Here is a 57,671-nt window from a genome sequence, read left to right on the forward strand (position 1 = left end):
TCGTAGAAATTCATCTAGAACGGTCACGTAGGTCGTCTCTACGTGCCCCAACTCGTAGAAATTCATCTAGAACGGTCACGTAGGCCCCCTCTACGTGCCTCAACTCGTAGAAATTCATCTAGAACGGTCACGTAGGCCCCCTCTACGTGCCTCAACTCGTAGAGATTCATCTAGAACGGTCACGTAGGCCCCCTCTACGTGCCCCAACTCGTAGAGATTCTTCTGGAAAGGTCACGTAGGCCCCCTCTACGTGCCCCAACTCGTAGAAATTCATCTAGAACGGTCACGTAGGTCGTCTCTACGTGCCCCAACTCGTAGAGATTCTTCTGGAAAGGTCGCGTAGACCCACTCTACCCCAGATTCTGTAGTTCCTTCAGCTTTAGGTTGATTAGCACAACAAAAAAAGAGTCGGCACGTATATGCCAACTCTCTTAAACTTAATGAATATGTCGGTAAACCCCAATAACTTTACCTAAAATCGAAACATTCCTTAATATAATAGGGTCCATTGTAGAATTTTCCGGCTGCAGGCGTATGTAATCTTTTTCTTTGAAAAATCTTTTACAGGTGGCTTCATCTTCCTCGGTCATTGCTACAACAATATCCCCGTTATTAGCGGTTGGCTGCTGTTTCACAATTACATAGTCCCCGTCTAGGATCCCAGCTTCTATCATACTCTCACCCATGATTTCTAACATGAAAACTTGTTCATCTGCAGGTGCAAGACTTTCTGGAAGCGGAAAATACTCTTCCACATTTTCAATCGCTGTAATTGGGAGTCCTGCCGTTACTTTCCCAACCACTGGAACATTGACAACTGTATTTCTTGGTATATGTGCAGCAACATCTGCTTCTAATATTTCAATTGCTCTTGGTTTTGTGGGATCCCGTCTAATAAGTCCTTTGCTTTCCAATCTTGCTAGATGTCCGTGAACAGTAGAACTGGATGCGAGTCCAACCGCTTCTCCAATTTCCCTTACTGAAGGGGGATATCCTTTACTCTTAACCTCACTTTTAATGAAGTCTAAGATATCTTGCTGCCTCTTTGATATTTTAGCCATGATAAAATCCACCTCGCCTGGTTAATGTTGACTTTATTATAACATGTTCGTATTTTTTATACAAACATAAGTTCGAAAATATGGTTGACAACAAACAAACGTTCGATTTATAATGAAAATAATAAATCGAACATACATTCTTATAGAGGTGTTATTTATGAAAAAATTATGGAACAAATACTCCTATGCTATTACTCTTATTATTTTAAGTTGTTCACTTTCAATCATATTATCATTCCAACATCATTCCAACGCGCAAGATAATTTTTTAAAGGTTACAATCACAGAAGGAGATTCACTATGGAAAATCTCTGATCAATTTTCGGGTCAACATTCATTATCAAACAAGGAGTTTGTTGCTTGGATAAAAAAGCATAATGAATTAGATGATGATCAAATATTTCCAGGTGAAGAAATTATCATTCCGGTGAGTAAAGAAGTCTCATCTACGAATGAATTTGCTAGCGCCGTTAGTGAATAGAAAGGAACTTTTATGAAAGCAATTATATACTGCCGTGTCAGCACAAATAAGGAAACACAAGAATCTTCGTTAAAGCGTCAGGAAGAGGAATTAACGCAACTAGCTAACACCTATCACTTTGAGATTGATAGGGTAATTAAAGAAAAGGCTAGTGGCTATGATTTTAATCGTGAGGGGATTTTTCAATTATTAGAACGAATTAGAGAAAAGCATGTACAAGCCCTCTTAATTCAGGATGAAACACGACTCGGTAGAGGTAACGCCAAAATTGCGCTCTTGCATTGCATTTTAAAAGAAAATATTAAACTTTATAGTATCTCCCATAGTGGAGAATTACAGCTTTCAGAATCGGATTCCATGGTTTTGAACATCGTAAGTATGGTTGAAGAGTACCAACGTAAACTACATAATGCAAAAATCAAACGTGGAATGAAGCGAGCAGTCCAGAATGGATATAAACCAGAAAAAAACTTAAAAAATCTCGGAGAATCCTCTGGACGAGAGAAAATTGAAGTTCCAATTGGAGAAATTGTCCGGTTAAGAAAAAATGGATTAATTTTTTCAGAAATAGCTGCTACACTTAGAGGTTTTGGCTATAACATTTCTAAAGCCACGGTTCATAGAAGATTCCAGGAATATATTGAATCACAAGAAGAGTAGACCTTTTGCCTTGTCATTAGGTTTTTTTTTTAGTAAAATCAGGTGTCATGTAAATAGTTTGAAAGGAAGGTCTTTGAATGCTTTCAAAAGAAAAGATGGCTAGAATTAATGAGCTGGCACGAAAAGCAAAAGCAACGGGATTGACTGAAACAGAAGCGAAAGAGCAAACTAAATTAAGAAGTGAATATTTGGCTACTTTTCGTTCGAATATGCTTGATACCCTTACCAACACCAAGTTTATTGATCCGGAAGGAAATGACGTTACACCGGAAAAAATCAAGGCTAGGAAAAAAAATACACTTCACTAAAAGTTCAGGAATACATTTTTTGTATTCCTATTTTACATATACTGACTATTTTTGTGTAAAAATAAAAAAAATAGTGATTTTTGTTTCTTATTATTATGCTATTTGTTGAATAAAAAACGGTAGCAATATAAAATTGAAATGTATAAAGTAACCTTGTGATTAGGAAAGGATGTAATTCATGTTTAATACTATTGATGATTTATCTGTTACCTCCATTCGAACGCTTTCCATTGATGCGATCGAAAAAGCAAACTCAGGACATCCAGGAATGCCGATGGGTGCAGCGCCAATGACCTATACTTTATGGACGCGTTTCTTGAACCAAAATCCAAAGAATCCACAGTGGTTTAACCGAGATCGTTTTGTCTTGTCAGCAGGTCATGGTTCAGCGTTGTTATACAGCATGCTTCACTTGTCTGGTTTCAACTTATCAATGGATGACTTAAAGCAATTCCGCCAATGGGGCTCTAAAACGCCTGGACACCCAGAGTATGGCCACACTGAAGGTGTTGAAGCAACTACTGGTCCACTTGGACAGGGGATTGCAATGGCAGTAGGAATGGCAATGACAGAACGCCATGTTGCAAGTGTTTATAATAAAGATAAATATGAACTTGTGAACCATTTTACATACAGTATCTGTGGAGATGGAGATTTGATGGAGGGTGTATCTGCTGAGGCAGCGTCGCTAGCAGGACACTTGAAATTAGGGCGATTGGTAGTCCTTTATGATTCAAACGATATCTCACTTGATGGAGACCTAGATAAGTCGTTCTCAGAAAGTGTCAAAGATCGCTTCCTATCATACGGATGGCAATATGTTCGTGTCGAAGACGGCAATAATCTGGATGAAATTGCGAAAGCTCTGGAAGAAGCTAAAAATGATTTAGACAGACCAACAATGATTGAAGTAAGAACGGTCATTGGCTATGGTTCACCAAACCGTGCGGGAACTTCAGGTGTTCATGGTTCACCACTTGGAGCGAATGAATTAAAACTTACAAAAGAGGCTTATAAATGGACTTTTGAAGAAGATTTCCATGTACCCCAGGAAGTCTATGACAACTTCCAGAAGCTGATCGTTGAAAATGGCGAGAAAAAGGAAAAAGAGTGGAATGATCTTTTCGCTCAATATAAAAAAGAGTACCCTGAACTAGCTACTCAGCTTGAACAAGCATTAAATAATGAACTTCCTGCAGGTTGGGATAAAGAAATCCCTGTATATCCAGAAGGAAAAAGCCTGGCAAGCCGTGCCTCTTCAGGTGAAGTATTAAATGGTATTGCTAAGAATCTACCTATTTTTATCGGTGGATCAGCAGACCTTGCTGGTTCGAATAAAACGATGATTAAAGGTACGAAAGACTTTATGCCTGGTTCCTATGAAGGCCGTAATATCTGGTTTGGTGTGCGTGAATTTGCGATGGGTGCGGCAATGAATGGTATTGCTCTTCATGGCGGCGTAAAAGTATTTGGCGGAACATTCTTTGTCTTCTCTGATTACTTGCGTCCTGCCATTCGTCTAGCAGCTTTAATGGGATTACCTGTCACTTATGTCTTTACCCATGACAGTATTGCTGTAGGGGAAGATGGACCAACACATGAGCCAGTTGAACAGCTTGCAGCATTACGTGCCATGTCAGGATTATCAATCATTCGTCCTGCAGACGGTAATGAAACGGCAGCTGCTTGGAAACTTGCAGTGGAGTCTACCAACAAACCAACTGCACTTGTATTAACTCGTCAAGATTTACCTACATTAAATGGAACGGATACCAATGCGTACGAGGGAGTTTCTAAAGGGGCATATGTGGTGTCTCCTTCAGAAAGAGAAACTCCTGATGCGTTGTTATTAGCAACTGGATCAGAAGTAAGCCTTGCAGTGGAAGCTCAAAAAGCGCTTGCTGGAGAAGGTGTTCATGTTTCGGTTGTAAGTATGCCTTCATGGGATCGATTCGAGCAGCAATCTCAAGAGTACAAAGACTCTGTTCTGCCAAGAAGTGTGAAAAAGCGTCTTGGAATTGAAGTGGGAGCATCATTTGGCTGGCACAAATACACTGGTGACGAAGGCGATGTTCTTGCTATTGATCATTTCGGAGCTTCAGCACCTGGAGAAAAGATTATGGAAGAATTCGGGTTCACTGTAAACAACGTAGTTGCACGTGTAAAAGCACTTTTGCAAAAGTAAAATAGTTAAATGTTAGGGAGAGCGGAGTTATTCCGCTCTCCTTTTTGTGTCTGAATTGCCAGGAATATCAACAATATTATGAACAAAGTTAATGTTTGCAGGAAAATTCAACAAATCTACCGAATTTATAGAAGAATAGTTTAGAATCCTGCTAATCGACAAAAATAGTGGAAGTTTTTGCCGTCGTAAGACAAAAGTTTCGTTTGTCTTTTTTTATAATAGTAAAAAGGGTAATCAACGAAGGAGAGAACAGTGGTGAGAAAATATCAGCTATATTTAATAGAAGATGAATTTGCGACCCATTACTTCGGAAGAGAACGATTATTTTTCCAACTTTTTCATGAACATCATAAATCGAACGGCGAACTTAAATTTATTACACAAAAACAAATTTCCTATATAACCAAAAAGGTTGAGGTACTAAAGATCCATCAACTTATTCAAAAACAACTTGGAAAAATTAAGGGTTTTAAAGCAGAGCATGGTGCATATTCGATTGAATTAAGCGGAAAACTAAGTACGGCTAAATTAGAGGTTTTTCAAGACTTAATTACTATTGATGCACAAGGCAGCTATGAAGCAGAGACGGCTTTTTTTGAGGTTCTAAGAAAATGTGAGTCTTCCTTTATGGCACTAGACCTTGAACATCAGCGTTACGGTTGGTTAAAGCCGATAAAGGAAAGAAAATTTATCTAATTGCAGATATTGTCTAATCGTGTTTTATTTAGTACACTGTATGGTAGACAACATGAAGGAGGAAGTTGAATATGGGTTATTACATTCTAGTTGGTATACTAGCATTAGCAGCTGGTGTAGCACTAGGATTTTTCATTGCTCGTAAATATATGATGAGCTACTTAAAGAAAAATCCGCCAATCAATGAACAAATGTTAAAAATGATGATGATGCAAATGGGACAAAAACCATCTCAAAAGAAGATCAACCAAATGATGGCTGCCATGAACAAACAACAATCAAAATAAAACGGACAAGCACTCATGTAGATGGGTGCTTTTTTCGTGCTGATAAAAATATTCTAAATCTTTATTATTTTATAAAAATTTGGTAAAATTAAACCTCAGTCCGTTGGATTATTTTTCCGAATAACTTTAATTAACAACATATTCAATTTTTGGCAGATCGATTACTCGTGATTTGGGGGCGGTTTAATGAAAGTATTTTTAGAATTAGGCTGGTATTTTAAACAGGAGAAAAAAGCGTATATATCCGGGATTTTCCTCCTAATGCTTGTAGCTATATTGCAACTGGTGCCGCCAAAGATCATAGGAATCATTGCTGACCAAATTAAGAATAGGACGATGACAACGGGAATTCTCTTGCAGTGGATGGCCGTATTAGTTATTGTTGCCCTTGCAATGTATTTCCTTAGGTACTACTGGAGAATTATGATTTTTGGATCATCAGTTAAGTTAAGTAAGTTGCTTCGAAATCGGCTGTATCATCATTTTACAAATATGTCGCCATCATTTTACCAAAAACGTCGAATAGGGGATTTAATGGCACATGCCACAAACGATCTGTCAGCCATTCAACAAACAGCGGGCGTAGGCGTGCTAACCTTCGTTGATTCTCTTTCAACTGGTGGGTTTGTTATCTGTGCAATGGCATTTACGATTAGCTGGAAGTTAACATTAATCTGTTTAATTCCGATGCCCTTTATGGTAATACTTACGAGCTGGTTTGGAACAATGCTCCATCGAACCTTTTATCAGGCACAGGAAGCATTTTCGTCATTAAATGATAAAACTCAGGAAAGTATTACTGGGATTAAAGTGATTAAGACGTTTGGCCAGGAAAATGAAGATATCGAGGATTTTCGGAAGCAATCAGAAGATGTCGTCCAAAAAAATATCACTGTCGCAAAAATTGATTCTCTTTTCGATCCGACGATTTCGATCATTGTTGGTATTTCCTTTTTCTTATCGATTGTGTTTGGTGCAAAATACGTGCTTAATGGGGAACTAACAATCGGGCAATTACTCTCGTTTACTACATATTTAGGTTTACTCATCTGGCCGATGCTTGCATTTGGCTGGTTATTTAATATTGTTGAGCGAGGCAGTGCTTCCTATGACCGAGTTTCCATGCTCCTTCAAGAAAAAGAAGATATAGCCGATAAGGAGGGGGCCTTAAACGTGGTGCCCGCGGGTGATATTGAATACAATCTTTCTAGCTTTACCTATCCTGGAGAAACCACACCGGTTTTAAAGGATATATATTTTTCGATACATACCGGCGAGACGGTGGGCATTGTTGGTAAAACCGGTGCTGGTAAAACCACTCTTTTAAAACTGCTCATTCGTGAGTTTGATAGTTATCAAGGTGAAATTAGATTTGGAGGGAAATCTCTGCAGGAATACAAGCTTGAAAAATTACGCGAGGCCATTGGTTATGTACCGCAAGATCATTTCTTGTTTTCAGCCTCTGTTAGTGAAAATATCGCCTTTACGAACCACGGGGCATCAATAGAGGAAGTCGAGAATGCCGCTAAGCTTGCCAATATCCATACTGATATCCTTCAATTTACTGAAGGCTATCAAACGGTTGTTGGAGAGCGTGGGGTATCCTTATCGGGCGGGCAGAAGCAAAGGATTTCGATTGCCCGGGCTATTTTGATGAAGCCAGAAGTGTTAGTACTCGATGATTCATTATCTGCAGTAGATGCAAAAACAGAAGAAGCCATTCTTTCAGCATTAAAACAGAATAGGGAAGGAAAAACAACCATCATTACTTCACACCGATTAAGTGCCATTCAACACGCAAATCTCATTCTCGTTCTTGAGGATGGAAAGATTGTGGAAAGAGGTACACATGAAGAATTGATGGAATCGGGTGAATGGTATAAGGAAATGTATTTACGCCAGCAGCTAGAAGAGTTGGTTGAGCATGGAGGGCATTAAGATGGATGAGAAAATTCAGCTTACAGATTGTGAACAAAGAAATATTTTATTCCGTTTGCTTTCTTATACGAAACCACATAAAAAAACGATTGTCACAGCATTTATCTTCTTACTATTAACAACGATCGGCGATATTGTTTTACCGATTATCGTAAAAATATTTATCGATGATTATTTAACTCCTGGGAAGCTAGAGTTTCAGCCACTTTTGATCCTAGGTTCCACGTACATGTCAATCCAAATGATTAAAGCGATTCTCATGTTTTTTCAATTGGTTAAATTCCAGGAACTGGCTTTGAAAATTATCCAACAGCTGCGCATTGATGTTTTTTCTAAAGTACAGTCGCTCGGGCTAAAGTATTTTGATAAGACCCCAGCAGGAAGTATCGTTTCAAGGGTGACCAATGATACCGAAGCCATTAAAGACATGTTTGTTACCGTTATTGCAACGTTTATCCAAGGTGGATTTTTATTACTAGGTATTTTTATTGCGATGTTTATTCTGAACATCAAACTTGGCTTATTATGTGTCGTGATCCTTCCGTTATTATTGTTTGTCATGAACCTATACAGAAAATTAAGTTCACGATTTTACCTTGATATGCGCGAACGGCTGAGTCAATTGAATGCCAAGCTCAGTGAATCATTATCTGGAATGGGAATAATTCAAGTGTTTCGGCAGGAAAAAAGACTCCGGGCAGAATTCGGAGCTATTAATGACCAACACTATCAGGCAGGAATGAAAAATATCAAAATAGATGGCCTCCTGTTAAGACCAGCGATTGATTTAATCTATATTTTGGGCTTAATCATTGTATTAAGTTATTTTGGAATAACGTCTTTTAACCATATGGTGGAAATCGGCGTGTTATATGCCTTCATAAATTATTTGGATCGTTTTTTCGAACCGGTTAATCAGATGATGATGAGGCTTTCCTTGTACCAACAAGCGATTGTCGCTGGCTCGCGTGTTTTTAAACTGTTGGATGAGGAAGAATTAGCACCAATACAAAAAAAAGAGCGGACCAATTCCATTGAAAGAGGAATGATTGAGTTTAAGAATTTAAGTTTTTCCTATGATGGAAAACGGGATGTGCTAAAATCTATTTCCTTCATGGCAAATCCTGGTGAAACAGTCGCACTGGTTGGCCATACCGGAAGTGGAAAAAGCTCGATTATCAATTTGTTAATGCGTTTTTATGAGTATGAACGGGGGGACATTTTGATTGATGGTCAATCGATTCGGAACTTCACAAAGACAGAACTCAGGGAGAAAATGGGCTTAGTCTTACAGGATCCATTCTTGTTCTACGGGACGGTGAAGGATAATATCCGCCTTCATTCGAATGAGATGACGGATGAACAAGTCGAAGAAGCAGCAAAGTTTGTCCAAGTCCACACCTTTATTGAAAAGTTGGAGGATGGCTTTGAACATAAGGTTGTCGAGCGTGGTACCACATTTTCAAGCGGTCAAAGGCAATTAATCGCTTTTGCCCGAACAATCGCCGCTAATCCCAAAATATTGGTACTCGACGAAGCGACCGCGAATATAGATACAGAAACAGAAGAAGCCATTCAAACCGCACTCGCCAAAATGCGAAAAGGGCGAACGACTATTGCCATTGCGCATCGCCTGTCAACCATTCAGGATGCTGATTTAATCTTAGTTTTGCATCAGGGGGAAATTGTTGAACGGGGAACCCATCAAGAACTGCTTGCCCAGGGTGGCTTGTACCATAAAATGTTCCTTTTGCAAAACGGAGCGGTTGAACGTCTGGAGGATGTTGTGAATTAATGGAAAAAAGCCTGGCGGCGAAGCCAGGCTTTTACTCGTTTTATAGGTCTATTGTCTATTTTTTATGGTGGCAACTTACAAGGATTTTTCTTTTAACAGGCAGATGAAGGCATCTTGTTTATATATATTCTATGATATTCATTTAAGAGATGATCAAGTTCCTGGCTGTAGCGAATTGCAACGGAGGATGTCAAGCCGTTGGTGATGGCGACTTGAATTAATTCAGCTCGTTTTTTTTCAATTAATGTAACTAAATCATTTTTTGTCACGGCCGATGTCCTTTCCGGAGTAACTCCTAAATTATGGTGCAAATAGACTACTAATATATCAAAATGACATTGGTTTTACTAGTATAACCCATGATGTAAATTTTTTCAAAGACATTTGTAAATAAATATCCAACGAATTTATGCATATATTTTAACAAGGGGGTTATTTCAGATGAACAGAAAAACAAGCGGCGACACAAAATATTCAAGTTAACCATTATCATTTATATCAAACATTTGTTAGAATATAAACGTATCGACTATAGTGGGAGTGTTAATATGTCAGATGTAAATATATTTTTAGCATTAGGAGCAGGATTTTTAAGCTTTATTTCACCTTGTTGTTTACCTCTTTATCCTGCATTTCTCTCTTACATTACAGGAATGTCTGTTGGGGAGCTAAAAAGTGAAAATGCGATGCTTCAAAAACGGAGTCTACTCCACACATTATTTTTCCTTTTAGGCTTTTCGATTATTTTTATTGCGATTGGATTTGGAACTTCGTTTCTAGGAAGCTTTTTCTTACAGTATAAAGATCTTATTCGTCAACTAGGCGGAATTTTTATTGTTTTCTTTGGTTTAGTGATCGTAGGAATTTTAAATCCGAAGTTTATGATGAAGGATCGCCGCATTGAATTTAAAAATCGTCCTTCAGGTTATTTTGGTTCTGTTTTAATTGGGATGGCATTTGCAGCTGGTTGGACGCCTTGTACAGGTCCGATTCTATCGTTTGTTATTTCCCTAGCAGCCACAAATCCAGGTTCAGGTATGATGTATATGATTGCCTATTGTCTAGGCTTTGCCATACCATTCTTTATCCTTTCGTTCTTCCTTGGCCGCATGACTTGGATTAAGAAGAACAGCGGCAAAATTGTAAAAATTGGCGGTTACATAATGATTGTAATGGGGATTGTCCTATTCTTTGACTGGATGACTAAAATCATTACTATTTTTTCAGAAATGTTTGGTGGCTTTACGGGGTTCTAATGTAAACTCAAAAATGATAAATATATAAAAATATTATATTCTTTGAAAGGGAACTTCCTTAGGAGGTTTTTTCCTTTTTTTGTATCGATCACCTGTGTGTTAGAAATGGGAACATTTTATCATGAGATAATTTTTTTCAAATGAATTTATTTGAGATATAATGGGTTAGTAAATATATTAGATAAGGAATGAATCTAATGAACTTAGTTGTTGCTTCTTCAATTGGAGCGGTTTTTATGGGCACCCTTGCCTTAGTTGTCCGTATGAAAGCTGCAAAGAAACCCACGAATGCTCTTAAGATAATCCTTCCGCCATTCTTCATGTCGAGTGGGGCTTTAATGTACATCGAACCGCAATTTAGACTAAGTGGATCAGAAATGATCGAGGCAGCGGTCGTAGGGATGCTATTTTCTATTTTACTCATTAAAACCTCGAAGTTTGAGATCCGCGATAACGATATTTATCTAAAGCGATCGAAAGCATTTTTCTTTATTTTAATTGGACTATTAGTGGTTCGTCTCGTTATGAAGTCGGTGCTTAGTGCAACCATTGATTTTGGAGAATTAAGCGGAATGTTCTTTTTCCTTGCCTATTGTATGATTGTCCCATGGCGAATTGCGATGTATATGGACTACAAAAAGCTTTTTAGGCAACTTCATGGTGATAAGCAATTATAATTATGTGAGAGACTGGTCCTTTATTGGATCAGTTTTTCTTTTTGGATTTGTTAAATAATGAGTTTGAAATATTAGTCGAAAATGTTTGCAAAGTTCCGGGCTATTGGAGACAAAATTTAGGAAAAAACAATGAGAAGTGTCTCCAATAAAAACTATTGGCGACAGAAATCAGAAGAAATTAGTGAAAAGTGTTGCCTATGAGGGCTATTGACGACAAAAATCAGTGAAAAGTGTCGCCAATGAGGGCTATTGGCGACAAAATTTAGGGAAAAACAATGAGAAGTGTCTCCAATAAAAGCTATTGGCGAAAGAAATCAGAAAAAAGTTGTGGAATGAGTCGCCAATGAGGGCTATTGGAGACAAAAGTCAGTAAAATCAGTGAAAAGTGTTGCCAAGAAGGGCTATTGGCGACAAAATTTAGGGAAAAACAATGAGAAGTGTCTCCAATAAAAGCTATTGGCGAAAGAAATCAGAAAAAAGTTGTGGAATGAGTCGCTAATGAGGGCTGTTGACGACAATAGTTAGGGAAAAAGTCTGAAAAATGTATCCAATGGAGTCCGTTGATGTCAAAATAAAAAACCATCTATTAGCTAGACGGTTAAAATAGATGCTCAAAAGGAGCAACATCAATTCTATTTTCAAACAGCTTTTTTCGTAAAAATTTATGATCTCTTTTTGGTGTGGCTTGAATATATCCACGAATGACGAGGTCCTGAGTGATTTTAGGAGCTCTTTCTTTAAGGGCGATTTCGCCAATCTTTCCGGCAATCTTATGTCTGGCAACATCGCGGAATAATTCGGGAACAGGGCTGACTAAATCCTCTAGGAGTTCTTTCTCCTCGGGCCCCCACAAGTGCCGCGATTCATTTACATAGTGTTCTTCCCAATCCATAACTGATTTGCCATCTTCTTTCGGCATCTTCTTCAAAAACTTTCGGAACATAAAAAATCCACCGATGGCAAATGAGCCAACTAGGAAAAATACCCAGAACAGGATAAACCATAGAAACCAACCATGAAGCATATCTATTCACCTACAAGATAACTATTTTTCTTCTTATTATAGTCTGTTTTTATGAATTAAGACAAGTATTGGACAAAATTGAATGAAATTATACTTAAGATTTTAATCAAGAATCGAATCATTGTGAATGCGCGCTAAACAGGTTATTGTTCTGTAGTTTCCTGATGAAAAGCTTGTCGAAAAAATGACAAATCCATTGATTCTATTGATTATCACCATATTCCATAGTAATATGATATCAACTGATAGGGAAGCGAATTAATTTGTTTCTTTCGCCAAAAGACTGTGTTACTGTAGTCCAAACATCTTTGATATTATAACATCCATGGGGCTGAATGGGGTACTGGTGTCCTCCACAGTCTTCAAAACTGTTTGAGACCTGCGTGCCAGGTCTGGTGGGTTCGATTCCCACGCAGTCCCGCCAACGTTCTTACTCCCGCAAGGGTTTGATGGTGATTGATCCGGTGATTGTTGCCGGTGATTGACACGTTAACTTACACATTTTCCGCCCAGTCTCGAAGCAAGACTGTGAAAGGCTGACGGTTAAAACTGTTTTGATAGTCGCCTAAAACTGTTCGTCCTCTTACGCTATTAAATTTGCGAAGGGGATTTTTTATTATGCGGAAAGGTTTACAACGGAGAATTAAACGAGTAGCGACATCTGAAGTTTCCCTAAATATTACGGAAATGTTCGAGGAGTTTATGCTTTTAAAGAAGGGCGAAGGACTTGCGAAACGGACGATACAAGAACACTATAATAACTTCGGCTATTTTAAAACGTATATCGATAAAGAAGTATCAGCGGAAGAGATGACTACGGAGCTCTTTATGGGCTGGATTACGTTTATGGTTGAGGAGATGGACTATACGCAAGGTACCGTTAATATTAGAGTAAGGACGATGCGTGCATTTTTGCGTTATTGCTACGAAGATAAAATGTGGCTAGCTGAGCCTATACATAAGCGTTTTAAGCCGATCAAGGCGCCTGTAGATGTTGTAGAGGCGTTTACCGTTGAGGAGTATCGCAGATTAATAGCTGCCATTGACGACGAAAACTACGTTGGATTTCGGACGAAGGTCATGTCGTTTGTCTTACTCGATACGATGGTGCGCGTCTGCGAGCTCGTGGATATGAAGCGGCAAAACATCGACTTTAAAACGATGTCTATTCGATTAGAAGCAGCGGACACGAAGACGCGAGTGGGACGCACGGTGCCGATTTCAGCAAGGACTGCGAAACTACTAAGCGAGTATATGCAAGAGACGGAAGAATGCGGTAATGAGTACGTATTCCTAACGTATGAAGGAGAAAAGATTGGAGAGGCAACCGTGCGCGATAACTTACGAGTTTATGGCCAGGTCGCAAAGATAACAAATAAACGAGTCAGCCCACACACGATTCGGCACACTGGCGCGTTGTTTTATATTCTGAATGGCGGTGATCCGTTTAGTTTACAGCGTATTCTCGGCCACTCTCATATGAATAGAGTCCGTCGTTACGTTCAAATGACGAATATGGACGTACAGAATCAGCATAGTGCACACTCACCGCTTAATTACGTATTTAATAATAAAGATTAACTTAGCGTCACCTTAACCGGTGGCGTTAAAATGTGCGTTATTACTCGGTACTTGTCCCTTTCAAATAGATTACCTTTCGCATTTACTATAATGATTGAAAAACTTCTTTTTCGAAAGGATGTGTTTTTTATAGCGACTTTACGTACGGGACCTTTTCTTATTCCTATCTTTACTCATCATCCACCTAATCCCTGCAATATTGTAATCGTGACGCTCAGTAACCAGACAAATCGGACGCTAACCGCCACGGTAAGAATCGACCAAGTTATTTTGCTTCCGAGTCCGACTGCTCCTCCGGCTCCTATATTGGTGCTGTTACCTCCGAGCTCTTTTACCTTACCTCCGAATACAGCTGCGGGGGTTGCTGTACCAGTGTTCACACCAATCCCGATCACAGACACCAATGTCACAGCAGCAGGCGATCCACGTGCTTTGATTGTAACGGTAAGCGGAGATGTTGAAGAATCAGGGGACGAAATTCTAGTAAGTGTTACAGGCGGATTCTCATCTGATGGCAGTTCACTAGATGAATCTGAACCAACGATGTTCTTCAGACATGAAGATTTCGTAGTAGTTCATCGCCATCATCATCGCCATGATGAAAGCAGCGACTAGCATATTAGACCGTCTCTTGTTTCTAAAGGTCGGTCTTTTCATGACATATTATTTATTGTTTACATACGGAACGTTTGTTCGTGTTATAATAAGAACGAAGGAGATGTTCGATATGACGATAAGAGATCGCGGTTTAATTAAATGGAATGCAGCGTCCTTTATGCCGCAAGTATTCGAACACCAGCGCGCCATGTTTAAGGATCAAGAGCGCCAGCCACGGCCGTTACTAAGCGAATTCGATACGGAGGAGTTTGATCAGCGCATAGCCTACGCGATGGAGTACAGCCTTGCAATAAAGCTAACCGTATGGGCTGACGGCTTTACTACGGAGTTGACTGGCGGCATACATTACGTTGACCCTATTACGCATCAGCTGCGTATTGAGGTGAAGCCGGGGGAGTTTGACGAGTGGCGTTCGATAGTATTGTCGGAGTTAAAGTCGTAGATTGATTGCTGTCGAAAAACCATTGCGTCACCTTAATCGGTGGCGTTTTTATTTGTACAAAAATTAAAGAAAGCCCTATGTTCAAGGGCCCAATTGTCGTGTAAAGTATCGATAATTAATTCTTAGAGTTTTCCTCAATTTTATGAATATACACGACACCGCTCGTTACAACTGAACCATTTGTTTCACCGCAATGGGGGCAATTTATATACTCACGCTCTTTGCCTCCAGGGACATTCATTTCCGTAACTTGGAAATAAAACTCTTTTTCACATTTTTTGCAGTTCATCAAAAGACATCCCTCCGTGTACTTTTATTAGTAACTCAAAGTATATATTCGCCGCGTTGTAAGCGTTTTCCTTCTTAATATTATTTATTTGACGGAATATTAGAGGGCATTACAAATATACCTACCAGGGGTATATAATAGAAGGAACTCGGTATATTGCGAATAGGGTGCGTAAGCTTACGTAATGCCTGCGGAATACATACGGGTGGGGGTATGTGCGGATAGGTGGCATGCGAGGCGTTGCGATAGGGTTCCGATTCACTAGCACGAAGCGCCTGGCGCGGATGACCGTCCCGAACTCGAGGGGTTGTCGAATGATACCGTGATCCACCGCATAAACAAGCAGCCATCCGCATATTGAACGGCTATTCATTATGCATAAAATCGTGGGAAATACGGGAGCTACTGGCGGTAGGAATGGCGTAAAGCGTTTATTGAACGTTGATGTTGACGCTGATTGAACGGAATGATTTAGCGGAGAATATGAAACAGTCTTCAAAACTGCTTGAGACCTGCTTGCCAGGTCTGGTGGGTTCGATTCCCACGCAGTCCCGCCAATACTGACTTCTTGTCAAACGAACAATTTCAAACACACACAGTCTTTTGGTCATTTTAAACGAGTTTTTGTGTGAGTCCGAGAATATGAAACTGTGTGAGTTCAGAACCTTCAAATACTAAATTTGGAGGTTTTTTTATGCGAAAAGGTGTAAGGAAACATGGTCGAGTTACGGCAACGATGAAGGTTACAGAGAACTTCACAATGAAAGAAATGTTTGAGAAATTCATGTGGTATAAGAACTCTGAAGGTTTAGCTCCTAGAACCATTGAGGAATACCAGTTTCATTTTCAATGGTTGTGTGATTATTTAGGTGAGGACTTGTCGAAAGAAGAAATGACTCTGGAAGTATTTTTTGGCTGGGTTGATTACATGAGAAGCAAAAAAGGTCTAAAGCCTATGACCATTAACATTAGGATAAGGACAATGAGAGCTTTTCTCCGCTGGTGCTACTACTTAACGGGACAGATGTTTTATCAATAAAAAGATTGGTGGATAAAGAATTAAAGAGAAAAAAGGTTAGAGAAACGAATGTTGGAGAGCAATTATTACAGGAAATCTCTATTTTGAATAGTCTACGAGAATATCGCTATATGAATTGACACCAATTAGGACATAGGGACAGGTTTGATTAATTGGGGAGTGCTTTAAATAAGGAGAGAGACTAATACAATTGGAGTCCGCTCTCCTTATTTAGGTTGTTCTATGAACTAGAAAAAGGCTCAAAAAATCACGGAAATTGTTCAATTCATTGCAATACTAAGTTAATAATATCCCTCTCAATTTATTATTTTTCCCTGACAATCAAGGCTGAAATCCAGCCTTCGATCCCGTTTGCGGTTTGAACTTTTAGCCATTTAATTCCTTTGGAATCTACTTGTTCTTCATTCAAAAAGTGCATTAATTCTCCATTTGTAATAGTGTATAGACGAGGCGCGGTTAATGTGGGAGCTTCACGAATATTTCCGCCATCTTCATATTTCTTATTTAAAATTAATTCTTTTTGATCAGGGGAAGCCCCTGATGCTTGTATGTGCACATGTTCTTGGTTTAACCATACCTCAGCTTTTTTCCATTTTTGTGTATACCACTCATTTGAATTGTTGATGATTGCTGCAGTAAGCAAAATCACTAAAGCTGTGGCAGAATAGAAGGTCCATCTTTTAATCCTTGTCTTATCCCTTTTTCGTTTCATGAAAAGCTGAATCATTTTGTTGAAAAAATTTTCGAACAAGGCAAACATTCCTTCAATAATATTAATCCAAACAGGTATGCCCGCTTTTCCTGCTTCTCTCCGTTTTTTTTGAATCCTGTAAATAAGTGCCATGATTGGATAAGAAATGAGATAAAACATTTTTTTCAACAAATGGCACAACAAGTTTAATAAGGGGGGGAAAATGTACAACAAAATCAGCCTTGCGAGTTGCAGGAGCACAAAGAGAGCCAAAAAAATACGCAACCATTCCGGCAGGACAGAAATAGGTGACCAGATCCAAAACAGCAGATTTAAAATGGATTCCACAATCGCTAATCTCCTTTATTTAAATAGGATGGAAGTTCTCTCCTTGGACCAGCAATCTGTTTTTTTCTATTGTTGTTTTCCAGATTGACGTGGAGATAGGGGAAGAATTTTTTTAGCCTGGCCACTCTTTGTTCTGCCTCAAACTGGTTAATAGAGTGATCGTTGATCAAGTTAAAAAGTTGTTTGTTTACCTCATATTTGAAGGTTTGATTCTGGCTAAATTCCGATTCCACTAACCTCTTTGCCATTTCATTCTTTTCTCCAAGCTTCCCTGCAGTGATAAAATCACCTGCTTGAAGGGCTTCTTTAATCGAGGCCGAAATCCGGCGCGCTTCCTCCAAGTCGAGAGCCTCTTGATAGGCGGATAATTCTGCGTTCCGGTCTAAATCGGCGATCGCCTCATCATGGCGCTGGTCCCGAATACCTTGCCGGATCAAAACACGAACATTTCGAACAACAATTCCAGCATCTCTTAACACTTTGACTAATGGCGAGGTTTGAAAAAATTCTTCAATATGCCGGGCAAATCTCAGATCATCTTCAATAGGATAAAATCTTGCTTCCGACTCCACCCAGAAGGGCAGATTATTGTTAAAAATGTTGCCAATTTCTCCTGCATTTTGTTGAACTAACCGTTCGGGGTGTACAACGGCAATATCGATAAATAAATTGACAGAAAACCTTCTTCCTCTTGTTGCCGAAGGGACTTCCTCATTGTAGGTGATGGTTTGCTGCTGCATATTGACTGTATAAACCCTTTTATATTTGCCAATCCGCAATTCACTACGTGACAATCGCTCTCCATTTTTAACTGCATAGTATTCGTTGTGATTATTAACATAAACAAAGGCATAATTCATAGACGACGCCGGCGGTTTTTCCAAAAAGCTAAATTTCACGTCTTTAACATCTTCAATAAATTGCATTAGGTTATTCCCTCCAGGTTAACTATTTTCATTGAGAGATCACTTACCCTTGTCTACATTCTATGCAGACAATCGGAAGAAAAGCCCTCAAATCTATGCAGAAATTGGGGATTGAGAGAGTTGAAGTAATATATTTTAAAAGGAGTTAATATCTCCCTTAGCTTGTGTATCGGTCAGTGCTGATGATAATGAATACTTGGGTGTCTGGTGGCGTGAATTACTAAGTCAGATTGTTACTATTATCGCGAAAATTTTTTTATTCGTAGTCGCTCTAAGTATTTTAATCAATGAAAATATTACGTTTCTTAATTTTCTTTTACTCATGGGTTACTGTATTCTCCACATTAAGAGTCCGTCTGTACTTAGGAACATGTGGTATTCATCGGGTTCTGGAAGAGGAATGATCGGGGCTATGGGAGGAACAACAAAACTAGTTGCAAGAAGATTTCTATTAAAAAGATAAACGAAGGTGACTCCGAGTCCAACAAACGGGTGCTGGTTTAGCTCAACAAGCAGTATAAAAGGATCTTCCATTGGAAGATCCTTTTAAGAGCGATTACATAAAACAATTTTAAGAAACTTTCTTTAATTCCTCTGTTAATCGTAGGAATTCTGCTTTATTTTTGTCTCGTAAGGACAGGTCGATTTTCTTTTGAATTTTCTCTTTTCGGAAATCACGTAGGGATTTGTCTAACACCATTTCAGCAATTAGAGAATCCATGACATTTACTTCAGTTTGTGGTGAATTAAGCAAATTCTTTTCCATAAGAAATCAACTCCTGGACCTTTTTTCTATTATACTAACTATTTCCAGACTATTCAAACATCTAAAATTGGTAATTTGAGAGAGCAATAAAATGAAACATACCTTATGTACATATTTTGGTTACGAATCAAATCATGAGTATGGTGGAACAATTTGCACTCCATTTGTACGGGTTGGGCAATGGCTGGTGCATTATAGCCTAAATATCTTTTCAGCTATGTGAGTTCCTAAAAGAAACCAATAGGGTTGTACAATGATAGATAGTAATACCGGTGCCTACACCTAGTAACAAAAAGAGAGAATTGTGTCCATGGCGTAGGAAAAATGAGACAACGTTAACACAGTTATGGAGGACGTCCTAAAGGAGAAAGAGAGACGCTAGAAATCAGCCGAACCTTTGGGCAGTGGTTGGTCTCTTTCGTGGTAGAGCTGGAGCAGCACTTGTTTGCAATCCTACACAAGTGGCAGAGAAGATGAAGGAATATTCGGCCTTGGTATCGATACATTTGTGCTATCTGGATACCCTCATTTAGAGGAAACATATTAATTCGCTGAGTTAGTATTTCCGCTTTTACCGCTGAACAAAAGAGACACCATCAACATAACTCAACAAAACAATCAGCTAATTGGATAAATCATTGCAAATTAGTATATTCCGTAAACAGTCGATAGGATGGGATTTGTTAATCTCTTAAATATTTTAATAATATAAATAACATATATGACAACACATAAGTTATATTATCTTAGGTTGTATTCGTAAAATGTATGTTATATCTTTATTTAAGTTAACTATTTCATAGTTATAAATTGTGTTGAAGTAAAGCCTGGCGAGTATGAGCGGATTGAGATCGTAGATGTTTTCAGAGTTGCTGTCGTAGAGTAATATATTACGAGGTGAGTACATGTGGAAGGGTTGTTTATAGTGACAATCTCTTCGGAGGTTATTTAATGATAAGAGGCCGAGTAATTTACTTACTAAAATACAATGGACCCCCGTTTTTGGGAGTCCAAAGCATGTAGTAATTTTCCTTGGGGTCAAGGAATTAACGCCTTTTTATTTTGCTTCTTTTATTACTGGTAAAAAAGGGAAATATGACTAAATTACACCAAACCTTTTATCTAAATGCCTTTTAAAATAACTGGTTGAAGTACAAATTTTTTGTTCTATATTATGTCAGATGTGTGAAAGTTTCTTGGGTTAATGCCTAAAATGTTTAATTAATTGTCTTCGTTTTTTTACGATATTCATACAGGTGTTTCGGAAAGGGCTGAAATCAGTCCACTTGAACATCAATCTAATTTCTATATATTATTGTAATAATGGATTTTAATCATCTTTGCCTACGATAATACCCAAACTTTCTAATTTATCTAAGATCTCTTTTAAAGATTTTTGTCCTAAGTTACGTAATTTTCTTATATCTTCTTCGGATTTATTAGCTAAGTCTTGAATAGTATTAATCCCACTGCGTTTTAGACTGTTGAAAGAACGAACAGAAAAGTCTAAATCCTCAATAGTCAGTTTAAGTATTTCTTTTTCATTTGAAACTTCTTCTTGTTCTTCCATAATTGGGATATCTTGGGATTCAGGATTAAGTCCTACTAAAATAGAAAGATGTTCATTAAACATTTTTGCACTTTCACAAATGGCTTCGCTGGGCCCTAAACTCCCATCTGTCCAAAGTTCAAAATATAACCTTTCAAAACTATCCAATTGACCTACACGAGTGTTCTCAACTAAATAACTGGCGCGTGAAACCGGTGTATAGATTGAATCTATTGGTATGACTCCTACTTGAAGGCCACCACGTTTGTTTTGCTCTGCAGGAACATAACCACGTCCACGTTTTGCAGTTAGGCGCATTCTAAAATGTACATCTTCTTTAAGGGTAGCAAGATGTAAGTCGGGAATTAAGATTTCTACATCACTATCATGAGAAATATCAGCGGCTGTTATTGTACCATTACTATGTACATCAATCATCAATTCTTTCTCATCGTCAGAGAAAATATTCATAGATAATTTTTTTATGTTCAAAATGATGGTTGCTACATCTTCTTCTATCCCATCAATAGATGAAAATTCATTGTGTACCCCATCTATTTGTATGGAAGTGACAGCGGCACCGGGGAGCGAAGATAAAAGGATGCGACGTAATGAGTTGCCAAGTGTCGTTCCAAATCCTCGAATAAGTGGTTCAACTACAAACTTTCCATACTTGCCATCCTCACTAATCATAACCTTTTCAATTCTTGGTACTTCAATTTTTAACATCCGAATTATACACTCCTTTTAGTCATTAACACAAAAACAACCTATTATATTTTGTTAATATACTCCAAGTACTATGAGGAATGCTAGTTGAACGGATAAAAAATGTATTTAACGATAGTTTTTATTGATCAGCAGCAGGAAAGTTTAAGAGACCGTTAGTTAAGAGTGGCTATGATGGCCGCCCTATTTTTTACCCTCAAATAGTACTGTAAATTGATTTTGTGACAATCTCTTTAGGAGGTGTATTTATGGAAAAGAGGCAGAACAATTAACTTATTAAAATACAATGGACTCCTGTTTTTAGGAGTCCATTGTAGGGAGTAATTTTCCTTGGAGCCTCTTCTTAATATTGCTAAAAGGTTATAAAGAACATTGCTTTAAGATACTAAAGGGAGGAAAATGTAGCTATTTTCAACTTTTAAAAGAACACCATTTGAATCTGGTAGGCGTTAATAGTTTTTGAACAATGCTTCGAGTAAATCACCTGAATCCCACAGTCTAATCGAAAAGCAACTTCTTCATGTTTCTTACGGTTAAATTCACCCCAACTAGCCACTAAACCTTGTAGACTTCTCAATTATTATTGTTCCCGGAATATTCCTCTATTAAAAATAAGCGGTTTATATTTTTTAAAAAGACAGAAATAATTCTGTCTCTTTTATTGTAGCCGACAAAACTGTCGATTAAAAACGCAGTTATAATTGGGGAATTTGTTTCCACAATCAACACATGTGGAGTGCTCTTCACTACTTGTGAGGAAGGATAAATAATAGATGTAACAGTGAGTAAAGAGCCTCTCTATATAGAAAGGCTCTGATTTTTTGCGGGTGTTTAAACAAATACCGATGGAGAAAACAAGAAATTTAATATGTTTTCCAATCTTATATCGATATAAGATTGGTGACACAATCTACCTATAAAAAATGTGATGAAAATTTCTGAAGTAAAAGTTTTTTGATTTCACTTGGTGATTTATTTGCTATTTCGTCAAGAAAGGGATCAGATAAAATTTTCCTTCTAGAACTACTGGAAAATCCTAGACCTAAGAGTTTTTCAATATCATCTGGATGGAGATAAAAATTCAACTTAATACATGTGTAATTTTCTTCCCCTAATAAAGTAGCAATTCTATTGGAAAAAGTAATTATAGAGTTATAATCTAGATCTTTAAGGAGATGAAGCTCATTAATATTAATATTTTCAACAATTGTTACATCAACGTAATGTCTTAAGTTCTCTACAAAAAAACTAGTTTTCTCAACTGTAGAATTAGTAACAATGACAATTCTTTTGCTATTTCTTCCAATAATTTTATTTTCCATAATGAATTTTCTAAATATTAAAGTCAGTGTTGAAATCTGTTGTCTTGTAAATTGAATATCAATTTTGCTTTCAATCACTGGTATAGCTCTACTAACAATGCCAAACAGCTTAGGCAACTCCCTATGGGTATCATCTAACTTATTGTCATAGAAGTGATAATCATGTTTATTTCGAATGATGCTTTTGTAAATGTACTTGTAAACCTCATTAAAGACAGGCTCGCTACTATAAAATGTTGTAATTATATTTTTTTGGATTTCAGCTATGAAAGTTATGATTACTTCTTTAAGTTGGTTATCTATAGGTGGTGGAGTATAGGACGTATAATCTAGGGATGAGATTAGATAATCTAAGAATAAATTCTCATCTTTCTCATCATGGTCTTTTATTTTTAATAAATGATATGTCCGTACCTTTAGCTGGAGTTTCTCATCTGCTTTTAATAAAATACCGCTTTTTATTCTATATAGGCTTAGAATTAGGTAGATATAAAAAAACTTTTTAGATGGATAAGACACTCTCATTTCATTTATTTCAATGAAATCCTCCAATAATTCCGTTGCCTGACGTATTTCAATTTTCGTCTTTTCTGAAAAAATCATTGTAATCATTTTTTGTAAGGGATTGTTTGCTTTTCGGTTGATAAGTTTACCGAAATAATCCATTTCTAGCATAGAAGCTAAAATAGATGTAGTTAAAATACGGAAGTTTATTTCGTCTCCAACTATTTCGATACCCCTCTTGGGAATAATTTCCATGTCTAAATTTCTTAATTTTAGATACTCAGTAAGAGCTCTATTGTCTTTTTTCTTTGTAGTTAAACTAATACCGATTTCCTCGTACAGTCTAGTCGTATTTAAAGATTTATTTAAAAAACACAAAACAATAATTGTAAAAATACGTTCACTTTGTGAAGAGAAATATTCATCTAGTGATAGATTATTCATGAAATTAATATAGTCATTGTATGTTAGTGTACTTAAAACCGTGGTTCCTAATATTTTTATCTGTTTTTCAGTTGGGAGATACAAGTTAATATTAACTATATGTCTTTTTAAGCTATTTGCACTTCTGCCAAAAAGCTGATCGGAATCTGTAAGATCTAATTTACCTTTTTCTTGAAGAAAACTTATTATTTTTAAGTCAAGCTTATTAATACTCATATAATCAAAACTCCTTTGTAGTATAAAAAGGAAATCTATTTTTATTATAGACTAAATCATTAAATACAAAAGATGTATATATCTAAACACAAGTATTAAAGCATTTTTGGTTGAAATTACATAGGAGTTCTAGATGGATTTTTATTTGGTTAAATTTGTTATGAAATTGGGGCAACTTTTTGAACCGGTTTCAACTCGTAAAGTTACCTTGAAGAAAGCGCTTAATGAAAATAAAATTAAAACAAGGAGAGGAAGAAGGGAGAGCAAGAATGGAAAAGAATTAAAAATAAAATGATAAAGATAATCCAAAGAGAAGGCTGAAGCCGACTATACACCTGGGAAATCGTTAAACAACACTGGTCACTAAACGAGGAGGTTAATTATGAAACAAAAAATGAAAGATGGAATGCAGACCTTTGGCAGGTCACTATTACTACCAATTGCAGTGATGGCGCCTATAGGTTTGATTATGGGATTATCAGGAGCATTAGCTCAAACCTACATGATTGATAAGTTTCCTTTTTTAGGAAATGAAGTACTTCAAACGATTATCAAAAATCTAAGAACCATAACGGGAGTGGTTTTTGATAATATCCCTTTACTTTTCGCCATGGGTGTAGCATATGGAATGTCTAAAAAGGAGAAAGGAATAGCCGTTTTTTCATCTGTCTTAGGGTATTTGACTTTATTGATCGTTATGAATGTTTGGCTTACTGTAACCGGTAAATTGGCTACTGAACATTTACCTGAAGTAGGACAAGGAATGATTCTGGGAATTCAGACGCTCAAAACAGAAGCGGTAGGAGGGATCATCGCTGGTCTTGTAGCGGCCAAGTTAACCGATAGGTTTTATAAGTTGGAACTTCCATTAGCATTTGCTTTCTTCAGTGGGAAAAAATCAGTTCCTATCCTTACATTTTTGGCCATGATTCCAATTGGACTAGTTATTCCTTTCATTTGGGGCGCTCTAACTAAATTCTTGATCAGTATTTCTTTTATCTTTATGAACAAATATATTGGGGTTGGATTATATTGGTTCATCGAAAAACTTCTGATTCCTTTTGGTCTTCACCACGTACTAAACGAAATGCTAAGATTTACAGCAGTTGGAGGAACGTATGTAATTGATGGTCAAGTATACACAGGAATACTTAATGCCGTAAACCAGATATTATTCAAATTAGGGCCAAACCATGAGAGTTGGAGTTTAATGCCAGCGCTTACAAGCTATATGGGTTCAGGCCAAATGCTAGGCACATTGTTTAGAATTCCTGCTATAGGTTTAGCCATGTATCATACCGCCTATAAGGGTAATAAGCAAATAGCTAAAGGAACGATTATAACAGTGGTTTTAACAGCGTTCTTAGGAAATGTTACTGAACCAATGGAATTTTCATTCCTATTCATTGCACCACCATTATATTTTGTCTATGCATTGCTTAGTGGAATCACAGCTCTCCCACTCAATTTTTTAGATGTATCAACAAGTTATATTAGAGGAACGATATTCGATTTTGGAGTATTTGGCTTACTTTATGAACATACAAATTGGATTAACCTAGTTTTATTAGGTATCGTCAACTTCGTAATTTTTTACTTTGTATTTAGATTTGCGATTCTTAAATTTAATTTAAAAACGCCTGGAAGAGAAGATGATGTTCGAAATAATACACTTTTAAAAGAAAAGAAATACAATGAAATTGCCGCAATTGTTGTAGAAGCACTTGGGGGAAAAGGTAATATTAAGAATATTGATAACTGTATAACAAGACTAAGAATCGATTTGAGAGATCAGAGTGCAGTTGATATAGAAAAATTAAAGGATTCAGGGGCTTCGGGGATGTTTTTTCCGCAAAAGAATCATATTCATATTGTATTTGGGCCACACGTTGAATTTGTTAAAAATGCGTTAGTAGAAGAAGCAGCTTAGTCCTATGATTGTCAAAACCCAACATAGATAATCAAATGAAAATGGGCAACTATATAGGAGTGGAATGATGAGAGCACTATACGATTCGAAAAGTAAATCGATGAATGATAGAGGAATAAAATATCTGTTAACCAATGAAGCTAAATATCAAGCTTGGCTTGATGTAGAAGCAGCTCTTGCTAAGGCTCAAGCAGCATTTGGTATTATTCCGAGTGGTGCGGCAAAAAATATTGGGTTAGCCTGTAAATTAGAAAATTTGGACTTGGAACAAATGGAGATCATTCAGCAAAAGATAGGCCATGGATTTGTTCCTTTTTTGAAAGTTTTGGTTAAAGCATGTGATAAAGAAAGTGGAAAATATATTCACTATGGAGTAACAACTCAAAATATTCAACAAACCGCTCAACTACTTCTAATGAAAAGAATACACGATAAGTTCTTAGAGGTAGTTGGCGAAATTCTACAAAATTTAGCTAAATTGGCTGAAGAAAATAAAGATACCATTTTACCTGGTAGAACCCATGGCAAACATGCTATTCCCATAACATATGGATATAAGGTATCTGTTTGGATAAGTGAGCTGCTAGCCTCTGTTGAAAGAATGGAGGAAGTACAAAAAAGGGTATTTAATGTCATGATGGGCGGGGCTGTAGGAGCTTTTAACTCATCAGGAAAAGTAGGACGAAAAGTGCAGGATCGAGTGGCTGAATTATTAAATATGTATTCCATGGATATCCCTTCTAGAAATATAAGTACCCATAAAGTGGAATATATCATGAACCTCTCTTTACTAGCGAGCACCTTCCATAAAATAGCGGAAGAAGTTTACTATACTTCAATTGAAGAGTTTGGTGAAGTGTCCGAAAAATTCCAATCGGGTACAGTAGGCAGCAGTACAATGCCTCATAAGATCAATCCGAAATTATCGAAAGGAATTATTGCGAATTCTCAAAAGCTATATTCATTAGTGTCAATGGGCCTCTATTCATGCCCAAGACCATTTGAAGGTGATAGTACTTCTTATATGCTATTTGATGCGACCTTAGAAGAAGCTCTTTCTTTAACAACAGAGATCCTTTTAAGAGGAGAGGAATTAACGAGAACGTTGACTATTAATAAGGAAAATATGTACAAAAATGTATTGCTAAATAATGGTCTTGATAATAGCGAATATGTCATGATGGAAATAGCAAGGAAATTAGGGAAAGATGAAGCCCATTCTTTGGTGTACCAGTTAGTTATGAAATCCTATTTAGAAGGAAGGAACTACTTTGACGTACTGAGCGAAAATCCAATAATAGCAGATGCCTTTACAGAGGAACAAATCAGGGAGATGCTTGATCCTAAGAATTATATTGGTCTTTCAACACAATTAGCGGAAGAATTTTCTCTTAAGGCAATAAATGCAAGCAAATCTATACAGGAAAAGAATTATTCTAGTTGTTTGGTTGCTAGTAATAAATAGTGATTAGAGGTTATAAACATGTTTAAAAAATTATTTAAAAAAGAAGTAAGAAACGAAGAAATTTTTGCACAGGTTTCAGGAGAACTAGTTAAGTTAGAAAATGTTCCAGATCCCGTTTTTAGTCAAAAAATTATGGGTGAAGGTATTGCGATTAAACCTTCAAATGGTCAAGTTGTCGCACCTGTAGATGGTGAAATTACGTTAATCGCTGATACGAAACATGCTTTTGGAATTAGAACCGAATTAGGGGAAGAAATTCTTGTTCATATTGGGTTAGAAACTGTTTCACTTAAGGGTGAGGGTTTTCATGTCCTTGTCAAAACTGGAGACAAAGTGGTTAGAGGTCAAACCATTGTTGACGCGGATCTAGACTTTATAAAAAAAAGTGGATGTAACACTATTATACCGATGGTTGTAACCAACAGTGCAGAAGGCAAATTTAAGTTCGACTGGGAAGATTCAAAGCAAGTAATAGCTGGAGATACAAAAGTATTTACAACCAAATTGAAATAGACATTGTAAAACTGACCCAGATAAAATTGTGGAGGTAGTTAAATTATTAGAGCCGACCTTTGGAGGAGTCAATTTAGAAGATATCGCTGCACCGCAATGCTTTGAAATAGAAGAGCGTTTACGAAAAGCTTGCGATATTCCTATTTTCCATGATGACCAGCACGGTACGGCTATTGTGACTACTGCTGGATTAATAAAAGCTCTTAAACTGGCAGATAAAAACATAGAGGATATTCGTGTCGTGGTAAACGGTGCTGGTGCCGCTGGCGTGGTCATTGTTAAGCTGCTGCTCCATAAAAGAGGCTAAAGAAGCGGGGCACTCGTAGTAGGGACAGGACGCTCTGATTTCCCAAATCAGGTTAATAACGTCCTCGCATTTTCTGGTATCTTCCGCGGGGCTCTAGATGTTAATGCGAAAGAAATCAACGATGAAATGAAACTGGCTGCCGTTTATACCATTGCTGGATTAATTTCGGATGAAGAGCTTCACGCAGATTATGTGGTTCCAGATCCATTTGATCGCAGGGTAGCAGCGCATGAAGCAGCAGCTGTTGCGAATGCTGCCATGGAAACTGGTGTTACTCAGAAATATGTCAGTGTAGAAGAAATCAAGGAACGTCTTTTAGGTTTAGCAAAGGAAAAACAACCTGTTCTTGTCTAAGTTTCGGGCTACTGAGAAAAATATTTGCTAGTTATATAGAGTTTATTAATAAAATTACGACGGTTGCACATTGCATCCGTTTTTTTCTTACTCATATTGTGAAATTCAGTTACCTTCTAGTTTTACCATAACTATAATTTATTTTTTATCATTAAAAAAGAAGGTGGGGAAAAATTTGAAACTGATCGCACTTGATTTGGATGGTACGCTGCTGTCCCCTGAAAAACATATTTCACAAGAAAATATCCAGGCGATTCGGACAGTACAGAGCCGCGGACATTTCGTGATGATCTGCTCCGGACGTGCTCCGGAGGATATTAAACAAATTCTTAACAAATATGATCTTACATGTCCCCTTGCAGGAAGCAATGGGACCATTGTAGAAGCAGAAAATACACTATTGAATAGTATTTCGATGGATCTAGGTGATGTGAAATTTATCGCACAGAGATTAGATGATGAGAAGTTGCCGTATTGTCTCTATACAAATAAAGGAATATTCGTTCCAATTGATTGGTCAAATCGGGTAATTCAAAGTATTGAAGATTTAACTAATCATGACTTTAATCGTTTTATTAAAAAACCACTGCAGTCTAATCTTAATTATTTTACAAATTATAAGGATTTATTACTAAATAATAGATTAACTGTTAACAAGTTTTTTATTCTGACGTTTCATATTCAAAGAAGAAAAGAATTAATTTCATCACTGCATCATGTTTCGAACATTGCGGTAACATCTTCCAGTCCTTTCAATGTAGAAATTATGCATAAGGATGGCCATAAAGGAATTGGACTGAAAAGAATGGCCGAATATTATAATATTCCTATGGTCGATACAGTGGCTATAGGAGACAATTTTAATGACATTCCAATGCTAGAATGTGCTGGGCTATCTATTGCGATGGACAACGCAGATATTCAGGTGAAAAAAATGTGTGATACCGTAACATTGTCAAATTCAGAAAATGGTGTGGCTCATGCTTTAAATTTGTATGTACTATAATATTTTAATCTTTTAAGTATTAAAATATTTTATTAAGTATGTTAGTTCGGATTAACTTCGAAAAAAATGCTATAAGTTTGGGACGCTGAAAGAGGTAATTGAGCCAATGCTACAAAGAGAATTACTTTATCGTGGAATCATTTCAGAGGGAAGAGATTATCAAACTAGAATAATTTTCCGGTTGCTATTCCTATTTGGAAAATCGCTCCTGCTCTTATTTGTGGGAATTCTATTGTATGGAAACCAGCAGATAATGCCGTTTTTACAGCCAGCCTATTGATGAAGGTATTTGAAGGAGCCGGGCTGCCTGCGGGTGTCCTGAATCTTGTTATTGCCAGGGGCCGAGTTAGAGGGAACACACTTATGGAAGAGGGAGATATTGATGCAGTCAGCTTCACGGGGTCTACTTCAACAGGAATGCAGATTGCTTCTGCTAGTGCAAAAAGAAATATTAAGTATCAAACAGAAATGGGCGGAAAAAATGCAGCTATCGTTCTAAAGGACGCGGACCTTGAAAAAGCTATTCCAATGATTATAAGCGGAGCTTTTCGTTCGGCTGGGCAAAAATGGACTGCAACAAGCAGAATCATTGTCGAAAAGGCTATTTACAACAATTTTATAAATCAATTACGTGCGGCAGTAAATAATTTAACCGTTAAAGATGCGTTGGATGCTGACGCTTATTTAGGGCCAGTTGCTTCAAAATCACAATTCGATACAATCTCAGAATACGTTGCTTTGGCTCGTAATGAAGGTGAGATCATCGCAGAAGGAATTGTAGAACAATTAAACGAAGGATACCTATATCCGCCCTCTAGTTTTAGGAAAAGTGGAGGCCTCCCACAGTCTATTTACAGAGGAGATTTTCGGACCTGTGGCAGTGGTAGTGGAAGTGGAAAATTTCGAAGAAGCAGTCCGTCTTTGCAATCAATCAGAATACGGATTGAGTGCCTCTATCTTTACAAATGACATGGAGAAAGCCATGCGCTTTTTAGAGGATGCCGAAGTCGCTATGGTGCGAGTAAATCAGGAGACTGCAGGAGTAGAGTATCAAGCACCTTTTGGTGGCATGAAATCTTCCAGCTCGCATACAAGAGAACAGGGACAAGCTGCATTGGACTTTTACTCTCAAGTGAAAACTTGTTCCATTAAATATGCTTATATATGCTTTTTAAGCTAAGACGTTTTTAAAATGTGCTCTAAAAGCCCTGTAAGTCCGTGTTTCTTAAACTCGGTACTGCAGGTCTTTTTTATTCTTCTTGTTTTCAAAAAGAAAGCCCGGTTTCTCATCGAATTCAAGAAACCGGGCTTTCTGGCAATGTTTGAAACCAAACGGTTATTAACCTATTGAAGATTTAAAAAGCATTTTCACGAATGGTTTCCACCGATTGAATGGCCTTCATGCGCGTAGGCGGTGAATTTCTGAAGATTTATTAAACAATTCCTGATTCAAAATAATCTGGCTTGTTATATCAGTTTCCGAGACGATCGGTCCTATGATTTCACTGTTTAAATAAACTGGGATGGAATTGATTAGCACAAAAAGAACCGAACAGGCCTGATTGTTTATGCAACACTCTTTTACCTTCTTTTAAGGTTTTAAGGATAACTAATTTATCATTATCAAAAAACTTCTAGTTTTTCTCTCCTAAACAACCTGAATCCATATAAATACAGGACTTAGGCTACATTAATTGCTTTTTTATTACTGTCTACTTGACAGGGGTCACTTCAAATAATGGCGTTTTTTTAAGTCTTAGAGGACATCATTCAATCGCTTCATCTGTTTTGTCTTAATGTTCTGGTGGAGCAATAACCGGGTCATTGGGGGCATTTGAGTTTGTTGAAACATGAGCGGTTGCTCCCGGTGATTCAACACTGGTTGCGCCTGGGCGTTCAACACCGCCTGAAATGGAGCCTGCAAAAGATGGTATACCTTCCCCGCCTTCAGTCGGTTGAACTGCTGTTTTTAAACCTGTTATATTTTTCATGTTTGGCATGTTTTCACCTCCTTTAAAATAGTTTGCACTTTTAAATTATTTTCTATTAGGGGTGCGTCAGGAAAATGCGGATTTACAACGATTAGATTTTGATACAAGTCTTATGAGACATCACGGAGCCTAATTTAGAGGTGATTTGATTTTGTATCAATAGGTTCTACTCTATTGAGATTGTGAAGGTTTCTACATAAAGTAACGGGGCAGGTTAGTGAAATAAAGAAGGGTTTAGTTTTTGCTAAGCCTTTTCTTTTGCTGTACGCGCATATCAAATAGCAATAAAAAACATAGAAAATGCAAATATAATAAATTTGATGTAGTTACTTAAAAAACGAAAATCAATATATATATGGAATCGATTGCATTAGGGGCTTTGCTCAAGTAAACTTATTTTAAGAATGAACAATGTAATTGATAAGGTGGTTTAATTAGCAAATGGCTACAATTTCAGATGTTGCAAAGTTATCGGGACAATCGAAAACGACTGTGTCCAGGGTTATAAATAATCATCCATATGTTTCCGAGGAGAAGAGGGAATTGGTCTTAAAGGCAATGGAAGAGCTGGGCTATACACCGAACCCAACCGCAAGGAGACTAAGAGGCCAGCTAACTACAACTATAGGGGTCATTGTTCCAAGAATCGTGAATCCTTTCTTTTCCTATCTCGTGAATTCTATCGAAAATGCAGCCTACCAAAAGGGATATCAGGTATTAATAGCCCAAAGTAATGAGGACAAAGAAAAGGAACTGGCCTTTTTAAATCTGTTAAAAAACAAGCAGGTAGATGGGATCATAATGACCTCAATTGAAAATGATTGGGAAATTATAGAACCATATACTAAGTATGGTTCCATCTTGCTGTGCAATGATTACGTCAATCAGGAAGTGGCCCCGATGATCCGCCTGGACCAAACAAGAGGGGCTTATTTAGGAATAAAACACTTGGTTGAAAAGGGCCATCAAAAGATCGCTTATTGTACGGGTGGATTATTCGATGCACAGGGGAGAGGGAGAGACCGAAATCTTGGCTTCCAAAAAGCAATGCAGGAAGCAAATATAAAGATTAATCCAAGATGGATCTTTGTGGACCAACATACGATAGAAGATGGGAAAAAAGTCTTGAAGCAAATTCTTGAGATGGTTGACCGTCCAACGGCCATATTTACAGGAAGTGATGAGGTAGCTGCTGGAATCATCATTGAAGCGAAGGAGCATAGTCTATCCATCCCTCAAGATCTTGCTGTTGTTGGTTTTGACGACCAACCAATTGCAGAAATTTTGGATCCGAAACTTACGACTATTCGTCAGCCTATGGATCAGATGGGGGAAAAGTCGGTTGAAGTCATGATTGAGTTGTTAGAAAATCCCCTAATGCAGATAAAAACTTATGAGCTGCCGATTGATTTAATTGTCCGCCAATCGACGTAAGCGTAGTTCCATGATTAAAAGTGAAATGTGGTATCGATTTCGCTTTTTTTGTGTTGGTAAGAAGCATTGTTGGAAAGAGATTGTTTGGTAATAGCGAACAAGAAAGCGTTGACAGGTTAAAGAACTGAAAATATAATAAAAATAGAATCGGTTCCTAAAATTTCTTTGTGAATTTATGGAATCGATACCATGTGGTTTTTTATTAATACTACGCATTTAAACTATTAATACAGCGTTTTATTTTTTTGCTAAGTATGGAATCGATACCACATGAAAAAGTAGAGGAACTCATCTACAACAGGAGGGCAACATGGAGAAAAAATCGTGGCAAAAAGAAGTAATTTATCAAATTTATCCAAAGAGTTTTTATGACTCCAATAATGACGGAATAGGGGATATAAAAGGAATAACCCAAAAATTAGATTATCTCCTGTCACTCGGGATTACAATGATATGGATATGTCCAATTTATCAATCTCCGATGGCTGATAATGGATATGATATTTCAGATTATTATCAATTAAATCCTGAATTCGGGGATCTGAATGATCTGGAAGAATTAATTGATAGGGCAAAAGAAAAAGGGATTAAGATAGTCCTTGATTTGGTCATCAATCATACGTCCGATGAACATCCATGGTTCCAAGACTTATTGGAGAACCCAAAGAACAGTAAATATAGGGATTATTACATTTTGAAGCCAGGAAAGAATGGGAAGCCCCCTACAAATTGGCGTTCTGTTTTTGGTGGAAGTGTATGGGAGCCCTTGAAAGGTACAGAAGAGTATTATTTTCATTCTTTCCATGTGAAACAACCTGACTTAAATTGGGAAAACAAGGAGGTTCGGGAAGAATTATATAAAATGGTCAATTACTGGCTGGAAAAAGGTATTGCTGGATTTAGAGTCGATGCTATTACATTTATTAAAAAAGATCAAAGCTATGATAACATCCCTTCTGATGGAGTAGACGGGCTAGGCAAATGTACAAAGAAAACGCGGAATCGCCCCGGAATTGAAGTTTTCTTACATGAGTTAAATAAAGAAACCTTCTCTAAATATAATTGTGTAACGATTGGTGAAGCCCCAGGCGTTCCTTATGAACAATACGGTGATTATATTGGGGACAATGGATATTTTTCCATGATTTTTGATTTTAAATACGCAGACCTTGATGTTGCTTCTGGAAGTGAGTGGTTTAAGAGGATTGACTGGAATGTCTTGGATTTAAAGAAATTAATCTTTACTAGTCAAAATGAAATCCAAAAAGTCGGCTGGGGAGCCAATTTTTTAGAGAATCATGACCAGAATCGTTCCATAAGCAAGTATATAAAAGAAGAAGCGAATCGAAATTTCTATTCAGCGACCATGTTGGGTGCTATGTATTTCAATTTAAGAGGGACACCTTTTATCTACCAAGGCCAGGAAATTGGCATGACAAATTTTAAACGAAAAAGCATTGAGGAATTTGACGATATTTCAAGTATTGATCAGTACTATCGTTCAATGGACGAAGGCTTTAGTGCAGAAGAAGCATTGCACTTTATTAACCTGCGAAGCCGTGATAATTCTAGAACACCATTCCATTGGAGTGCACAGGAATATGGCGGATTTTCAAAAGTCAAACCATGGTTGGGAATGAATGAAAATTACAAAACGATTAATGTGGAACAACAAGAACAAGATCCAAATTCCATTCTGAATTTTTATAAAAAAATGATTCAAGTTAGACAATCAAAAGAATCTCTTATTTATGGAAAGATTAAACCTATATTAGAAGAACATCCAACCATTATTGCATATAAACGAAATTTTAATGCGGAAGAAGTTGTTTGTTATTTCAACTTTTCACCTGAACCTGAGAAAGTTGAATTGGAACCTTATCAATACGATGTCCTCCTTAATAATTATAAAGAAGAAGACGCAACGATAACGGAGCAAGAATATACATTAAAGCCATATCAGGCACTAGTACTCTTAAAGAAGGAAGTGAACTAGCATGGGTGAAAATAAATATGAACGTATAGGAAATGAAATAGTTAAGGTTATCGGTATGGATAATATTGAATCGTATACTCATTGTGCCACAAGATTGCGCATTTCCGTTAAAGATCGTGAAATGATTAATGATGAAGCGATCGAGAGAATCGATGAAGTCAAGGGTGTTTTTTATAATGCTGGTCAATACCAGATCATTTTGGGTACGGGAACGGTAAATAAAGTCTATGCCGCACTAAAAGGGAATCAACCTGATCAGATGGTTGAGCAACCCAATAAGGAAGCCTCTTCTTCCCATAAGGAAAAGGGAATAAGAAGGGCTGTCCGGACATTAGCTGATATTTTTATCCCTATTATCCCAATTATTGCAGCAACAGGCTTATTTCTTGGTCTAAAAGGTGTATTGTTCAGTGACGCCTTTTTAGGTCTAATTGACATGAGCTCAAAAGATATTCCTGGAAATCTAAAGACTCTTACATCTGTTCTCACGGATACTGCATTTGCCTTTTTACCAGCTTTAATTTGCTGGTCTGCATTTAGGAATTTTGGTGGTATGCCTATAATCGGTTTTGTCCTTGGATTAATGCTCGTTTCTCCTGCCCTTCCAAATGCTTATGCGGTAGCAGATGTCAATAGTGGAGTAGAACCATTAATGGCTTTTGGTTTTATTCCGGTTGTGGGTTATCAAGGTAAAGTATTGACAGCACTTGTGGTTGGTATTCTTGGTGCAAAACTTGAGAAAAAGCTACGAGCCATCATGCCGAATGCATTAGATTTAATTTTTACTCCTTTCTTTGTTTTATTAACGATGATGATTACTGGTTTACTCATCATCGGTCCTTTGTTGCATTTTGTGGAATCAGGATTAGTAACGGTTATTACTAAACTTATTAGTGCTCCTCTTGGTATTGGGGGACTGTTAATTGGTTTCCTATATCCGTTAGCAGTAATGACGGGAATGCATCATTTGTTTATTGCAATTGAAACAACATTGCTTGCCAACACTGGGTTTAATCCACTTATTACTCTATGTGCGATGTATGGATTTGCCAATGCAGGGGTTTGTTTAGGGATTACCTTAAAAGCAAAAAAGAAAACGGTCAAGGTAACAGGGATGAGTGCAACTCTAACCCAATTACTTGGTGTTAGTGAACCAGCCTTGTTTGGTGTCGTTATGAGATATAGTATGAAACCACTTTATGTGATGATTGCTTGTTCAGCGGTGGGGGGTGCGATTCTTTCGTTCTTGAATATTAAAGCAAATTCATATGGTTTGGCTGTCGTCCTTTCTCCTTTAATGTACATTTATGAGTGGAACCAGCTTGCTGTGTACGTTGTAGTTTCAATATTGATTTTTGTAGCTGCCTTTATTATTACTTACCTTTTTGCGGTACCAAAAGCAGTTATGGAAAATGACCAAGATCAGAGTAAAAGTAGAGCTAGTTGATTGGTGCTATTTAGATGAATTTATTCGGTTAATACGAGTTGCACTTTAGCAGCTCGTATTTTTCATAAAAATTAGTTTCGGAGGAAAAGTAGCTATGGCATGGACAATAGAAGAACGTTATCGAACGTATGACAGTATGACCGAAGGAGAACGAAAAAAGCTTGAAGCTTCAGTATCGGACAGTATATGGCGGCAAAAATATCACATTCAACCGAAATATGGACTGTTAAATGATCCTAATGGATTTGTATGGTATAACGGACGATATAATTTGTTTTATCAATGGTTTCCTTTTGGAGCTGTTCATGGGATGAAGCATTGGTTCCAGACAGAATCCATTGACCTGATAAACTGGGACAATAAAGGGGTGGCGTTAAAACCCGAATATGAATATGAAAGTCACGGTATATATTCTGGAAGTGGGTTTGTGCATAATCAACTTCTTTATTTGTTCTACACTGCAAATAAACGAGATGAACAATGGAATCGTCACGCCTCTCAATGCTTAGCAATCATGAATGTAACAGGAAGAATTGTCAAACAGCCTGAACCAATTATTAAAAGGCAGCCAGAAGGATACACTGACCATTTTAGAGATCCAAAGGTTTGGATGGCGGATGATAAGTTTTTTATGATTGTTGGGGCACAACGAAAAAATTTGACGGGTTGTGCACTCCTTTACCAATCGAGTGATTTAAAACAGTGGACTTGGATTGGAGAGGTCAAAACAAAAGAAAGAGATTTTGGCTTTATGTGGGAATGTCCTGACTACTTTGAGTTACAAAATCAGGGAGTTCTTTTATTTAGTCCTCAGGGGCTCGAGCCTAAAGGTGACGCTTATCAAAATATATATCAAACAGGATTTTTTATTGGTAATCCTTTAGATACCGCAAATGGTACTTTTGAACATGGTGATTTTCAAGAATTGGACGCTGGGTTTGATTTCTATGCTCCTCAAACAACCTTATCCCCGGACGGAAGACGTATTCTTGTTGGCTGGATGGGATTACCCGAAATTGAGTATCCTACTGATTCCGAAGGATGGGCCCATTGTTTAACCCTACCAAGAGAGTTATCGATTAAAGAGGGGAAGATTATTCAAAAACCAGTAGTTGAACTTGATTTGCTTCGTGAAGGGAAAATAGAAGCTAATAAAATATTGAATAATGAATCTATGACTTTCGAAGGCTTTGAGGGGGATATTTACGAACTATTAGCAGAATTCTCCTCAAGTACAGCTGAGGAATTTGGTATTGAGATCCGTGTTGGGGAAAATGAAAAAACAGTCATTAAATATCACTCTGTTGAGAAAAAAATTATTTTCGACCGTACCCACTCCGGGAAGGCCTTTGGTGAGGAGTTTGGTTCGATTAGGAAATGTAGTATGGAATCTAAAACCATATCGTTCCGAGTCTTTGTTGACGTTTCTTCAGTCGAAATATTTGTAAATAATGGGGAGAAGGTTTTCACTGGGAGGATTTTTCCTAGCAAAGAAAGTAGAGGAATGCGCTTTTTTTCCCTTGGAGGTCAAACAAATGTGCAAGCGGTAAAATGGGAACTTGGAACACCAGTCCTCCTCCCCACAAACAGGCTGACCTGTAGCTAAGTTGACCAATCTGTTATTGGGGAAGAAAGCATTATACCTATTTTTGCTCTGTCCATCTCTCTATGGAAGAGAAAGTCATTGTAAAAGAATAGTGGTACTTTATATCCCCGGCATCTGGCTTGCTGGGGTTATTTGTAAAAAACGGTATTATCAAAAGATAACACAACCACTAGTGAAATAGTCCTGTTTTTTAATCTTCTTCACAAATATTCAACAGTTTTGTTTATTTTGTTCAATAAGCAACAAATAGTGTTCATTTAACGATTGAAAGAAGCTTATTTCTTTTAATATCATATACATATGTTGATTAATCAATTGGTGATGATTTTTTAATCTTCATCCTATATAGCCAAAATCCAGTAACTAAAGGAGGAATATACAAAGTTAATGAGTTAGATAGATATGGAATTCACACTTTGGATTGGGAGGATACCCTGCATAGACAAAATTTTGATACGAACCACGATTGGATTTTAGGTTTCTTATTATGGAGAAAATAAGCGTGAAAAGTTGATATGCTAAACGGAAACAAATCAGCTTGATTCGTATCCGCCAAGGTCATTATTGCGGCTTAAGGTAACGAACCCGTTCGTTTGTTCCCGTCCAAGTTCACTTTGCAGTTAATCTATTACATCCTGGACAGCATTCTACTCGTTTAACTTTTCTAACTTTGAACTAGATTCGGAAGGAGAAAATAATGAAAAAGCTACTTAACGTATTGATTTTGTCACTTACCTTGCTCGTTTCTTTAAACGTGTATACAGGTAAGCCAATGGCAGCAGAAACGAACGAAACTTCCCTAACGATCACTCGAAGCGGTTCGCAGGATTCCTACAAAGGACCGGCTGAATACTTTACCGGGAATGTAACGGTTGAGCCTTTATTTTCTGAAAACGATTCTGCACCTTATTCAGGAGCATATGTTACGTTCCAGCCAGGAGCACGAACCGCATGGCATACCCATCCGACAGGGCAGAGATTGGTTATTACAGAAGGCGTTGGCTGGGTACAGGTATGGGGTGGCCCGATTCAGGAAGTCAAGGAAGGCGATGTAATATGGTTTCCGCCTGGAGTCAAACATTGGCATGGAGCCTCACCAACAAACACTATGACACATTTGGCTCTTACAGGAGTGCTAGATGGCAAAAATGCAGAATGGTTAGAAAAGGTTACTGACGAACAATACGGTATTGATAATGAAAAGCAGAAAGATCAAAAACAAAAAAATGAAAAACAAAAAGATGAAACACAAGACTTAGATGCCAAACAACAAAAAATAGTGACCATTGCAGCATTTACCGCAAATGGTGATTTGGCACAATTAGAAGATGAACTGAACGCAGGTTTGGATGCCGGTTTAACAGTCAATGAGATCAAGGAAGTTCTCGTACAGATGTATGCTTATGCGGGATTCCCACGCAGCCTTAATGGTATCAACACGTTAATGGCTGCCCTAGAAGACCGGGAATCGAAAGGTATCAAGGATAATATTGGTAAGGAAGCAAGTCCGTTACCTGCCGACAAAAGCAGCATCGAACTTGGAACCGAAATTCAGACACGCTTAGCTGGAACACCGGTTACAGGGCCGACCTATACATTCGCCCCTGTCATCGATCAGTTTCTGAAAGGACACTTGTTCGGAGACATCTTCGGGCGCGACATCCTGAATTTCCAGACTAGGGAACTAGCAACCATTGCGGCCCTGGCTAATATGGAAGGTGTTAATTCCCAACTGCAAGCGCATTTTAACATCGGGTTTAATACGGGATTGACCGAGGGCCAGATGAGAGGCTTGATATCCGTTCTTGAAGCAGAAGTTGGCAAGAAAGAAGCCAAAAATGCCAATGAGATTTTAGAAAAGGTTTTAAGCAGTAGAGCAAAATAAGGCTATTAGGTTGAATTAGTCACTTCAATAGAGATCCCCATTTTCATTAGAAGTTTGACAGTTCTTTGCAGGGTATCCTCCCAATCCAGAGTATTACTTAATATGTTTAAAGTAAACTTCGAATCCTAGAAAATATCAGAGATACCAGTCTCATATTCGCGGAGAGGTCAGTTATTTATTCATGTTCGATAGAGGTAGGAGAAAAACAAGATGATAAAAGTGTTTTCCTTATCCAGGGTCCTTGTCTTAGTGATGGCCTTCATCCTGGCTGCTTGCGGAGCTATTGACAATAATAAAAATAATGAAAATATTACCGAAGGAGATGTTACTGTGAGAAATCAAGAACTTGTGAAAATAAAACTGACTTTTAATAACGAGGAAGTAATTGTGAACATGTATGAAAATCCTACTAGCAAGGATTTTTTAACTTTGCTCCCATTAACATTAACATTAGAAGATTATGCAGCAACCGAAAAAATAAGTTATCTAGATAGAAAATTATCTACAAAAGATGCACCATCAGGCACTAATGGTTCAGTTGGAGATTTCACTTATTACTCCCCATGGGGAAATTTAGCGATCTTTTATAAAGATTTTGGACATGCAAATGGACATATTTCAATAGGGAAAATTGAGTCTGGAGTAGAAAAGCTAAAAAGTATTAATGGTAAATTTACCGTTACAATCGAAAAAATGGAGTAAACTCGCAAATACAGGTACAAAAAAGGTGGTATCAATTTGAGAAGTGTAATAATTCTTGGCGCGAATTATTACTTAACGAGACCGACGTTCAGTTAACGCTTTATCTACGTAACTCAAGGAGAATAAGAGTGGTTGATTCAAATCGGGAACGTGTAATTGAAGGTGATGTCAACGATCTGGAAAAGTTGAAAAAAGCTATGGCTGGATATGATGTTGTTTATGCTAACTTAACAGGTTCCGACTTGGAGCGGCAAGCCAAAAGTATTGTGGAGGCTATGGGGCAACAGGTGTTAAACGATTGATTTTTGTCAGTGCTGCTGGTATCTATGATGAAATACCAGGGAAGTTCGGCGAATGGAATAAACGTACCCTGGGTAGCATCCTTGATCCCTATCGAAAGTCGGCTAAAATTATTGAAGCCTCAGGCATCGACTATACGATTTTGAGACCCGTATGGCTAGCGAACAAAGATGAGATTGATTATGAGACCACTCAGAGAGACGAACCTTTTAAAGGAACAGAAGTATCACGGAAGAGTGTTGCGGACTTGGTGCTTAAATTGGTTGTTTCTCCAGAATTAGAAGTTGGCCGCAGCTTGGGAGTGAACAAACCAAATACGGATGGGGATAAGCCTGCGTTTTATTAATAATAACTAACAGGTATACAAGCCGTCACAACTTGGTCACAGATTAGATGTTTTTATATTTAATTAAATAAAATTAAATGATATATGACTTTATAAAAAGTGCATTAAATCAATACTTTACGGCATTATATAAAACTAAATGGAATCAAAAAAGATACCTTCCCTTTAACTTCAAAACTGTTGTGTAGTGTGTTTCATCGCCGCTGTTTGATTCTTAGGCTAGCCGCTATCTTAAGGGGTTTTGAGAACTTTCAAGAATAAGGGGATTGTTTAGACACTGTTGATGTGTTACGAAAGGAAAAACTAAAAGATATAAGGTATATTAAAACTAGTGGATTAGACATTAATACTAGTGTTTAGATTAGAAAAAAACTAGTGACATTTCTTAATAAAACTAATTTGAAGTGGATTTGGTGAGGATTAAACTGTTTTAGGTGGTCAGGAAGATAATCAAAAAAAGGACGTCCAGTCTTCAAAACTGCTTGAGACCTGCGTGCCAGGTCTGGTGGGTTCGATTCCCACGCAGTCCCGCCAAAATAACATTTTCAATCATTTACATAACTTCTCACTCCACAGTCTTTTTCTCATTTTGAACGAAACTGTATGGACACCGTGAAATTAAGAATGTGTTATGTTCCAGGCCTTCAAATAATGATATTTGGAGGTTTTTTATGTTTGAGAAACAAATCAAAAAGGGTAGAAGAAAGTACTTTTGAGAACGGTAAGTGAAAACTAGAGACAATTTATTGTCACTTATTATAAATTGTCGTTTTTATAATCTTTATGTTTCAGAGAAGTTGCGATTGTCTTAATGTGTATGGAGAAACTCTTGTGTTTATACCAGGTAATTCGTCAATTTCTCTTAAACTAGTTCACCAAGTTTCTGCTTCAACTTTCCGTCCGTAATAAGAAAGGAAATAATACACTTGAAGATAGATAATTAATGAAAAAAGAGAAAACACCGCTATACAATACGCGATGTTTTCAGAAAGGATATTTCTTGCTGGAATGTGTTTAATAACTGCATTTTACATATTGGATCTGCGAATCTAGTCTGTTATTGTTTTGACTGTAGCGCCAACCATTGGAGAAGAGTTACATCTTTGCCGTTTACTTTTACGGGAGAACCATCGTAATCTAGTACACATTCGTCTTTGAGCATGTAAATCCAGGTACCATGGCCGAAGAATTCAAAGGGGGTGCCTTCCGAATCCTTAAAAATGCCTGAGATATCTACAACCTTATCGAAGTATGATAAGTGAACATTGGGTGCACCGGCATTGAGAAGACGCTCGTATGTTGGAATTACTGTAGTCTCAGGATTAACAATTGTATCATTTTTTGCATGTGTGAACCAGATTGGAGTATTCTTGATACCTTCAATATTTTGATCCGTGATCACCTTGTCATAGAGGGCTTCGCAAACAGGATATGCTGCTGCGAAGAAGCCTGGGTAATCGATTATCATACGCATCGTCATGAAGCCGCCGTTGGAACAGCCACCGATGTAGATACGATTTGTATCTATGTCTGAATGACATTCGACAAACTCATCAATGAGCGCTTTCAATGCCGTCACGTACTTTGATTGACCGCTCTCAGTATACAATCCGTAGCCATCGTCCATCCACATGGTGGGGACTTGTGGAGCAAGGACATAAGCACCGCCAAATATACTCTGTACTTTTTTGCTAGACAGGTTTACAACATTGTTTCCGGTATAAGCGATTTCCGTTTCATTTCCGCCTTCGCCTCCACCATGCAGCCAAATGATCAAAGGACGTTTTCCTCTGCCCATATTTGGTGAATAATAGCCGAAACGCAGACGCATCTCTGCATATGATGACTGGCTGTTTACCCAACCTTTGACTTGCTCCATTTTGCCGCCGCTGAAATGATCATAGACAAGCCCTGAAATAGAAACATTATCGGTTTGTATTTCTTTCACCTGTGTTATACGAAAATCGCAGAACACATATACATTATGTCCCTGTTCTAGAAACGCAGTTTCTGAGTTTAAACGGTCGATTGCCTCACATTCAAGTTCCAGTGTGGCGTGACTGCCGATTTCGGTTTTGTTCCCTTCACCGTCTGATGTATACGCTTTTGTAACACGACAATATCCTTTTGAAGGATGAATCTCTTTCGAATTCCAATCCTTTCTGAGTTGAACCACTTCGCCGGTTTTTTTGCTTCGTCTCTCGACATAAACGTTAAAAGTATCATCCGACAATATCTCTGATTTAACAGATTCGGACAGCGGAAGAATGATTTTCGTTATGTACGGGCCATAGTCAGTTACTTCGGTCACAGTCATGTAAGAAGGATTCATTTTTATATCTCCTTTTGTAAAATCACTTAAATATATTGAACATGATGCCTATTATGGAAGGTTTAGTTTCCTTTGCTAAACTTGTTTATAAAATATTTAGAAAATTCTTAATATATATTATCGTATCACTTATAAAAAGTGGATGTCAACGCTTTATATACTAAACAAAACTAAAATAGGTAAAAAAATTTAGGGAAAATGTAAACTAAGCAATGTTATAAAACCATCGATTAATGAATGGAAAAGTTTGCTTGTGAAAATGGAAGATATCACAAGATTCGCAGGAGTTTCCAAATCATTTTGTGCTACACAATGAAATATAACGTATCAGCACCCCAAATTTGTAGAGTTAACTTTAGAGGATAATCCTGCAATAATATACTATAAGCCATTTAATTCTAAGATGTATAATTCCATGAGAATACCTTGAAAGGAGTTCTCCTATGAATATTACATCTTTTTTAATCTACTGTTTTATTGTTACTTTTACATCAGGACCTACTAATATCGTCATATTATCGACAGTGCATAGTTTTGGTGCAAAAAAGACAATGGAGAATATACGTATGGAGCAACGATTGCTTTTGGTATATTACTTGTTATTTCTGCTATGTTGAATAATGTCCTTATAGAGATAGTACCTAAAATTTTAATTGTTATGCAGATCATCGGAAGCTTATATATGTTCTATCTCGCTTATCAAATTTGCAAAAGGGATTCATCAAAACCAGCTGTAAACGAAACTGGTACCTTTAGGTCAGGCTTCCTAATGCAGTTTTTAAATCCAAAGGTGGTATTATGGATGGCAATATTTTTAGCCTATTCTGCAGTGATGATATGGATGTAGATAAAGGGGTGAATGAGATGGACAAATTTATCTATAAAAAATCAGCAGGTATTACTGCGTTGTCAGCAAGTATTACTAATTTTACGTATAAAAAGCATTCTCACCTGGAGTATGCAATAGGGGTAACATTGCGTGGTATTCAACAATATAACCTGGATGGCAATTTACAATTATCTTATCAAAATGGTGTTATGCTTTTAGAGGTTATGGAGAAAAAGGATATAGTACGTTTTTCAACACCTATTGTCTATGATTATAAACTTGAACAAAGAATATTAAGTCTTTCTAATGCCATATTAAGCGAAAAAGATGAGGCTTTGTGCAGTGAATTACTCGTATCCCTCACAGACAGCCTTATGCAAACAAATCTTTCTACAGACTATAAGAAAGATAACGCTCTAATTAGAAAAGCAAAGGATATAATTCATAGTAACCTAGAAAACGTGCTTAAACTTGACGAGATGTGTAAAGAGCTTAATTTATCTAAGTTCCAGTTTATAAGATTATTTAATGTTCATACTGGAATTTCACCATACCAATACATTCTTAACTGCAAGATAGAACGTGCAAAGCAGTTAATAGAAAAAAATGGAGATATTTATTCAGCAGTAGCTGAATATGGTTTTGTTGATTTATCTCATTTAAATAAACACTTTAAAAGCGTATATGGAACAACCGCATTTGAATATATGTCACATCTAAATTGAGAAGAAGCTTTTGTTTAGTCATTGAAATATAAGGAGGGATAGCCTATGAAAAAATCCAATACAATTTTCTTTGAAAGAAAATTTCCAAGTGCAAATATGATCCTTATCAAGGATCAGCTCCCGATCCTTATTGATACTGGTTTTGGGAGTGATGCGAAAGTAACAGAGCAATTAATTAAAGAAGCCGGCGTTTCACCAGAAGAATTACACCTTATTGTGAACAGCACTACCATAGTGACCATGTAGGAGGCAATTTTCATCTTCAAAAAATTATGGTGTACCGATTGCTGCTCATAAATGGGACGCCGATTTAATAAATTCTTGTGACCCTGAAGCCTGTAGTTCAGAATGGTTAAATCAGCCTGTAGAACCTTATCGAGTCAATCTAAAGTTGTCAGATAACGATGAGATTAATATAGAAGAAATTAAAATACTTAATTTTAAGACCTTCTTTTTGATCAATGTTTTTTTCTAATACTACAATTTTGCAACAAAAACCCATGGTGTAAAAGTAACGTATCTAGTCCCTCTATAGATTAATATGCAATTGTTTATTTTTGTTTGTTTTTTCCTGTCATTCCTTTATTTTCTAACCTATAAAGAAACTTAAACGGAAGATTATGATTTTACACCGATAAAAATACAGCCAACTCCGATGAAAATCCAGACTATTTTGGCCAATGAAATATTCCCCGTCAATCCCAGAACACCGATTGTAGTCGTTAAGATGAGAATAATAGGGCCAACGAGTGCTAGAGAACTATTAACTAAAAGGGCCTTTTCAACTGAATTAAACTTAATCATGAGTATAGCCGCAAGTATTTCAATACTTCCTGAAAGTACTCTTAATAAGGCCATTCCCAAAACGGCTATTTCAATAAAAATAAACATATTCTCCTCCTATAGTAATACTGTTCATCCCTCCGTATATGTTTACTATATGAATGGAGGGACAAGAACTTAACGAAATGCATATCCATGGGAACGTCAAAAAAGACAAGATGAAGCTAAACCCAGAGTGCATAAATCACTTGGTATCCAAAATAGATACCAAACACGATTAATGAAACTCCGGAAACAATAGAGATAGGCGATTAGACTCTTAATGTTTAGAAGTTTTCGAAAAACCGGAAGTAAGTGCTGCAACAAATACATCCCAAAAAGAAAGACCAAGAAAGATCATACTACTAAACTAATCAATATGCTTATTCTCAAAAAGATCACTCCCGATTGATGAACTAACTTGTACATTTTATGAGAAATATTTAGACTCATGCCAAAAAACGAATAACGGCAACCAAAACGCCATACATGAACTGAGGTAATATAAATTTTTCCCTTAAGAGTTTGTGGGCAATCTCTTACCATTGAAATCTTGTAACTGGAGAAAGCTATAAAAAATCTCATAACCTTACTGTAAAAAAAAAATATCTTTAATTCGAGATATTTTACTTGACGATAATTCATTCGGAAGATATTATAGGTTACATAAAATAACTAAACGTATTTAAAGTTCCTTGGTGTATAAATGTTGTATAAAAATATTTAATTGAAAAATGGATAGGGGTGAAACAAATGATAGAAGTGACTGTGAAATTAAATTATAAAGGAAAATATTATTTAACGAATGTAATAGTTAAAAAGGACACACCAGAAGAACAAATTTTGCATTTTGCACAAGAGCAAATTAAGAAACAATGGTTAAATTAAAAAATGAATCTCCAGATCTTTAAGTGAAAGGGGCAAATGGCCTTGAATGAAAAAAAAGAAGTCGGAGAAAAAGCTGTAGATTATGTGAAAGAAGGAATGGTGGTTGGACTTGGAACTGGCTCCACTGTATTTTATACCATTTCTAAGCTTGGGAAATTAGTTCAACAAGGATTTTCTATTAAAGGAATACCTACGTCCAAACAAACGGAAAAATTAGCAATAGATGTAGGAATCCCACTTGTTTCATTAAACGAAATTGATCATATTGATCTAGCCATAGATGGTGCGGATGAAGTGAATCGAGATTTAGACCTTATTAAAGGAGGAGGCGGAGCCCTTTTAAGAGAGAAAATAATCGCGAAAGCTGCTAAAACTCTTATTGTCGTTACAGACTCCCATAAAAATGTAGATACATTAGGAACTTTTCCACTGCCGATAGAAGTGGTCCCATTTGGATATGAGATGACCATGAAGTACATTCGTGAGCTTGGAGGCAATCCAAAGCTGCGGGAAAAGGATGGGAATCCTTTTCTTACCGATAACGGTAACTATATTATAGACAGCAGTTTTCAAGAGATTAAGCTTCCAAAAGAATTAGAGAAAAATCTGAACCTTATACCTGGTGTGGTTGATAATGGATTATTTGTTGGACTTGCTGATGCTGTTATTACTATTATTGATAAAAAACTTGTAACGAAAGTCCGAAGATTGATATAAGAGAAAATAGATACGAACATGGGGGAAGCATGATGGAATCAATGACCTTTGTCTTATTTGGAGCAACAGGGGATTTACAAAGAGAAAAATTTTCCCTGCTCTATACAATTTATATGTTGATCAAAAATTACCGAAGTCCATTTCAATTATTGGACTCGGACGAGGGGAACTTTCTCAAACTGATTTTCAAGAAAAAGTGAAAGATTCTATCTTGAATTTTTCACGACGCCTAGAACATGAGTCTGCTAATATGGGGGAATTTTTAGATTACTTCCGCTACAGTACATTGGATGTAAATTGTGAAGAAGATTATCAAACATTACTTCAGTTAGTGCAGCAGCGTGAAAAGCAACTACATTTGGAAGGAAATCGCATGTTTTATCTTTCGGTTGCTCCAGATTTTTTTGAAACGATTGCCTTGAACATAAATAGTAGTGGACTTGGTCAGACAACGGGCTGGAAACGGTTGATCATTGAAAAGCCATTTGGCCATGATCTTCAATCTGCACGTGACTTGAATGAACAACTAAGTCGTACCTTTGAGGAAGAAGAAATCTACCGAATCGACCATTACTTAGGAAAACCGATGGTTCAAAACCTTGAAGCCTTAGTATATGCCAACCCCATTCTACAGACGGTTTGGAATAAAGAACATATTGCAAATGTCCAAATTACAGCGAGTGAAACGGTTGGGGTAGAGAAAAGAGCGGGTTATTACGATCAAGCTGGTGCAATTCGTGACATGGTTCAAAACCACATGCTGCAAATTCTAATGATGACAGCTATGGATATGCCTAAAAAAATTAATGCAGCAGAAATTAGACATGAGAAGCGGATGGTCATGGAGTCTCTTCGTCCCTTAAAAGAAAAAGATGTTCAATACGATATTGTCCGCGGCCAATACATTTCAGGAGAGGTAAACAGTCAAAAAGTTCCAAGCTACTTAGAAGAGCCAGGGGTAAATCCTTATTCCAAGACAGATACATTTGTTGCTGCCCGTTTGTGGATCGATCATCCATCATGGACTGGGGTTCCCTTTTACATCCGTACAGGAAAAAGAATGAAGGAAAAATCAACCCGGATTGTAATTGAATTTGAAAATAAGGAAAACCAACAATATAAAAATAATCAAATTAATCAAATTAATCCTAACTTATTAATTATTGAGATCAATCCTAATGAAAATATTTCCTTACAAATAAACTGCAAAAACCCATTGAATAATGGAAAGGTTACCCCAATTAGGATTAATTTTTCTAATGATCAAATAGGATTAGGAGTGCCTGAAGCGTACGAAAGACTAATATATGATTCTTTTAACGGGGATTCTACCTTCTTTGCTCATTGGAAAGAAGTTGAATTGTCATGGGAATGGGTACAGCCGATTCTTAATGTATTTGAGAATAACCTAGTACCGCTTCATGAATATCAGTCAGGTTCCTACGGTCCCGCTGCTTCTGATTCCTTGCTCTTGGAAAATGGCTTTAAATGGTGGCTGGATGAAAAACTTCAAGAAAGCAAGGAAAAGGTACTACTCAACTAAGAATAGCTTGGAGGAAATAAAAACGATGTCACCAGGCATATCCAGAAGTTTTACAACTGATGATGTAGTACGTATTGAGAAAAATGTCTTAAATCCTTCTAAGTAGAAGGCCGTTAAATTAAGGAAATTAAACATATTATTTACAACATTGGAGGAGAACATAATGAAGGTAGGACTTATTGGTTTAGGAAAAATGGGATTAAACTTAGGGCGAAATTTAATGGATCACCATCACGAAGTGGTAGCATTTGATGTTAATCCAAGTGCAGTAGAAAATATGAAGCAATATGGAGCAACTGGTGTTTCAAGTTATAAAGAACTCATACAGTCCTTGGATCATCCAAGAATTGTATGGATTATGGTCCCGCATGCAGTGGTTGATTCCGTTATCGGTGAAATTTTACCCTATTTGGAAAAAGGAGATATTGTCGTTGAAGCAGGTAATTCTCACTATAAGGAATCGATTGAACGCTACAATGAATTAAAGGAAATAGGCGTGAGATTTATGGATGCGGGTACTTCAGGCGGTATGGAAGGGGCTCGAAATGGAGCTTGTTATATGATTGGCGGGGATCCTGAAGCTTGGGAAGTGGTCCAACCCCTTTTCAAAGATACAGCTGTAGAGAATGGTTTCTTATATGCAGGCAAAGCAGGCAGCGGGCATTTCTTAAAGATGGTTCATAATGGAATTGAATATGCCATGATGGCTGCCATTGGAGAAGGCTTTGAGGTCCTGGAAAAAAGTGAATTTGATTTTGATTACGAAAAGGTCGCAAGAGTTTGGAATAATGGTTCCGTTATTCGTTCATGGCTGATGGAATTAACAGAAAATGCATTCTCAAAATATCCAAATTTGGATGAAATTAAAGGGATTATGCATTCCTCAGGTGAAGGGAAATGGACAGTAGAGGCAGCATTAGACCTTAAAACAGCAACACCAGTCATTGCCATGTCATTATTAATGCGATATCGCTCCCTTGAAGATGATACCTTTACAGGAAAAGTTGTAGCCGCACTAAGAAATGAATTTGGCGGACATACTGTCGAAAAAAACTAAAAACATTATTTAATAAAAATCGGAGGAATATATTATAAAATTTTTTATCGATACTGCAAACCTTAAATGGCGCGATAAGAATATTGCGATTAAAGTCCTTGCTAGGCTTGGAAATAACGCCCTACACATTATTTAAATTAAAAATTTTCCGGGATTATTTGGAGAAAAAGTATGGTAAAGCAGAAGCGAAAAAACGTATTTATGCCACAACGGATCGTGCTAAAGGAGCTTTAAAAACACTTGCCGATGAAGAAGGCTATGAAACCTTTGTCATACCTGATGATGTTGGCGGTAGATACTCTGTGTTAACCGCAGTAGGATTATTACCAATCGCAACTGCAGGCTTAGATATTGATAAAATGATGCAGCAGCTGCTGCGGAAAAGTATAGTAATCCTAACTTGGCAGAAAACCAAAGTTATCAATATGCTGCAGTTAGAAATGCTCTTTATCGTAAAGGAAAATCAATTGAACTTTTGGTAAACTTTGAACCATCTCTTCATTATGTATCAGAATGGTGGAAACAGTTATTTGGTGAAAGTGAAGGTAAAGACCAAAAAGGTCTCTATCCTGCTTCTGTCGATTTCACCACGGATCTTCATTCGATGGGACAATATGTCCAAGAAGGGCGCCGAGACCTTATTGAGACAGTTGTATCTGTAAAAGAACCTAAACTAGATATCACTCTTGGGAAAGAAGAGACCGATCAGGATGGATTGAATTATCTAGCTGGGAAAACAATGGACTATGTTAACAAGAATGCAGCACAAGGTACAGTATTAGCCCATGTCGATGGAGGAGTTCCTAACCTATCTGTCGAGCTGGATCAATTAAATGAATATACCTTCGTGGAAATGGTTTATTTCTTTGAGAAAGCTTGTGGAATCAGCGGATTATTAATGGGGGTAAATCCTTTTGATCAGCCAGGTGTTGAAGCTTATAAAAAGAACATGTTTGCACTCCTTGGAAAGCCAGGATATGAAGCAGAAAGAGAAGAGTTACAAAACCGGATTTCTAAATAAACTTTTGTTAGCACCCTTGTCATAGATAAGGGTGTTTATAATTTTTTTGTAAGTGACCATACAAAAAAAGGGAGTGAAGCCATTTATGAGGCTTCTCTCCCTATCAATTCTAAGCTATATTTTCCATTCTAATCATGAATTTTATATCTTCATCAATGACATTTAATAATCTCTCTAGCACAGCCAGTTTAGCCTTTACTTCCTTGATTTCAAATCCAGTAACGACATTTAATTTTTTTAGGTTATTGATCATTTCTGAGACCAATTGTTTAAAAGTTTGTGAATCAACCAATAAATAATGAATTAATTCAATAGCTGCTTCTTTTTCTTGTTTATTTTTGATGGCAAAAATACTTTCGACATCAGGCTCTAATACGAAAAGAGATTGTAAATCTTCCGATATTCTTATACTAACGTAGCTTTTTTTAGTTCCATAATATTCATTATCCCTAATCCGAATTAGATCCAGTCCAATCATAAATTCATAAAAGGGAGTGTTCTTATCAAAAGAACGAAACCCGCTAATGTTAATATTTGCTTTTTCATCTATATAAATTTCTTTTTCTAATCTAGTTGTAATTACTTTTGATTCTAACATATTCATTTTAATTACCTCACTTCAAAAAATTTTTATACTTAAAGTAACATGGATACTTTAAGTAACCCAAATACATTATAGTAGACATGACAGAATAAATCAATTAAAGTTGCATGAGATTTTATTGGAATATGCAGCCAGGGGATAGCATTTGGAAGGTTAAAATGCATTTTTAATATTTGTTGTTGACAAATGAGGAAGATGATTTATAATTTAAGTATCTCTAATTCAAGATATTTAAATTCAAGATAAGATAAGAAGCTAATTAATATATGTCGAACTGACTAACTAAACATTAAGGGGGTGTTAAAGTGGTAACTTTATTTATTACACCAAGTTGTATTTCATGTCGAAGAGCAAAGGCGTGGTTTGAGGTGAATCAAATTCCTTACAAAGAAAGAAACATCCTTTCTGAAAAGCTTACAGTAGATGAGATTAAGAATATCCTTCACTTCACAGAGGATGGCACCGATGAAATTATCTCAACTAAGTCAAAAGCTTTCCAGAAGCTAAATATTAATATCGACTCTCTTTTACTCCGAGAATTGTATACGCTTATTGAAGAGAATCCTGGGCTATTAAGAAAACCATTAATCCTTGATGAAAAAAATTACAAGTAGGGTTTAATGAAGAAGAGTTACGGTGTTTCTTGCCACGTAAAATGCGTGTATTCCAACTTGATGAAGTCCATAGCTTTATTGAAGACGCTCTATAAAGTCCGTGATTCGGCTGGGGTTATTTGGAGAAAAACAGTTATAGATTAAATTATAAACAAGTATTGACAATATCTCGAATTCTAGATATATTAATTAAGGATATTTAACTAGGAGGTGTGAATATGGAAAGGAAATGTACTAACCATCCATTTTTGCTACTAATGCAAACCTCAAAGGGCATTCAGGAACGAATAAGAGACGAAATGTCCAAAAATAATCTTAGTATTACCGAGTTTTCTGTTTTAGAGGTACTTTTCTACAAAGGGAAACAAACAATTCAGCAGATTGGAAATAGAATCCTGACCTCTAGCGGCTCGATGACGTATGTTATTGATAAACTTGAACAAAAAGGAATCATAAAAAGGAATGACTGTAGAGAAGACCGGCGGGTTATTCATGTAACCTTAACAGCTGAAGGAATGGAAATGATGGAAAACATCATGCCGAAGTATCAAGATATGATTAATTCTATTTTTGAAGATTTAACAGATGATGAGTCCGAGTTGATGGTCCATTGTTTAAAGAAAGTTAGTAACAAAGTGTAATAATAAATTTTTTAAATTAATATCTCGAAGTCGAGATAAGTGAAAATAGGAGGAAAATAAAATGATGAGTATTGGATTATTAATTATAAGGTTAGTCGTTGGTGTGTCATTCATGGCTCACGGCGCACAGAAATTATTTGGCTGGTTTGGTGGTTATGGCTTAAAGGGTACAGGAGGCTGGATGGAGTCGCTCGGTTTGAAACCAGGTGTGATGTTGGCCCTCATGGCAGGATTAGCAGAATTAATTGGGGGATTAATGTTTACATTAGGACTTCTTACTCCCCTTGCAGGGATCATGATTGCAGCTACAATGGTAATGGCAATTGTAAAGGTTCATGCTCCTAATGGATATTGGGCAACACAAAATGGATACGAATATAATTTGACGTTGATAGCGGTAGTAATTGGTCTAGCATTAATTGGACCTGGAAAATATGCATTGGATGCTTTTTTATTTTAAAATATCTCGAATTAGAGAATCTTGATTTATAATTATTATCAATAATTTAATCCATTTTAGGCATTATACATTAAAAAGGAGTGTTTCAAAATGAGTAAGAAAACAATGGGTATTCATCATATCACTGCAATTGTAGGACATCCACAGGAGAATGTTGATTTTTATGCAGGTGTTTTAGGATTACGCCTAGTGAAACAAACGGTAAACTTTGATGATCCTGGCACGTATCACCTTTATTTCGGTGATGAAGGAGGAAAACCTGGAACAATCATCACATTTTTCCCATGGGCAGGGGCTCATCAAGGAACCATTGGTGATGGTCAAGTAGGAGTTACTTCATATGTTGTTCCTAAAGGTGCATTGAAATTTTGGGAAAACAGATTAGAAAAGTTCAAAGTCTCTTTTACTAAAATGGAAAGATTCGGTGAGGAATATTTGGAATTTGATGATCCACATGGCCTTCACCTTGAAATTGTTGAAAGAGAAGAAGGAGAAGTTAATAATTGGAACTTTAGCGGGGTAACTCCAGAGGTTGCCATCAAAGGGTTTGGCGGAGCTACTCTATTATCAACACAGCCCAATAAAACGGCAGATTTGTTAGAAAATGTTATGGGACTTGAATTCGTAGGTAAAGAAGGAGATTTCGCCCGTTATCGTTCTTCAGCTGAGATCGGAAATGTCATTGACCTGAAATTTACTCCGATTGGACGAGGAAGAATGGGTGTGGGGACCGTACATCACATCGCTTGGCGGGCTAGTGATGACCAGGATCAATTGGAATGGCAAAAGTATGTTGCAGGAAATGGATATGGCGTAACTCCAGTACAAGATCGAAACTATTTTAATGCCATTTATTTCAGAGAACACGGAGAAATCTTATTTGAAATTGCAACAGATCCTCCAGGCTTCGCTCATGATGAGTCACAAGAAACCATGGGAGAAAAATTGATGTTGCCTGCACAGTATGAACCCAAAAGAGAACAAATTGAACGCAGATTACTTCCATTTGAAGTAAGAGAACTAGACTGATTATACGAAAAGGAATGATTTCTTTGCTTTCAATTGATCCAGCCTTAATGTCTGAAAGAGAAAATTATAAGTTTCTAATAGGAAGCATCATACCTAGACCGATTGCTTTCGTGACAACCATTTCAAAAGATGGCGTTTTAAATGGTGCACCATTTAGTTATTTTAATATCGTCTCATCCAATCCGCCGATGATTTCATTATCTATTCAACGTTCAGAGGGGAGTCAAAAGGATACAGCCAGAAACATCATCGACTCCAAGCAATTTGTGGTCCATATTGTTGACGAACATAATGTTGAAAAAATAAATAAGACGGCTGCAAGTCTTCCTTCTGATCAAAGTGAAGTTAAGTTAGCAAACTTGACTTCAGTGGATAGTGTAAAAATTTCGGTACCAGGTGTGAAAGAAGCAAAAATTCGAATGGAATGTTCATTAGAGCATTCTTTAGAATTGGGAAGTTCGGATAGTCCTGGATGTGATTTTATTATAGGAAGAGTGGTTCAATTTCATATTGAAGATGAAATTTATGAAAATGGAAGAATTGATGCTAGAGGTTTAGCTGCGGTAAGTCGATTAGCAGGGAATAATTACGCCAAAATCGGTGAGATTTTTGAAATAGAAAGGCCTAAATAACTTCTTAAAATCCCATTTATGAAGTGGAGAGTAAAAAATGCAGAAAACAGCAGGCATTCATCATATATCAGCGATGGTAAACGATGCACAAAGGAATATTGACTTTTATGCAGGTGTACTTGGGTTAAGGCTTGTTAAAAAAACAATCAATTTTGATCGTCCAGAAGTGTATCATCTTTATTTTGGGAATGAAACAGGAGAACCAGGAACAGTAATTACGTTTTTCCCATGGGCAAAACAGCTAAAAGGTCGAATTGGTACAGGTCAGGTTGGAGTCACTAGCTACATTATTCCAACAGGTACAATAAAATTCTGGGAGAAGCGTTTCCAACAATTCAGAATTGAATTTACTTCAGCCAATCGCTTTGGTGAGAAATATTTGAAATTTAACGATCCAGACGGACTCCAGCTTGAACTGATAGAAAGAGATGAAGGTCCAATAAATACTTGGAACTTTGGGGGAATTCAAGCTGAGAATGCGATAAGAGGGTTTGGCGGCGCTGTTCTGTTTTCTGCACAGCCACATAAAACGACGGAAGTGCTGGAAAATACTTTAGGAATGGAATGTATTGGGCAGGAAAATGAATTCCTAAGATTTAAATCTGAAGGACATTTTGGAAATACGATTGATATTCAGTTAAACCCATCAGTCAGGGGACTGATGGGAGCAGGAACAGTTCATCATATAGCATGGAGAGCAAAGGATGAAGAGGATTTACTCAGATGGAGATCTCTTCTTCAAGACAAAGGATACTATCCAACAGAAATTCGAGATCGAAACTATTTCAAAGCAGTGTATTTTCATGAAGAAGGGGGTATCCTCTTCGAAATAGCTACCGACCCACCAGGCTTTTCAGTGGATGAACCAGTCGCTGAACTTGGGGAAAAACTTATGTTGCCATCTTGGCTAGAGTCAAAAAGAGAAGAATTAGAAGAAATCTTACCGCCTGTAGAGGTTCGAGTTCTGGAGGGAGATAAATAATGAAACATATATTCAATAAGGGGCAAAATCAAACAAAACCCACGTTGTTATTGCTTCATGGTACAGGAGGCAATGAATTAGACCTGCTGCCACTTGCAGGAATGATTGATGTTGAGGCAAATGTACTAAGCGTTCGTGGGAATGTATTAGAAAATAGAATGCCTCGATTTTTTCGCAGATTAGCAGAAGGGGTATTTGATGAGGAAGATCTTATTTTTCGAACAAAAGAGTTAAACGAGTTTCTAGATGAGGCCTCCGAAAAGTATGATTTTGATCGAGATAATATTCTTGCGATAGGTTACTCAAATGGAGCTAATATTGCTGCGAGTTTATTATTTCACCATCAAAATGCTTTAAAGGGTGCGATTCTTCATCATCCCATGGTGCCGCGAAAAGGAATTGAACTACCTGATTTAACAGGGAAATCAGTATTTATTGCAGCTGGTACCAATGATCCTATCTGCTCGCCATTAGAATCTGCTGAATTACAATCTTTATTAGAAAAGGCAAATGCGAATGTAGAAATTCATTGGGAGAATAGAGGTCATCAATTAACCTCTCAAGAAGTTGAAGCCTCAGCTCAATGGTATCAAAAAGGTATAATCAAATAATAATTTTATGGAGGAGAAAAAAATGTTGGTAAAAAACGAAATCGGAGCACTGATATTACGAGTAACATTAGGGGCATTATTTTTAATACATGGAATCGTAAAGTTTCAAGGTGGAATTGAAAATATTGTAGGTTGGTTTGAAAGTATCGGGTTGCCGGGATTTATGGCATATGGCGTTGCACTCGTTGAAATCGTTGGCGGCGTCGCATTAATCATTGGATTGGCTACAAGACTAGTCTCCGCTTTGTTGGGACTATTAATGATTGGGGCAATACTAAAAGTAAAACTTTCTGTTGGTTTATTAGGAAATGGTCAAATGGCAGGATATGAGTTGGATTTAGCATTTTTAGCAATGGCAGTTTATCTTGCATTCAATGGAAGCAAGCTATTATCAGTTAGTGGCATGATTTTTCAAAAGGATTCAATTGAGTTAAAAAAAGCTGCTTAATATTGAATATTTGGAGCAGGAAGAAACCCATATGGAACATGTGTTACTGTTGGTCAAGATGGAAAAATGATTGAAGATGTACAGGCGGCTGTTAAACACCAAGCGAAACGTACAGTTACTGTTGCAGAGTGGGTAAAAAAGGCGAACCAATTAAATATTATTCAATTTAAAAAGCTAATCGGAACCTTTCGATTAGTTTTTTTATTACTTAGAAAATACTTTTATACTCGAAGGAATAGTAAATACTACCAAAGGAAATAATAGGTAGGAAATTATTTTTACCCTGCTTGATTTGATGGGGTTTTACAGAACATTGTAAGGCGGGAGCATATCAAATTTTGATTCACATCGGAGGATGTTTTTATGGAAAAGAAACTGTTGAATTTACTTACTGCTTTGTGTGTGGTCTCCTTCCCATTTTTATTTAAAGGATCTAAAATGCGAGAGAATCTTGTTATTTTTTTCTCAAAAGGAGTCATTGCAACTCTAATTGATGTTTTTGTGGTTGGTACCAAAAGACTTGAATATCCAGTACGTCCCTTTCCAAAAATTTTTAAGACAAACATCATTTATGACCTATTGTTTTTCCCGCTTTTAAGTGT

General features: G+C 37.0%; 52 protein-coding genes, 1 tRNA gene and 10 pseudogenes (1 of these 63 running past the window's edge). 50 read left to right on the forward strand and 13 right to left on the reverse strand.

Features of this window, described 5'->3' with window-relative positions; translation table 11 throughout:
- Positions 1-437: 437 nt before the first annotated feature.
- Positions 438-1,061, reverse strand: a complete 624-nt coding sequence (gene lexA / locus J7E67_RS08105; RefSeq protein ID WP_168242900.1) for a transcriptional repressor LexA — start codon at positions 1,059-1,061, stop codon at positions 438-440.
- A gap of 157 nt (positions 1,062-1,218) precedes the next feature.
- Here lexA and yneA point away from each other — a divergent pair, with 157 nt between their 5' ends.
- The 8 genes from yneA to J7E67_RS08145 all read left to right on the forward strand — a co-directional run bounded on the left by yneA (position 1,219) and on the right by J7E67_RS08145 (position 9,411).
- On the forward strand, positions 1,219-1,542 hold the full coding sequence (yneA, locus tag J7E67_RS08110; RefSeq protein ID WP_214716002.1) for a cell division suppressor protein YneA: 324 nt from the start codon (positions 1,219-1,221) through the stop codon (positions 1,540-1,542).
- A 12-nt stretch (positions 1,543-1,554) separates the two neighbouring features.
- Positions 1,555-2,202, forward strand: a complete 648-nt coding sequence (locus J7E67_RS08115; RefSeq protein ID WP_214716001.1) for a YneB family resolvase-like protein — start codon at positions 1,555-1,557, stop codon at positions 2,200-2,202.
- A 77-nt stretch (positions 2,203-2,279) separates the two neighbouring features.
- Positions 2,280-2,510, forward strand: a complete 231-nt coding sequence (locus J7E67_RS08120) for a DUF896 domain-containing protein (protein WP_088086536.1) — start codon at positions 2,280-2,282, stop codon at positions 2,508-2,510.
- Positions 2,511-2,688: 178 nt separating this feature from the next.
- Positions 2,689-4,695 (forward strand): transketolase, encoded by a 2,007-nt coding sequence (gene tkt / locus J7E67_RS08125; RefSeq protein WP_214731338.1) that lies wholly within the window; start codon positions 2,689-2,691, stop codon positions 4,693-4,695.
- 255 nt (positions 4,696-4,950) lie between these two features.
- Complete coding sequence (gene sirA, locus J7E67_RS08130) at positions 4,951-5,391, forward strand: sporulation inhibitor of replication protein SirA (RefSeq protein WP_214715998.1); 441 nt, start codon at positions 4,951-4,953, stop codon at positions 5,389-5,391.
- A gap of 71 nt (positions 5,392-5,462) precedes the next feature.
- Positions 5,463-5,678: a YneF family protein gene (locus J7E67_RS08135; RefSeq protein WP_088086539.1), complete on the forward strand. Its 216-nt coding sequence runs from the start codon at positions 5,463-5,465 to the stop codon at positions 5,676-5,678.
- Between the two features lie 186 nt (positions 5,679-5,864).
- Positions 5,865-7,616: an ABC transporter transmembrane domain-containing protein gene (locus J7E67_RS08140; RefSeq protein WP_214715996.1), complete on the forward strand. Its 1,752-nt coding sequence runs from the start codon at positions 5,865-5,867 to the stop codon at positions 7,614-7,616.
- 1 nt (position 7,617) lies between these two features.
- Positions 7,618-9,411: an ABC transporter ATP-binding protein gene (locus tag J7E67_RS08145; protein ID WP_214715994.1), complete on the forward strand. Its 1,794-nt coding sequence runs from the start codon at positions 7,618-7,620 to the stop codon at positions 9,409-9,411.
- Between the two features lie 92 nt (positions 9,412-9,503).
- On the opposite strand, the gene J7E67_RS08150 is transcribed toward J7E67_RS08145, so the two are convergent.
- Positions 9,504-9,680, reverse strand: coding sequence for an aspartyl-phosphate phosphatase Spo0E family protein (locus J7E67_RS08150; RefSeq protein WP_214715993.1), 177 nt, complete (start codon positions 9,678-9,680; stop codon positions 9,504-9,506).
- Positions 9,681-9,959: 279 nt separating this feature from the next.
- Here J7E67_RS08150 and J7E67_RS08155 point away from each other — a divergent pair, with 279 nt between their 5' ends.
- On the forward strand, positions 9,960-10,667 hold the full coding sequence (locus J7E67_RS08155) for a cytochrome c biogenesis CcdA family protein (protein WP_214731341.1): 708 nt from the start codon (positions 9,960-9,962) through the stop codon (positions 10,665-10,667).
- Between the two features lie 197 nt (positions 10,668-10,864).
- Positions 10,865-11,344, forward strand: a complete 480-nt coding sequence (locus tag J7E67_RS08160) for a CcdC family protein (RefSeq protein WP_214715991.1) — start codon at positions 10,865-10,867, stop codon at positions 11,342-11,344.
- Between the two features lie 598 nt (positions 11,345-11,942).
- Here the strand turns inward: J7E67_RS08160 and J7E67_RS08165 are convergent.
- Complete coding sequence (locus J7E67_RS08165; protein ID WP_214715990.1) at positions 11,943-12,368, reverse strand: DUF2621 domain-containing protein; 426 nt, start codon at positions 12,366-12,368, stop codon at positions 11,943-11,945.
- A 327-nt stretch (positions 12,369-12,695) separates the two neighbouring features.
- On the opposite strand from J7E67_RS08165, the gene J7E67_RS08170 reads away from it, so the two are divergent.
- The 4 genes from J7E67_RS08170 to J7E67_RS08185 all read left to right on the forward strand — a co-directional run bounded on the left by J7E67_RS08170 (position 12,696) and on the right by J7E67_RS08185 (position 15,009).
- A tRNA-Sec gene (locus tag J7E67_RS08170) sits at positions 12,696-12,792 on the forward strand.
- 194 nt (positions 12,793-12,986) lie between these two features.
- Positions 12,987-13,949 (forward strand): tyrosine-type recombinase/integrase, encoded by a 963-nt coding sequence (locus J7E67_RS08175; RefSeq protein ID WP_214711479.1) that lies wholly within the window; start codon positions 12,987-12,989, stop codon positions 13,947-13,949.
- A 30-nt stretch (positions 13,950-13,979) separates the two neighbouring features.
- Positions 13,980-14,564 (forward strand): hypothetical protein, encoded by a 585-nt coding sequence (locus J7E67_RS08180; protein WP_214731343.1) that lies wholly within the window; start codon positions 13,980-13,982, stop codon positions 14,562-14,564.
- Between the two features lie 112 nt (positions 14,565-14,676).
- A complete protein-coding gene (locus J7E67_RS08185; RefSeq protein WP_251026640.1) occupies positions 14,677-15,009 on the forward strand; it encodes a YolD-like family protein in 333 nt (110 codons plus the stop codon).
- Positions 15,010-15,124: 115 nt separating this feature from the next.
- Here the strand turns inward: J7E67_RS08185 and J7E67_RS08190 are convergent, their stop codons facing one another.
- Entirely contained in the window at positions 15,125-15,301 is a 177-nt protein-coding gene (locus tag J7E67_RS08190; RefSeq protein WP_214731345.1) for a hypothetical protein, read from the reverse strand.
- 781 nt (positions 15,302-16,082) lie between these two features.
- Between J7E67_RS08190 and J7E67_RS08195 the strand changes: the two genes are divergently transcribed.
- Positions 16,083-16,337 (forward strand): site-specific integrase, encoded by a 255-nt coding sequence (locus J7E67_RS08195; protein ID WP_251026665.1) that lies wholly within the window; start codon positions 16,083-16,085, stop codon positions 16,335-16,337.
- Positions 16,304-16,456, forward strand: a pseudogene (locus tag J7E67_RS08200) (fructose-bisphosphatase class III); the annotation flags it as partial. The gene J7E67_RS08195 and the pseudogene J7E67_RS08200, both read left to right, overlap by 34 nt.
- A 185-nt stretch (positions 16,457-16,641) precedes the next feature.
- Here the strand turns inward: J7E67_RS08200 and J7E67_RS32065 are convergent.
- Both J7E67_RS32065 and J7E67_RS08210 read right to left on the reverse strand, forming a co-directional pair.
- Entirely contained in the window at positions 16,642-17,376 is a 735-nt protein-coding gene (locus J7E67_RS32065) for an SH3 domain-containing protein (protein ID WP_214711487.1), read from the reverse strand.
- A gap of 5 nt (positions 17,377-17,381) precedes the next feature.
- Positions 17,382-18,302, reverse strand: a complete 921-nt coding sequence (locus J7E67_RS08210) for a hypothetical protein (RefSeq protein ID WP_214731348.1) — start codon at positions 18,300-18,302, stop codon at positions 17,382-17,384.
- Positions 18,303-18,450: 148 nt separating this feature from the next.
- Here J7E67_RS08210 and J7E67_RS32265 point away from each other — a divergent pair, with 148 nt between their 5' ends.
- Positions 18,451-18,765 carry a conjugal transfer protein TrbL family protein gene (locus J7E67_RS32265; RefSeq protein WP_374102936.1) on the forward strand — a complete coding sequence of 105 codons (315 nt, stop codon included), beginning with the start codon at positions 18,451-18,453 and terminating at the stop codon, positions 18,763-18,765.
- Between the two features lie 108 nt (positions 18,766-18,873).
- Here J7E67_RS32265 and J7E67_RS08215 read toward each other — a convergent pair whose 3' ends face one another.
- The gene (locus tag J7E67_RS08215) at positions 18,874-19,068 is read right to left on the reverse strand and encodes an IDEAL domain-containing protein (protein WP_214711490.1); all 195 of its coding nucleotides are present in this window, start codon (positions 19,066-19,068) and stop codon (positions 18,874-18,876) included.
- A gap of 360 nt (positions 19,069-19,428) precedes the next feature.
- On the opposite strand from J7E67_RS08215, the pseudogene J7E67_RS31140 reads away from it, so the two are divergent.
- A pseudogene (locus J7E67_RS31140) lies at positions 19,429-19,612 on the forward strand (alkanesulfonate monooxygenase); the annotation flags it as partial.
- 786 nt (positions 19,613-20,398) lie between these two features.
- Here the strand turns inward: J7E67_RS31140 and J7E67_RS08220 are convergent.
- A complete protein-coding gene (locus J7E67_RS08220; protein ID WP_214731351.1) occupies positions 20,399-21,346 on the reverse strand; it encodes a DNA-directed RNA polymerase subunit alpha in 948 nt (315 codons plus the stop codon).
- A gap of 914 nt (positions 21,347-22,260) precedes the next feature.
- Positions 22,261-23,832: a helix-turn-helix domain-containing protein gene (locus tag J7E67_RS08225; protein ID WP_214716336.1), complete on the reverse strand. Its 1,572-nt coding sequence runs from the start codon at positions 23,830-23,832 to the stop codon at positions 22,261-22,263.
- 133 nt (positions 23,833-23,965) lie between these two features.
- Between J7E67_RS08225 and J7E67_RS08230 the strand changes: the two genes are divergently transcribed.
- The 7 genes and pseudogenes from J7E67_RS08230 to J7E67_RS08260 form a co-directional block, all read left to right on the forward strand.
- Positions 23,966-24,127, forward strand: coding sequence for a hypothetical protein (locus J7E67_RS08230; RefSeq protein WP_214716338.1), 162 nt, complete (start codon positions 23,966-23,968; stop codon positions 24,125-24,127).
- Positions 24,128-24,214: 87 nt separating this feature from the next.
- Positions 24,215-25,762 carry a PTS transporter subunit EIIC gene (locus J7E67_RS08235; protein WP_251026641.1) on the forward strand — a complete coding sequence of 516 codons (1,548 nt, stop codon included), beginning with the start codon at positions 24,215-24,217 and terminating at the stop codon, positions 25,760-25,762.
- Positions 25,763-25,826: 64 nt separating this feature from the next.
- Positions 25,827-27,227: a class-II fumarase/aspartase family protein gene (locus tag J7E67_RS08240; RefSeq protein ID WP_251026642.1), complete on the forward strand. Its 1,401-nt coding sequence runs from the start codon at positions 25,827-25,829 to the stop codon at positions 27,225-27,227.
- A gap of 18 nt (positions 27,228-27,245) precedes the next feature.
- Positions 27,246-27,740 carry a PTS sugar transporter subunit IIA gene (locus tag J7E67_RS08245; RefSeq protein WP_214731353.1) on the forward strand — a complete coding sequence of 165 codons (495 nt, stop codon included), beginning with the start codon at positions 27,246-27,248 and terminating at the stop codon, positions 27,738-27,740.
- Between the two features lie 13 nt (positions 27,741-27,753).
- Positions 27,754-28,401 (forward strand): annotated as a pseudogene (locus tag J7E67_RS08250) (NAD(P)-dependent malic enzyme); the annotation flags it as partial.
- 175 nt (positions 28,402-28,576) lie between these two features.
- Positions 28,577-29,407, forward strand: coding sequence for a Cof-type HAD-IIB family hydrolase (locus J7E67_RS08255; RefSeq protein ID WP_214716344.1), 831 nt, complete (start codon positions 28,577-28,579; stop codon positions 29,405-29,407).
- 171 nt (positions 29,408-29,578) lie between these two features.
- A pseudogene (locus J7E67_RS08260) lies at positions 29,579-30,587 on the forward strand (aldehyde dehydrogenase family protein); the annotation flags it as partial.
- Positions 30,588-31,200: 613 nt separating this feature from the next.
- Here the strand turns inward: J7E67_RS08260 and J7E67_RS08265 are convergent.
- A complete protein-coding gene (locus J7E67_RS08265; protein ID WP_214716346.1) occupies positions 31,201-31,407 on the reverse strand; it encodes a hypothetical protein in 207 nt (68 codons plus the stop codon).
- 432 nt (positions 31,408-31,839) lie between these two features.
- On the opposite strand from J7E67_RS08265, the gene J7E67_RS08270 reads away from it, so the two are divergent.
- The 7 genes and pseudogenes from J7E67_RS08270 to J7E67_RS08300 all read left to right on the forward strand — a co-directional run bounded on the left by J7E67_RS08270 (position 31,840) and on the right by J7E67_RS08300 (position 41,114).
- Positions 31,840-32,832, forward strand: a complete 993-nt coding sequence (locus J7E67_RS08270) for a LacI family DNA-binding transcriptional regulator (protein ID WP_214716350.1) — start codon at positions 31,840-31,842, stop codon at positions 32,830-32,832.
- 310 nt (positions 32,833-33,142) lie between these two features.
- On the forward strand, positions 33,143-34,828 hold the full coding sequence (locus J7E67_RS08275) for a glycoside hydrolase family 13 protein (RefSeq protein ID WP_214731355.1): 1,686 nt from the start codon (positions 33,143-33,145) through the stop codon (positions 34,826-34,828).
- A gap of 1 nt (position 34,829) precedes the next feature.
- Complete coding sequence (locus tag J7E67_RS08280; RefSeq protein WP_214716354.1) at positions 34,830-36,275, forward strand: PTS transporter subunit EIIC; 1,446 nt, start codon at positions 34,830-34,832, stop codon at positions 36,273-36,275.
- A gap of 94 nt (positions 36,276-36,369) precedes the next feature.
- A complete protein-coding gene (locus J7E67_RS08285) occupies positions 36,370-37,881 on the forward strand; it encodes a glycoside hydrolase family 32 protein (protein ID WP_214716355.1) in 1,512 nt (503 codons plus the stop codon).
- Between the two features lie 697 nt (positions 37,882-38,578).
- Positions 38,579-39,766: a (R)-mandelonitrile lyase gene (locus tag J7E67_RS32070; RefSeq protein ID WP_308160698.1), complete on the forward strand. Its 1,188-nt coding sequence runs from the start codon at positions 38,579-38,581 to the stop codon at positions 39,764-39,766.
- Between the two features lie 210 nt (positions 39,767-39,976).
- Entirely contained in the window at positions 39,977-40,468 is a 492-nt protein-coding gene (locus tag J7E67_RS08295) for a cyclophilin-like fold protein (RefSeq protein WP_251026643.1), read from the forward strand.
- An 8-nt stretch (positions 40,469-40,476) separates the two neighbouring features.
- A pseudogene (locus tag J7E67_RS08300) lies at positions 40,477-41,114 on the forward strand (SDR family oxidoreductase).
- A gap of 1,057 nt (positions 41,115-42,171) precedes the next feature.
- Here J7E67_RS08300 and J7E67_RS08305 read toward each other — a convergent pair.
- The gene (locus J7E67_RS08305; RefSeq protein WP_214716357.1) at positions 42,172-43,446 is read right to left on the reverse strand and encodes a prolyl oligopeptidase family serine peptidase; all 1,275 of its coding nucleotides are present in this window, start codon (positions 43,444-43,446) and stop codon (positions 42,172-42,174) included.
- A 443-nt stretch (positions 43,447-43,889) separates the two neighbouring features.
- On the opposite strand from J7E67_RS08305, the pseudogene J7E67_RS32075 reads away from it, so the two are divergent.
- The 3 genes and pseudogenes from J7E67_RS32075 to J7E67_RS31165 all read left to right on the forward strand — a co-directional run.
- Positions 43,890-44,248: pseudogene (locus J7E67_RS32075) on the forward strand (LysE family translocator); the annotation flags it as partial.
- 62 nt (positions 44,249-44,310) lie between these two features.
- Positions 44,311-45,000 (forward strand): AraC family transcriptional regulator, encoded by a 690-nt coding sequence (locus J7E67_RS08315; RefSeq protein ID WP_214731472.1) that lies wholly within the window; start codon positions 44,311-44,313, stop codon positions 44,998-45,000.
- Positions 45,001-45,045: 45 nt separating this feature from the next.
- On the forward strand, positions 45,046-45,246 hold the full coding sequence (locus J7E67_RS31165) for an MBL fold metallo-hydrolase (protein ID WP_251026645.1): 201 nt from the start codon (positions 45,046-45,048) through the stop codon (positions 45,244-45,246).
- Positions 45,247-45,618: 372 nt separating this feature from the next.
- On the opposite strand, the gene J7E67_RS08325 is transcribed toward J7E67_RS31165, so the two are convergent.
- Positions 45,619-45,891, reverse strand: a complete 273-nt coding sequence (locus J7E67_RS08325) for a YqhV family protein (RefSeq protein ID WP_214716359.1) — start codon at positions 45,889-45,891, stop codon at positions 45,619-45,621.
- Positions 45,892-46,575: 684 nt separating this feature from the next.
- Between J7E67_RS08325 and J7E67_RS08330 the strand changes: the two genes are divergently transcribed.
- The 5 genes and pseudogenes from J7E67_RS08330 to J7E67_RS08350 all read left to right on the forward strand — a co-directional run.
- Positions 46,576-46,710, forward strand: coding sequence for a BA3454 family stress response protein (locus J7E67_RS08330; RefSeq protein ID WP_098932274.1), 135 nt, complete (start codon positions 46,576-46,578; stop codon positions 46,708-46,710).
- Between the two features lie 42 nt (positions 46,711-46,752).
- Positions 46,753-47,427, forward strand: a complete 675-nt coding sequence (gene rpiA, locus J7E67_RS08335; RefSeq protein WP_214716361.1) for a ribose-5-phosphate isomerase RpiA — start codon at positions 46,753-46,755, stop codon at positions 47,425-47,427.
- A 32-nt stretch (positions 47,428-47,459) separates the two neighbouring features.
- Positions 47,460-48,970, forward strand: a pseudogene (gene zwf, locus J7E67_RS08340) (glucose-6-phosphate dehydrogenase).
- 163 nt (positions 48,971-49,133) lie between these two features.
- Positions 49,134-50,027: a phosphogluconate dehydrogenase (NAD(+)-dependent, decarboxylating) gene (gnd, locus tag J7E67_RS08345; RefSeq protein ID WP_214716365.1), complete on the forward strand. Its 894-nt coding sequence runs from the start codon at positions 49,134-49,136 to the stop codon at positions 50,025-50,027.
- Between the two features lie 140 nt (positions 50,028-50,167).
- Positions 50,168-51,048, forward strand: a pseudogene (locus J7E67_RS08350) (glucose-6-phosphate isomerase); the annotation flags it as partial.
- Between the two features lie 109 nt (positions 51,049-51,157).
- Here J7E67_RS08350 and J7E67_RS08355 read toward each other — a convergent pair.
- Positions 51,158-51,652: a hypothetical protein gene (locus tag J7E67_RS08355; protein ID WP_214716367.1), complete on the reverse strand. Its 495-nt coding sequence runs from the start codon at positions 51,650-51,652 to the stop codon at positions 51,158-51,160.
- Positions 51,653-51,957: 305 nt separating this feature from the next.
- On the opposite strand from J7E67_RS08355, the pseudogene spxA reads away from it, so the two are divergent.
- The 10 genes and pseudogenes from spxA to J7E67_RS08405 form a co-directional block, all read left to right on the forward strand.
- Positions 51,958-52,361 (forward strand): annotated as a pseudogene (spxA, locus tag J7E67_RS08360) (transcriptional regulator SpxA).
- A 123-nt stretch (positions 52,362-52,484) separates the two neighbouring features.
- Positions 52,485-52,907, forward strand: coding sequence for a MarR family winged helix-turn-helix transcriptional regulator (locus J7E67_RS08365; protein ID WP_214716371.1), 423 nt, complete (start codon positions 52,485-52,487; stop codon positions 52,905-52,907).
- A gap of 61 nt (positions 52,908-52,968) precedes the next feature.
- Complete coding sequence (locus tag J7E67_RS08370) at positions 52,969-53,367, forward strand: DoxX family protein (RefSeq protein ID WP_214716373.1); 399 nt, start codon at positions 52,969-52,971, stop codon at positions 53,365-53,367.
- Positions 53,368-53,457: 90 nt separating this feature from the next.
- A complete protein-coding gene (locus J7E67_RS08375; RefSeq protein ID WP_214716375.1) occupies positions 53,458-54,396 on the forward strand; it encodes a ring-cleaving dioxygenase in 939 nt (312 codons plus the stop codon).
- A 23-nt stretch (positions 54,397-54,419) separates the two neighbouring features.
- Positions 54,420-55,028: a flavin reductase family protein gene (locus tag J7E67_RS08380; RefSeq protein ID WP_214716377.1), complete on the forward strand. Its 609-nt coding sequence runs from the start codon at positions 54,420-54,422 to the stop codon at positions 55,026-55,028.
- Between the two features lie 37 nt (positions 55,029-55,065).
- Positions 55,066-56,010 (forward strand): ring-cleaving dioxygenase, encoded by a 945-nt coding sequence (locus J7E67_RS08385; protein WP_214716379.1) that lies wholly within the window; start codon positions 55,066-55,068, stop codon positions 56,008-56,010.
- Positions 56,007-56,621 (forward strand): alpha/beta hydrolase, encoded by a 615-nt coding sequence (locus J7E67_RS08390; protein WP_214716476.1) that lies wholly within the window; start codon positions 56,007-56,009, stop codon positions 56,619-56,621. The genes J7E67_RS08385 and J7E67_RS08390 overlap by 4 nt, the downstream gene beginning before the upstream one ends.
- A 22-nt stretch (positions 56,622-56,643) precedes the next feature.
- Positions 56,644-57,069 (forward strand): DoxX family protein, encoded by a 426-nt coding sequence (locus J7E67_RS08395; protein ID WP_214716381.1) that lies wholly within the window; start codon positions 56,644-56,646, stop codon positions 57,067-57,069.
- Positions 57,070-57,075: 6 nt separating this feature from the next.
- Positions 57,076-57,219, forward strand: a pseudogene (locus J7E67_RS08400) (NAD(P)H:quinone oxidoreductase, type IV); the annotation flags it as partial.
- Between the two features lie 213 nt (positions 57,220-57,432).
- Positions 57,433-57,671 carry the 5' portion of a CBO0543 family protein gene (locus tag J7E67_RS08405; RefSeq protein ID WP_214716383.1) on the forward strand. Its footprint extends 232 nt past the window's final position, so only the first 239 of its 471 coding nucleotides appear in the window; its start codon is at positions 57,433-57,435; its stop codon lies beyond the right edge, outside the window.

Source organism: Bacillus sp. ISL-46 (genome assembly GCF_018613205.1).

Bases quoted from the DNA above. Each gene is read 5' to 3' on its own strand.
- J7E67_RS08180 (WP_214731343.1), top strand. From the start codon at position 13,980: ATGTGCGTTATTACTCGGTACTTGTCCCTTTCAAATAGATTACCTTTC.
- J7E67_RS08305 (WP_214716357.1), bottom strand. From the start codon at position 43,446: ATGAATCCTTCTTACATGACTGTGACCGAAGTAACTGACTATGGCCCG.
- J7E67_RS08330 (WP_098932274.1), top strand. From the start codon at position 46,576: ATGATAGAAGTGACTGTGAAATTAAATTATAAAGGAAAATATTATTTA.
- J7E67_RS08165 (WP_214715990.1), bottom strand. From the start codon at position 12,368: ATGCTTCATGGTTGGTTTCTATGGTTTATCCTGTTCTGGGTATTTTTC.
- J7E67_RS08285 (WP_214716355.1), top strand. From the start codon at position 36,370: ATGGCATGGACAATAGAAGAACGTTATCGAACGTATGACAGTATGACC.
- J7E67_RS08115 (WP_214716001.1), top strand. From the start codon at position 1,555: ATGAAAGCAATTATATACTGCCGTGTCAGCACAAATAAGGAAACACAA.
- J7E67_RS08225 (WP_214716336.1), bottom strand. From the start codon at position 23,832: ATGAGTATTAATAAGCTTGACTTAAAAATAATAAGTTTTCTTCAAGAA.
- J7E67_RS08355 (WP_214716367.1), bottom strand. From the start codon at position 51,652: ATGAATATGTTAGAATCAAAAGTAATTACAACTAGATTAGAAAAAGAA.
- J7E67_RS08395 (WP_214716381.1), top strand. From the start codon at position 56,644: ATGTTGGTAAAAAACGAAATCGGAGCACTGATATTACGAGTAACATTA.
- J7E67_RS08195 (WP_251026665.1), top strand. From the start codon at position 16,083: ATGTGGTATAAGAACTCTGAAGGTTTAGCTCCTAGAACCATTGAGGAA.
- J7E67_RS08275 (WP_214731355.1), top strand. From the start codon at position 33,143: ATGGAGAAAAAATCGTGGCAAAAAGAAGTAATTTATCAAATTTATCCA.
- J7E67_RS08240 (WP_251026642.1), top strand. From the start codon at position 25,827: ATGATGAGAGCACTATACGATTCGAAAAGTAAATCGATGAATGATAGA.
- J7E67_RS08315 (WP_214731472.1), top strand. From the start codon at position 44,311: ATGGACAAATTTATCTATAAAAAATCAGCAGGTATTACTGCGTTGTCA.
- J7E67_RS08215 (WP_214711490.1), bottom strand. From the start codon at position 19,068: ATGGAAAAGAATTTGCTTAATTCACCACAAACTGAAGTAAATGTCATG.
- J7E67_RS08375 (WP_214716375.1), top strand. From the start codon at position 53,458: ATGAGTAAGAAAACAATGGGTATTCATCATATCACTGCAATTGTAGGA.
- J7E67_RS08235 (WP_251026641.1), top strand. From the start codon at position 24,215: ATGAAACAAAAAATGAAAGATGGAATGCAGACCTTTGGCAGGTCACTA.
- J7E67_RS08270 (WP_214716350.1), top strand. From the start codon at position 31,840: ATGGCTACAATTTCAGATGTTGCAAAGTTATCGGGACAATCGAAAACG.
- J7E67_RS08245 (WP_214731353.1), top strand. From the start codon at position 27,246: ATGTTTAAAAAATTATTTAAAAAAGAAGTAAGAAACGAAGAAATTTTT.
- lexA (WP_168242900.1), bottom strand. From the start codon at position 1,061: ATGGCTAAAATATCAAAGAGGCAGCAAGATATCTTAGACTTCATTAAA.
- J7E67_RS08175 (WP_214711479.1), top strand. From the start codon at position 12,987: ATGCGGAAAGGTTTACAACGGAGAATTAAACGAGTAGCGACATCTGAA.
- J7E67_RS08140 (WP_214715996.1), top strand. From the start codon at position 5,865: ATGAAAGTATTTTTAGAATTAGGCTGGTATTTTAAACAGGAGAAAAAA.
- J7E67_RS08120 (WP_088086536.1), top strand. From the start codon at position 2,280: ATGCTTTCAAAAGAAAAGATGGCTAGAATTAATGAGCTGGCACGAAAA.
- gnd (WP_214716365.1), top strand. From the start codon at position 49,134: ATGAAGGTAGGACTTATTGGTTTAGGAAAAATGGGATTAAACTTAGGG.
- J7E67_RS08210 (WP_214731348.1), bottom strand. From the start codon at position 18,302: ATGCAATTTATTGAAGATGTTAAAGACGTGAAATTTAGCTTTTTGGAA.
- J7E67_RS08155 (WP_214731341.1), top strand. From the start codon at position 9,960: ATGTCAGATGTAAATATATTTTTAGCATTAGGAGCAGGATTTTTAAGC.
- J7E67_RS08325 (WP_214716359.1), bottom strand. From the start codon at position 45,891: ATGTTTATTTTTATTGAAATAGCCGTTTTGGGAATGGCCTTATTAAGA.
- J7E67_RS08230 (WP_214716338.1), top strand. From the start codon at position 23,966: ATGGATTTTTATTTGGTTAAATTTGTTATGAAATTGGGGCAACTTTTT.
- J7E67_RS08385 (WP_214716379.1), top strand. From the start codon at position 55,066: ATGCAGAAAACAGCAGGCATTCATCATATATCAGCGATGGTAAACGAT.
- J7E67_RS31165 (WP_251026645.1), top strand. From the start codon at position 45,046: ATGAAAAAATCCAATACAATTTTCTTTGAAAGAAAATTTCCAAGTGCA.
- J7E67_RS08160 (WP_214715991.1), top strand. From the start codon at position 10,865: ATGAACTTAGTTGTTGCTTCTTCAATTGGAGCGGTTTTTATGGGCACC.
- J7E67_RS08185 (WP_251026640.1), top strand. From the start codon at position 14,677: ATGACGATAAGAGATCGCGGTTTAATTAAATGGAATGCAGCGTCCTTT.
- J7E67_RS08365 (WP_214716371.1), top strand. From the start codon at position 52,485: ATGGAAAGGAAATGTACTAACCATCCATTTTTGCTACTAATGCAAACC.
- J7E67_RS08295 (WP_251026643.1), top strand. From the start codon at position 39,977: ATGATAAAAGTGTTTTCCTTATCCAGGGTCCTTGTCTTAGTGATGGCC.
- J7E67_RS32070 (WP_308160698.1), top strand. From the start codon at position 38,579: ATGAAAAAGCTACTTAACGTATTGATTTTGTCACTTACCTTGCTCGTT.
- tkt (WP_214731338.1), top strand. From the start codon at position 2,689: ATGTTTAATACTATTGATGATTTATCTGTTACCTCCATTCGAACGCTT.
- yneA (WP_214716002.1), top strand. From the start codon at position 1,219: ATGAAAAAATTATGGAACAAATACTCCTATGCTATTACTCTTATTATT.
- J7E67_RS08135 (WP_088086539.1), top strand. From the start codon at position 5,463: ATGGGTTATTACATTCTAGTTGGTATACTAGCATTAGCAGCTGGTGTA.
- J7E67_RS08220 (WP_214731351.1), bottom strand. From the start codon at position 21,346: ATGTTAAAAATTGAAGTACCAAGAATTGAAAAGGTTATGATTAGTGAG.
- J7E67_RS08145 (WP_214715994.1), top strand. From the start codon at position 7,618: ATGGATGAGAAAATTCAGCTTACAGATTGTGAACAAAGAAATATTTTA.
- J7E67_RS08370 (WP_214716373.1), top strand. From the start codon at position 52,969: ATGATGAGTATTGGATTATTAATTATAAGGTTAGTCGTTGGTGTGTCA.
- J7E67_RS08265 (WP_214716346.1), bottom strand. From the start codon at position 31,407: ATGCCAAACATGAAAAATATAACAGGTTTAAAAACAGCAGTTCAACCG.
- J7E67_RS08280 (WP_214716354.1), top strand. From the start codon at position 34,830: ATGGGTGAAAATAAATATGAACGTATAGGAAATGAAATAGTTAAGGTT.